This is a genomic window from Pseudomonas sp. C32 (assembly GCF_030417915.1).
Lineage (GTDB): Bacteria > Pseudomonadota > Gammaproteobacteria > Pseudomonadales > Pseudomonadaceae > Aquipseudomonas.
Genome location: NZ_JAUHUK010000004.1, coordinates 57,672 through 113,070 on the forward strand (window position 1 = coordinate 57,672; position 55,399 = coordinate 113,070).

General features: G+C 59.1%; 54 protein-coding genes, 5 tRNA genes and 2 pseudogenes (1 of these 61 running past the window's edge). 35 read left to right on the plus strand and 26 right to left on the minus strand.

All coding sequences use genetic code 11. The annotated features are described in order from the left end of the window. Positions 1-80 precede the first annotated feature (80 nt). Positions 81-239, plus strand: a complete 159-nt coding sequence (locus tag QYH43_RS05745) for a metallothionein (protein ID WP_082344443.1) — start codon at positions 81-83, stop codon at positions 237-239. 56 nt (positions 240-295) lie between these two features. Here QYH43_RS05745 and QYH43_RS05750 read toward each other — a convergent pair whose 3' ends face one another. Continuing rightward, the gene (locus QYH43_RS05750; RefSeq protein ID WP_095059155.1) at positions 296-523 is read right to left on the minus strand and encodes a DUF6555 family protein; all 228 of its coding nucleotides are present in this window, start codon (positions 521-523) and stop codon (positions 296-298) included. Positions 524-657: 134 nt separating this feature from the next. On the opposite strand from QYH43_RS05750, the gene QYH43_RS05755 reads away from it, so the two are divergent. The 4 genes from QYH43_RS05755 (at position 658) to mnmH (ending at position 4,715) form a co-directional block, all read left to right on the plus strand. Continuing rightward, complete coding sequence (locus QYH43_RS05755) at positions 658-1,437, plus strand: helix-turn-helix domain-containing protein (RefSeq protein WP_301156617.1); 780 nt, start codon at positions 658-660, stop codon at positions 1,435-1,437. A 93-nt stretch (positions 1,438-1,530) separates the two neighbouring features. Beyond that, a complete protein-coding gene (locus QYH43_RS05760; RefSeq protein ID WP_301156618.1) occupies positions 1,531-2,487 on the plus strand; it encodes a zinc-binding alcohol dehydrogenase family protein in 957 nt (318 codons plus the stop codon). Between the two features lie 90 nt (positions 2,488-2,577). Beyond that, complete coding sequence (gene selD / locus QYH43_RS05765; RefSeq protein ID WP_095059150.1) at positions 2,578-3,612, plus strand: selenide, water dikinase SelD; 1,035 nt, start codon at positions 2,578-2,580, stop codon at positions 3,610-3,612. Next, a complete protein-coding gene (gene mnmH / locus QYH43_RS05770; RefSeq protein WP_301156619.1) occupies positions 3,612-4,715 on the plus strand; it encodes a tRNA 2-selenouridine(34) synthase MnmH in 1,104 nt (367 codons plus the stop codon). The genes selD and mnmH overlap by 1 nt, the downstream gene beginning before the upstream one ends. Positions 4,716-4,832: 117 nt before the next feature. Here the strand turns inward: mnmH and QYH43_RS05775 are convergent, their stop codons facing one another. Next, positions 4,833-5,507 (minus strand): histidine phosphatase family protein, encoded by a 675-nt coding sequence (locus QYH43_RS05775; protein WP_095059147.1) that lies wholly within the window; start codon positions 5,505-5,507, stop codon positions 4,833-4,835. Between the two features lie 367 nt (positions 5,508-5,874). Here QYH43_RS05775 and QYH43_RS05780 point away from each other — a divergent pair, with 367 nt between their 5' ends. Further along, complete coding sequence (locus QYH43_RS05780; RefSeq protein ID WP_095059146.1) at positions 5,875-6,585, plus strand: glutathione binding-like protein; 711 nt, start codon at positions 5,875-5,877, stop codon at positions 6,583-6,585. A 114-nt stretch (positions 6,586-6,699) separates the two neighbouring features. Here the strand turns inward: QYH43_RS05780 and QYH43_RS05785 are convergent, their stop codons facing one another. Both QYH43_RS05785 and QYH43_RS05790 read right to left on the minus strand, forming a co-directional pair. Further along, entirely contained in the window at positions 6,700-8,235 is a 1,536-nt protein-coding gene (locus tag QYH43_RS05785; protein ID WP_301156620.1) for an FAD-dependent monooxygenase, read from the minus strand. A 211-nt stretch (positions 8,236-8,446) separates the two neighbouring features. Beyond that, the gene (locus tag QYH43_RS05790; protein ID WP_301156621.1) at positions 8,447-10,657 is read right to left on the minus strand and encodes a TonB-dependent siderophore receptor; all 2,211 of its coding nucleotides are present in this window, start codon (positions 10,655-10,657) and stop codon (positions 8,447-8,449) included. Between the two features lie 208 nt (positions 10,658-10,865). Here QYH43_RS05790 and QYH43_RS05795 point away from each other — a divergent pair, with 208 nt between their 5' ends. Then, positions 10,866-11,963, plus strand: coding sequence for a DUF1615 domain-containing protein (locus QYH43_RS05795; RefSeq protein ID WP_301156622.1), 1,098 nt, complete (start codon positions 10,866-10,868; stop codon positions 11,961-11,963). Positions 11,964-12,094: 131 nt separating this feature from the next. Here QYH43_RS05795 and QYH43_RS05800 read toward each other — a convergent pair. Continuing rightward, positions 12,095-12,220: pseudogene (locus QYH43_RS05800) on the minus strand (phage infection protein); the annotation flags it as partial. A 134-nt stretch (positions 12,221-12,354) separates the two neighbouring features. Here QYH43_RS05800 and QYH43_RS05805 point away from each other — a divergent pair. Next, complete coding sequence (locus QYH43_RS05805) at positions 12,355-12,978, plus strand: glutathione S-transferase (protein WP_301156623.1); 624 nt, start codon at positions 12,355-12,357, stop codon at positions 12,976-12,978. Between the two features lie 116 nt (positions 12,979-13,094). On the opposite strand, the gene QYH43_RS05810 is transcribed toward QYH43_RS05805, so the two are convergent. Next, on the minus strand, positions 13,095-13,535 hold the full coding sequence (locus tag QYH43_RS05810; RefSeq protein WP_015094223.1) for a CBS domain-containing protein: 441 nt from the start codon (positions 13,533-13,535) through the stop codon (positions 13,095-13,097). Positions 13,536-13,804: 269 nt separating this feature from the next. Here QYH43_RS05810 and QYH43_RS05815 point away from each other — a divergent pair, with 269 nt between their 5' ends. Next, on the plus strand, positions 13,805-16,165 hold the full coding sequence (locus QYH43_RS05815; protein ID WP_301156624.1) for a DNA polymerase II: 2,361 nt from the start codon (positions 13,805-13,807) through the stop codon (positions 16,163-16,165). Here the strand turns inward: QYH43_RS05815 and QYH43_RS05820 are convergent. After that, positions 16,130-16,600 (minus strand): DUF1810 domain-containing protein, encoded by a 471-nt coding sequence (locus QYH43_RS05820; protein ID WP_095059680.1) that lies wholly within the window; start codon positions 16,598-16,600, stop codon positions 16,130-16,132. The genes QYH43_RS05815 and QYH43_RS05820 overlap by 36 nt on opposite strands. Positions 16,601-16,629: 29 nt before the next feature. Then, a pseudogene (locus QYH43_RS05825) lies at positions 16,630-17,106 on the minus strand (aldo/keto reductase); the annotation flags it as partial. Positions 17,107-17,210: 104 nt separating this feature from the next. On the opposite strand from QYH43_RS05825, the gene QYH43_RS05830 reads away from it, so the two are divergent. The 3 genes from QYH43_RS05830 (at position 17,211) to QYH43_RS05840 (ending at position 19,661) form a co-directional block, all read left to right on the plus strand. Then, complete coding sequence (locus QYH43_RS05830) at positions 17,211-17,960, plus strand: hypothetical protein (RefSeq protein ID WP_301156625.1); 750 nt, start codon at positions 17,211-17,213, stop codon at positions 17,958-17,960. Positions 17,961-18,070: 110 nt separating this feature from the next. After that, positions 18,071-18,856: a sulfite exporter TauE/SafE family protein gene (locus tag QYH43_RS05835; protein ID WP_095059677.1), complete on the plus strand. Its 786-nt coding sequence runs from the start codon at positions 18,071-18,073 to the stop codon at positions 18,854-18,856. A gap of 253 nt (positions 18,857-19,109) precedes the next feature. Further along, positions 19,110-19,661, plus strand: a complete 552-nt coding sequence (locus QYH43_RS05840) for a DUF4174 domain-containing protein (protein ID WP_301156626.1) — start codon at positions 19,110-19,112, stop codon at positions 19,659-19,661. Between the two features lie 143 nt (positions 19,662-19,804). On the opposite strand, the gene QYH43_RS05845 is transcribed toward QYH43_RS05840, so the two are convergent. The 4 genes from QYH43_RS05845 to QYH43_RS05860 form a co-directional block, all read right to left on the minus strand. Beyond that, positions 19,805-19,972, minus strand: a complete 168-nt coding sequence (locus QYH43_RS05845; protein WP_143498461.1) for an autotransporter outer membrane beta-barrel domain-containing protein — start codon at positions 19,970-19,972, stop codon at positions 19,805-19,807. Beyond that, a complete protein-coding gene (ampC, locus tag QYH43_RS05850) occupies positions 19,973-21,106 on the minus strand; it encodes a class C beta-lactamase (RefSeq protein ID WP_301156627.1) in 1,134 nt (377 codons plus the stop codon). A gap of 105 nt (positions 21,107-21,211) precedes the next feature. Then, a complete protein-coding gene (gene gudD / locus QYH43_RS05855; protein ID WP_301156628.1) occupies positions 21,212-22,555 on the minus strand; it encodes a glucarate dehydratase in 1,344 nt (447 codons plus the stop codon). Between the two features lie 12 nt (positions 22,556-22,567). After that, entirely contained in the window at positions 22,568-23,914 is a 1,347-nt protein-coding gene (locus tag QYH43_RS05860) for an MFS transporter (protein ID WP_301156629.1), read from the minus strand. A 280-nt stretch (positions 23,915-24,194) separates the two neighbouring features. On the opposite strand from QYH43_RS05860, the gene QYH43_RS05865 reads away from it, so the two are divergent. Continuing rightward, positions 24,195-24,905, plus strand: a complete 711-nt coding sequence (locus QYH43_RS05865) for a FadR/GntR family transcriptional regulator (RefSeq protein ID WP_301156630.1) — start codon at positions 24,195-24,197, stop codon at positions 24,903-24,905. 85 nt (positions 24,906-24,990) lie between these two features. On the opposite strand, the gene QYH43_RS05870 is transcribed toward QYH43_RS05865, so the two are convergent. Further along, complete coding sequence (locus tag QYH43_RS05870) at positions 24,991-25,902, minus strand: DMT family transporter (protein ID WP_301156631.1); 912 nt, start codon at positions 25,900-25,902, stop codon at positions 24,991-24,993. A gap of 96 nt (positions 25,903-25,998) precedes the next feature. Here QYH43_RS05870 and QYH43_RS05875 point away from each other — a divergent pair, with 96 nt between their 5' ends. Continuing rightward, on the plus strand, positions 25,999-26,862 hold the full coding sequence (locus tag QYH43_RS05875; RefSeq protein ID WP_301156632.1) for a LysR substrate-binding domain-containing protein: 864 nt from the start codon (positions 25,999-26,001) through the stop codon (positions 26,860-26,862). A 101-nt stretch (positions 26,863-26,963) separates the two neighbouring features. On the opposite strand, the gene yegQ is transcribed toward QYH43_RS05875, so the two are convergent. Beyond that, a complete protein-coding gene (yegQ, locus tag QYH43_RS05880) occupies positions 26,964-28,289 on the minus strand; it encodes a tRNA 5-hydroxyuridine modification protein YegQ (protein WP_095059670.1) in 1,326 nt (441 codons plus the stop codon). A 162-nt stretch (positions 28,290-28,451) separates the two neighbouring features. Here yegQ and QYH43_RS05885 point away from each other — a divergent pair, with 162 nt between their 5' ends. Continuing rightward, positions 28,452-29,513 carry an AI-2E family transporter gene (locus QYH43_RS05885; RefSeq protein ID WP_301156633.1) on the plus strand — a complete coding sequence of 354 codons (1,062 nt, stop codon included), beginning with the start codon at positions 28,452-28,454 and terminating at the stop codon, positions 29,511-29,513. Here the strand turns inward: QYH43_RS05885 and QYH43_RS05890 are convergent. The 3 genes from QYH43_RS05890 to QYH43_RS05900 all read right to left on the minus strand — a co-directional run bounded on the left by QYH43_RS05890 (position 29,510) and on the right by QYH43_RS05900 (position 30,622). Next, on the minus strand, positions 29,510-29,701 hold the full coding sequence (locus tag QYH43_RS05890) for a hypothetical protein (protein WP_095059668.1): 192 nt from the start codon (positions 29,699-29,701) through the stop codon (positions 29,510-29,512). The two genes, QYH43_RS05885 and QYH43_RS05890, sit on opposite strands and share 4 nt — an antisense overlap. Positions 29,702-29,816: 115 nt before the next feature. Further along, complete coding sequence (locus QYH43_RS05895; RefSeq protein ID WP_095059667.1) at positions 29,817-30,011, minus strand: hypothetical protein; 195 nt, start codon at positions 30,009-30,011, stop codon at positions 29,817-29,819. Between the two features lie 245 nt (positions 30,012-30,256). After that, positions 30,257-30,622: a hypothetical protein gene (locus QYH43_RS05900; RefSeq protein WP_095059666.1), complete on the minus strand. Its 366-nt coding sequence runs from the start codon at positions 30,620-30,622 to the stop codon at positions 30,257-30,259. Positions 30,623-30,866: 244 nt separating this feature from the next. Between QYH43_RS05900 and QYH43_RS05905 the strand changes: the two genes are divergently transcribed. Beyond that, positions 30,867-31,685 carry a shikimate 5-dehydrogenase gene (locus tag QYH43_RS05905; protein WP_301156634.1) on the plus strand — a complete coding sequence of 273 codons (819 nt, stop codon included), beginning with the start codon at positions 30,867-30,869 and terminating at the stop codon, positions 31,683-31,685. A gap of 116 nt (positions 31,686-31,801) precedes the next feature. Here the strand turns inward: QYH43_RS05905 and QYH43_RS05910 are convergent, their stop codons facing one another. Beyond that, the gene (locus tag QYH43_RS05910; RefSeq protein ID WP_095059664.1) at positions 31,802-32,449 is read right to left on the minus strand and encodes a YceH family protein; all 648 of its coding nucleotides are present in this window, start codon (positions 32,447-32,449) and stop codon (positions 31,802-31,804) included. A gap of 125 nt (positions 32,450-32,574) precedes the next feature. Between QYH43_RS05910 and QYH43_RS05915 the strand changes: the two genes are divergently transcribed. Next, the gene (locus QYH43_RS05915) at positions 32,575-33,084 is read left to right on the plus strand and encodes a DUF1993 family protein (protein WP_095059663.1); all 510 of its coding nucleotides are present in this window, start codon (positions 32,575-32,577) and stop codon (positions 33,082-33,084) included. A gap of 185 nt (positions 33,085-33,269) precedes the next feature. Here the strand turns inward: QYH43_RS05915 and sstT are convergent, their stop codons facing one another. Continuing rightward, entirely contained in the window at positions 33,270-34,502 is a 1,233-nt protein-coding gene (sstT, locus tag QYH43_RS05920; protein ID WP_301156635.1) for a serine/threonine transporter SstT, read from the minus strand. 308 nt (positions 34,503-34,810) lie between these two features. Here sstT and QYH43_RS05925 point away from each other — a divergent pair, with 308 nt between their 5' ends. After that, positions 34,811-35,965 carry an MFS transporter gene (locus QYH43_RS05925; protein WP_301156636.1) on the plus strand — a complete coding sequence of 385 codons (1,155 nt, stop codon included), beginning with the start codon at positions 34,811-34,813 and terminating at the stop codon, positions 35,963-35,965. Between the two features lie 4 nt (positions 35,966-35,969). On the opposite strand, the gene nhaR is transcribed toward QYH43_RS05925, so the two are convergent. Beyond that, positions 35,970-36,869 (minus strand): transcriptional activator NhaR, encoded by a 900-nt coding sequence (gene nhaR / locus QYH43_RS05930; RefSeq protein WP_095059660.1) that lies wholly within the window; start codon positions 36,867-36,869, stop codon positions 35,970-35,972. 219 nt (positions 36,870-37,088) lie between these two features. On the opposite strand from nhaR, the gene QYH43_RS05935 reads away from it, so the two are divergent. Beyond that, positions 37,089-37,331: a hypothetical protein gene (locus QYH43_RS05935; protein ID WP_095059659.1), complete on the plus strand. Its 243-nt coding sequence runs from the start codon at positions 37,089-37,091 to the stop codon at positions 37,329-37,331. 28 nt (positions 37,332-37,359) lie between these two features. Beyond that, complete coding sequence (locus tag QYH43_RS05940) at positions 37,360-38,106, plus strand: TerC family protein (protein WP_095059658.1); 747 nt, start codon at positions 37,360-37,362, stop codon at positions 38,104-38,106. A 79-nt stretch (positions 38,107-38,185) separates the two neighbouring features. Here the strand turns inward: QYH43_RS05940 and QYH43_RS05945 are convergent, their stop codons facing one another. Then, positions 38,186-38,356 (minus strand): hypothetical protein, encoded by a 171-nt coding sequence (locus QYH43_RS05945; protein ID WP_301156637.1) that lies wholly within the window; start codon positions 38,354-38,356, stop codon positions 38,186-38,188. A 178-nt stretch (positions 38,357-38,534) separates the two neighbouring features. On the opposite strand from QYH43_RS05945, the gene QYH43_RS05950 reads away from it, so the two are divergent. The 3 genes from QYH43_RS05950 (at position 38,535) to QYH43_RS05960 (ending at position 39,788) form a co-directional block, all read left to right on the plus strand. Next, positions 38,535-39,254 (plus strand): peptidase C39 family protein, encoded by a 720-nt coding sequence (locus tag QYH43_RS05950; protein WP_095059657.1) that lies wholly within the window; start codon positions 38,535-38,537, stop codon positions 39,252-39,254. A gap of 94 nt (positions 39,255-39,348) precedes the next feature. Further along, on the plus strand, positions 39,349-39,561 hold the full coding sequence (locus QYH43_RS05955; protein WP_095059656.1) for a DUF6021 family protein: 213 nt from the start codon (positions 39,349-39,351) through the stop codon (positions 39,559-39,561). An 11-nt stretch (positions 39,562-39,572) separates the two neighbouring features. Further along, positions 39,573-39,788, plus strand: coding sequence for a hypothetical protein (locus QYH43_RS05960; RefSeq protein WP_095059655.1), 216 nt, complete (start codon positions 39,573-39,575; stop codon positions 39,786-39,788). A gap of 118 nt (positions 39,789-39,906) precedes the next feature. On the opposite strand, the gene pbpG is transcribed toward QYH43_RS05960, so the two are convergent. Both pbpG and folD read right to left on the minus strand, forming a co-directional pair. Continuing rightward, positions 39,907-40,845: a D-alanyl-D-alanine endopeptidase gene (gene pbpG, locus QYH43_RS05965; RefSeq protein WP_095059654.1), complete on the minus strand. Its 939-nt coding sequence runs from the start codon at positions 40,843-40,845 to the stop codon at positions 39,907-39,909. 224 nt (positions 40,846-41,069) lie between these two features. Further along, positions 41,070-41,924 carry a bifunctional methylenetetrahydrofolate dehydrogenase/methenyltetrahydrofolate cyclohydrolase FolD gene (folD, locus tag QYH43_RS05970; RefSeq protein WP_095059653.1) on the minus strand — a complete coding sequence of 285 codons (855 nt, stop codon included), beginning with the start codon at positions 41,922-41,924 and terminating at the stop codon, positions 41,070-41,072. A 274-nt stretch (positions 41,925-42,198) separates the two neighbouring features. Here folD and QYH43_RS05975 point away from each other — a divergent pair. From QYH43_RS05975 to QYH43_RS06030, 12 genes are all read left to right on the plus strand, one after another. After that, positions 42,199-42,275: transfer RNA gene (locus QYH43_RS05975), tRNA-Arg, on the plus strand. Positions 42,276-42,307: 32 nt separating this feature from the next. After that, positions 42,308-42,383: transfer RNA gene (locus QYH43_RS05980), tRNA-His, on the plus strand. 57 nt (positions 42,384-42,440) lie between these two features. Continuing rightward, positions 42,441-42,525: transfer RNA gene (locus tag QYH43_RS05985), tRNA-Leu, on the plus strand. Between the two features lie 76 nt (positions 42,526-42,601). Next, positions 42,602-42,677: transfer RNA gene (locus QYH43_RS05990), tRNA-His, on the plus strand. A gap of 386 nt (positions 42,678-43,063) precedes the next feature. Next, complete coding sequence (tig, locus tag QYH43_RS05995; protein ID WP_095059652.1) at positions 43,064-44,374, plus strand: trigger factor; 1,311 nt, start codon at positions 43,064-43,066, stop codon at positions 44,372-44,374. Between the two features lie 93 nt (positions 44,375-44,467). After that, complete coding sequence (gene clpP / locus QYH43_RS06000; RefSeq protein WP_017339698.1) at positions 44,468-45,103, plus strand: ATP-dependent Clp endopeptidase proteolytic subunit ClpP; 636 nt, start codon at positions 44,468-44,470, stop codon at positions 45,101-45,103. Positions 45,104-45,215: 112 nt separating this feature from the next. Next, the gene (gene clpX / locus QYH43_RS06005; RefSeq protein WP_007982210.1) at positions 45,216-46,499 is read left to right on the plus strand and encodes an ATP-dependent Clp protease ATP-binding subunit ClpX; all 1,284 of its coding nucleotides are present in this window, start codon (positions 45,216-45,218) and stop codon (positions 46,497-46,499) included. Between the two features lie 247 nt (positions 46,500-46,746). After that, on the plus strand, positions 46,747-49,143 hold the full coding sequence (gene lon / locus QYH43_RS06010; protein ID WP_095059651.1) for an endopeptidase La: 2,397 nt from the start codon (positions 46,747-46,749) through the stop codon (positions 49,141-49,143). Positions 49,144-49,291: 148 nt separating this feature from the next. Then, positions 49,292-49,564: an HU family DNA-binding protein gene (locus QYH43_RS06015; RefSeq protein WP_002552737.1), complete on the plus strand. Its 273-nt coding sequence runs from the start codon at positions 49,292-49,294 to the stop codon at positions 49,562-49,564. 53 nt (positions 49,565-49,617) lie between these two features. Further along, positions 49,618-49,698 (plus strand) — tRNA-Leu (locus QYH43_RS06020). Positions 49,699-49,800: 102 nt separating this feature from the next. Then, the gene (locus tag QYH43_RS06025) at positions 49,801-51,672 is read left to right on the plus strand and encodes a SurA N-terminal domain-containing protein (RefSeq protein WP_095059650.1); all 1,872 of its coding nucleotides are present in this window, start codon (positions 49,801-49,803) and stop codon (positions 51,670-51,672) included. A gap of 203 nt (positions 51,673-51,875) precedes the next feature. Next, positions 51,876-52,721, plus strand: a complete 846-nt coding sequence (locus tag QYH43_RS06030) for a DUF2242 domain-containing protein (RefSeq protein WP_301156638.1) — start codon at positions 51,876-51,878, stop codon at positions 52,719-52,721. Between the two features lie 342 nt (positions 52,722-53,063). Here the strand turns inward: QYH43_RS06030 and QYH43_RS06035 are convergent, their stop codons facing one another. The 3 genes from QYH43_RS06035 to QYH43_RS06045 all read right to left on the minus strand — a co-directional run. Then, complete coding sequence (locus tag QYH43_RS06035; RefSeq protein WP_301156639.1) at positions 53,064-54,104, minus strand: AraC family transcriptional regulator; 1,041 nt, start codon at positions 54,102-54,104, stop codon at positions 53,064-53,066. A 3-nt stretch (positions 54,105-54,107) separates the two neighbouring features. Further along, the gene (locus QYH43_RS06040) at positions 54,108-55,238 is read right to left on the minus strand and encodes a carbon-nitrogen hydrolase family protein (protein ID WP_301156640.1); all 1,131 of its coding nucleotides are present in this window, start codon (positions 55,236-55,238) and stop codon (positions 54,108-54,110) included. Positions 55,239-55,374: 136 nt separating this feature from the next. Continuing rightward, positions 55,375-55,399, minus strand: partial view of a TetR/AcrR family transcriptional regulator gene (locus QYH43_RS06045; RefSeq protein ID WP_095059646.1) — the 3' end only. Its footprint extends 587 nt past the window's final position; only the last 25 of its 612 coding nucleotides appear in the window; its start codon lies off the right edge, out of view; it ends in the stop codon at positions 55,375-55,377.

A 55,399-nucleotide genomic window follows, 5' to 3' on the forward strand; every position in this document is an offset into this window, starting at 1 on the left:
CTTTGCGTCCGACTTCTACACTGGTATTACGGGTCGCATTGTCGAGACCCCGACGACCACCACCCAGAGGAGTCGACTCCATGACCGATGACCGCACCTGCGATTGTCCGAAATGCAACTGCAAGCTCGGCGAGCATCCGATCGTGCGACACGGCAAGCACTATTGCTGTGAAGCCTGCGCCAAGCACCACGAGCACGGTGAAGAATGTGTCCATCAAGGATGCAAGTGTGCCCACTGACCGCCTGAATGAAAGTGGAGCCTGTTCAGGCTCCATTTCACGATGGTTGCCGGGCGCTAGTTCGCCGAACGCCACTTGACGTTCTCTACCCCGAATTTCTCCGCCATCGGTTTGCTGGTCTTTTGCACCTTCTCACGGCCAAAACGAGGGATTCGCCCCACCCCCGCATCACAGCTCGCCCAATGCCAGGCATCCGCGTTGTCCAGTTTATCCAGACGGATAATGAACGACTTGGGTGCGCCATGGAGGGTGTATTCAATGACGAAAAGTTTTGCGCTGTTCATAAAGCCTCTGCTCCTCCCTGTTGTACATAGAAGGATCGTTTGCCACCCGGAAAATTCCTTCGGATTGCCGGGCGGTGGCGGCCGGTTCGTCGCCTCGCTACCATGGAGCCTCCTCCAATCCCTGATCATTGACCATGGCCCTCGCAACGCCACCAGACCTGAGTGACACCGCTGTGCCCGTGCAACCGCTGGCGCGCACCTACCCGCGCGGGTTGTTCATCGAGCCCCATGAGCATGTCTGGGGGCAGCTGCTGTATGCGATGAGCGGCGTGATGTGGGTCGAGACGCCGCACGAGGCATTGGTGGTCCCGCCACAACGGGCCGTCTGGTTGCCGCCCGGCGTTCCCCACGGGATTCGCGTGGTGTCGGACCTGCAAATGCGCAACATCTACCTGCGCCCGTCGCTGGCAGCGACGCTGGATGACAGTGTGCAGGTCATCGAAGTTGGCGGGTTGCTGCGCGAGCTGATCGTCGGCCTGGTGGAGCAGGGCGATGACGGTGCGCCGGAGTATTACGAGGCATTGGTGGGCCTGGCGTTGCTGGAACTCAAACGGGCGAAACGCTCACAGCTGAAAATCCCGCTGCCGGACGGTTCCGACCGACGGCTGATGAATCTGTGTCAGGCGGTCATGGCCGCGCCTTCGCTGGACATTCCCTTCGAGCAGCACGCAGAAAACGCCGGGGCCAGCGTGCGCACCCTGGCGCGGTTGTTCAAGGACGGTCTGGGCATGGGCTTCGCCGAGTGGCGGCGTCAGGTGCAACTGGTGACGGCGGTGGCCGAGCTGATTCAGGGCGTGCCGGTCAGTGCGATTGCCCGGGCGTTGGGCTATTCGCCGAGCAGCTTCAGCGACATGTTCCGCCGGGAACTGGGGGTCACACCTTCGCAGTTTGCCTCGGCGCAATGCCACGGCTGACCCGATGCTTTGGCCGATATTCAGAAGCACTTGGCCGATGCTCGCCGACACCGATCTCTAGACTCGGTACATCCCTGTTCGATGGATGTACCCATGAAAGCATTGCAGTTCGATAAAACCGGCGACCTCTCGGCCCTGCGCTACGTTGACGTGGCCACGCCCGTTCCTGGCGCCGATGAAGTGCTGGTCGAGATCAAGGCCGCGGGCCTCAACCCCAGCGATGTGAAGAATGTGCTGGGGCGCTTTCCCTACACCACGCTGCCGCGCATCCCGGGACGTGACTTTGCCGGCGTGGTGGTGGCAGGCCCGCAGGCGTTGATCGGTCAGGAGGTTTGGGGCACCGGGCGGGAGCTGGGCTTTTTTGCCGACGGCACCCATGCGCAGTTCGTCAAATTGCCGGCCAATGGCGTGGCGCTCAAGCCTGTGCACCTGAGTTTCGCCCAGGCCGCCAGCCTCGGCGTGCCTTACACCACGGCATGGGATGCGCTGGAGCGCAGCCTGGTAACGGCCGGGACAACGTTGCTGGTGATCGGTGGCGGGGCGGTCGGCAGTGCCGCGCTGGCGCTGGCCAAGGTGCGGGGCGCCCGGGTGCTGGCAGCGGCGCGACGACCGGAACAGGTCAAGGACTTGCAGGCTCAGGGTTATCAGACGATTCAGTTGGACAAGCCTGAAGACCTCGGCGCGCAGGTCAACGCCGTGTATGCCGGTGGCGCCGAAGTGATTTTCGACACCACCGGTTTCTGGCTGCCTGCATCGGTTGCGGCCCTGGCAACCTTCGGCCGTATTGCGATCATTGCCGCGCCGGTGGACGGTCATGTGCAATTGCCAGCCCTGGGTTTGTATCGCAAGGGCGGCTCGGTGGTCGGGATCAATTCGTTGTTGTATGGCGTGCAGGCCTGCGCGGCGATGCTCGATCAGTTCGGCAAGTTCTTCGATGAGGATTTGTTGCCATTGCCACAAGGGTTGCTGGAGTCGCCATTGGCCGAAGGGCTGGAGCGTTATGCCGAGGTGAATCAGGGACGTGGCGATAAAGTGATCCTGCTGCCCTGACCCGCTCCCACAGGGTCCGTGGTTGCGTAACGCCTTGCGTATGCCTCGCTCTGTTAGAATCGGCCTCATTGACCCCATGAGGCTCCCCTGATGAGCGAACCAATTCGCCTGACCCAATACAGCCACGGCGCTGGATGCGGTTGCAAGATCTCCCCTCAAGTACTGGAAGTGATTCTGGCCGGTAGCGGGGCGCAGAACCTTGATCCGAAGCTCTGGGTCGGCAATGCCTCGCGTGATGACGCGGCGGTGTACGCCATCGATGAAGAACGCGGTGTGGTTTCGACCACCGACTTTTTCATGCCGATCGTCGATGATCCATTCGATTTCGGGCGTATTGCCGCCACCAATGCCATCAGCGACATCTACGCCATGGGCGGCGATCCGTTGATGGCGATTGCGATTCTGGGCTGGCCGGTCAACGTGCTGGCGCCAGAGATTGCCCGGGAAGTAATTCGCGGCGGGCGTTCGGTGTGCGACGCGGCGGGCATTCCGTTGGCGGGTGGGCACTCCATCGACGCGCCGGAGCCGATCTTTGGCCTCGCCGTGACCGGTCTGGTAGAAAAACGCCACATGAAACGCAACGACACGGCCACCGCCGGTTGCTTGCTCTACCTCACCAAACCCTTGGGCATCGGCATCCTCACCACCGCCGAAAAGAAGGGCAAATTGCGCAACAGCGACATTGGCCTGGCCCGTGACTGGATGTGCACCCTGAACAAACCCGGTAGCCGTTTTGGCAAGCTCGACGGCGTGACCGCGATGACCGATGTCACCGGTTTCGGCCTGCTCGGCCACCTGGTGGAAATGGCGGACGGCAGTCAGCTCACCGCGCGTATTGAATATGACCGTGTGCCGCGCCTGCCGGGGGTCGAATACTACCTCGAACAAGGCTGTGTGCCGGGCGGGACACTGCGCAACTTCGACAGCTATGCGAGCAAGCTCGGCCGTCTTCAGGAACTGCACAAACGCGTGCTTTGCGACCCGCAGACCAGCGGTGGCTTGCTGATTGCCGTAACGCCCGAGGGCAACGAGCAATTCCTCGCCGTGGCTGCCGAACTGGGTCTGAACCTGGAACCCATCGGTGAACTGGTCGAGCGACAGAGCAACGCGGTCGAGGTGTTTTGATGTTTGCCGACTGCACCGATTACCGCGAGATCTTTCTCAACGACCGGCCGATGATGGACGCCCGTGCGCCGGTCGAATTTTCCAAGGGTTCGTTTCCCGGCGTGGTCAACCTGCCGCTGATGAACGATCACGAGCGGCAACGCATCGGCACCTGCTACAAGCAACACGGTCAGCAGGCGGCCATCGTGCTGGGACATCAGTTGGTGTCTGGCGCCATCAAGGCCGAACGCATCCAGGCCTGGGCCGATTTTGCCCGGGCGCACCCTGACGGCTATTTGTATTGTTTCCGTGGTGGGCTGCGCTCACAGATTGTCCAGCAGTGGCTCAGGGACGAGGCGGGCATCGAGTACCCGCGTGTCGGCGGCGGCTACAAGGCCATGCGCACCTTCCTGCTCGATACGCTGGATCAAGCGATTGCCCAGTGTGATTTCGTCCTGCTGGGCGGCATGACCGGCACCGGCAAGACCGAAGTGCTGACGCAACTGCGCAACGGGCTGGACCTCGAAGGCCATGCCAATCACCGTGGCTCCAGTTTCGGCAAGCGCGCCACCGGGCAGCCCTCCAACATCGACTTTGAAAACCGCCTCGCCGTGGACGTGCTGAAAAAACGTGCCCAAGGCATTGAGCAATTCGTGCTGGAAGACGAGAGCCGCGCCGTCGGCAGCTGCGCGCTGCCGTTGCCGCTGTTTCAGGGCATGCAGCAGTTTCCGATGGTCTGGCTGGAAGACAGCCTGGAAGGGCGGGTCGAGCGGATCCTGCGCGATTACGTGGTGGACTTGTGCGCGGAGTTCATCGACGTGCATGGCGATCAAGGTTTTGCGCTGTTCGCCGAGCGCTTGCTCGAGAGCCTGAACAATGTGCAGAAACGCCTGGGCGGCGAACGTCACCGGCGGATGCTGATCTTGATGGAAGACGCATTGGCCGAGCAGGGGCGCAGCGGTGCGGTGGATTTGCACCGGGGCTGGATCGAAGGGTTGCTGCGCGAGTACTACGACCCGATGTATGCCTTTCAGCGGGAGAAGAAAGGGTCGCGGATCGAGTTTGCCGGGGAGCGCGGGGCGGTGCTTGAGTATTTGCGGGAGCGGGTCAGCCAGAAAAGTTGAGGGTGTTTTTTCCCGCCTCATCCGAGCAAGCTCGCTCCTACAGGGGTTCTTCGTTCACTGAAGATCCCTGTAGGAGCGAGCTTGCTCGCGATGACGCCCGGTCAAACAACGCAAAACTCAGGTCGGGCAAGTCTCCTGCCCATTGTTCAGCCCCTGCTGATAGGTATGGCTCTGCAAACTGGCCTTGCCGTTGTGCCAGGTCAGGGTGAGCACATACAGCGAGTCATAGTCGCTGGATTTCCAGTCATCGGTGATTTTCACTTTCTTGCCGATGGCTTCCCCGGCGACCTTGTTGATCAGTTCCGGCAGATAACCGTGGGACCAAGCGGTGTAAATGACCGAGTTGTGATACTTGTCGTGGAGCAATTCATCGGCCAGATCACTGGTGTCATTGGCCGAGAAGTTGATGTTCACCGGCAAGCCCAGCTTGATGGCGCTGGGGCTGATGGTCATCAGGGGGCGGATGTAGCTGTAGGAGTTGTCCAGCTCACCTTCCTCGACGTTGCGCGTCGGGTTCGCGGCGAACACGTAATCGGCCTTGCCGAACTTTTCCGGGAGCAGGGTGGCCAGGTCGATGGCGCGGTTCAGGCCCTGGCAATTGAGCTGGCCGAGACCACCGGCGGGTTTTTCACCGTGACGCAAGAACACCAGCGTCTGCGTGCCATCCATCGGATGGGCGCGGGTATAGCTGGATTCCAGTACCAGAAACAACGCACTGACCGCCACCAAGGCGGGCAGCAGAATGTAGGCGCGATGTTTAAGACGTTTGGCGAATTTCAGCGGGTTCATCATCGAATAAGGTTCTTCAGCGCAAATCGGTTAAGGCTGACAAACCTTTACACCACACGTTTCCTGCGTTGGGTGTTTTCCATGTCGTTGAACCGGTCCGTTTTCCAAAGGGGTGGTGCTCAGAGTCCTCTGACACCCATTTGGTTCGATACCGGCCAAGAGCGCAGCAATTTACCGGTAACCAGCAACGGGTTGCAGTGTAGGTTATCGACAGGATGTTGCGGATTTATGGACACCGTACAGCGACGGGTGTGAAAAGCATGTGATCTCTGTTGATCTTCACTATCAGGGATCTTCATGGCGCCAGGCGTCGCAACCCGCTTTTTCTCCCTTATGATCGGCATTCTCAATTTTCTCGTGGATCCTTCCCATGACCGATTTGTCTGCGTTCCCCATCACTCGAAAATGGCCGGCCCAGTCCCCGGAGTGGATTCAGCTGTACTCCTTGCCGACCCCCAACGGCGTCAAGGTCTCGATCATGCTCGAAGAAATCGGCCTGCCCTATGAGGCGCATCGCGTCAGTTTCGACACCCATGACCAGATGTCCCCCGAGTTCCTGTCGCTGAACCCCAACAACAAAATCCCGGCCATCCTCGATCCCCATGGCCCGGATGACCGGCCTTTGGCGCTGTTCGAATCCGGGGCGATTCTGATTTACCTGGCGGACAAGAGCGGGCAGTTGCTGGCTCAGGAAACGGCTGCCCGGTACGAAACCATCCAGTGGTTGATGTTCCAGATGGGCGGCATTGGCCCGATGTTCGGTCAGCTCGGTTTCTTCAACAAATTCGCCGGCAAGGCCTATGAAGACAAGCGTCCCCGCGACCGCTATGTCGAAGAAAGCAAACGCCTGCTCGGTGTGCTCAACGGACGTCTCGAAGGTCGCGACTGGATCATGGGCGAGCGCTACACCATTGCCGACATCGCCACCTTCCCTTGGGTGCGCAACCTGATCGGTTTCTATGAAGCCGGCGATCTGGTGGGCATTCAGAACTTCCCCAACGTCACACGGGTACTGGAGCGCTTCCTGGCGCGGCCGGCGGTGGTGCGCGGGTTACAGATTCCAAGTCCCGTTTCCAGTTAAACACCTTTCCTGTAGGAGCAAGCTTGCTCGCGATGGCGTCGGATCAGTCAATCGTGATGTTGGATGTTCCGGCCTCATCGCAGGCAAGCCAGCTCCTACAGGGGACGCGGTGATTCAGGCTGGGCCGAAAAACGGCCGGATCCCGTGATCACGGAAATACCGCTCGATCACCTTTGGGTCAGAACACGTCTCGGCAATCGCCACGTAAGTGTCCGGCCGCAACAGATAAAACCCGCTACGCCCAAGGCCTGCGGTTTCAAACGCCGGGCGCCAGCCGAACACATGCAGTGGCAAATGGTGTTCGTGACACCAGTCAATCATCGCGTCGCTGGTGTCTCCGTAGACATGCACCTGCCAGACCGGGCACTTCAGCGATTCAAAATTATCCCCCTCGCCATCGTGAGCCCAGGGCAAGCGGTCGCCGCCATGCACATGCCCGGCGACGCCACTGCTTAGCGACATGCCGCGATAGTTCAGGGTGATTTGCGACACCGTGCGAAACAGGAATTCGCGGGAGGTCTCGAACGAGGCCATTTTCGGAATCAGGAAGGGCGCCAGACGGGTGCGCAGCAAGTCGGCCATGCGCCCTTCGGCTGTGACGAAAGTGAACACCCGGTCGGTGGTGGCCACCAGTTTGCGGGCGAACGCGATGCGTTCGGGTTCGTAGGTGTCGATCAGTCTGGCCTCGGCGCCGCCGCTCAGCACAGCGGCGAGTTTCCATGCCAGGTTGATGGCGTCGCCGATCCCGGTGTTCATGCCCTGGCCGCCCGCGGGGCTGTGCACGTGGGCGGCATCACCGAGCAAAAAGGCGCGTCCAGTGCGAAAGTGATCCGCCACCCGATGATGCACGCGGTACGTCGAGAACCAGTTCAGTTGCTCGATCCTGACCTTCATGTGCTCGATGGCCCGGCTGCTGACGTCTTCGAAACGCAGGGCCTCGGCGTGTTCGGCACGTTCATCGCGCACAGTACCGATCAGGCGCGCACGACCCGAACCGGCCAGCGGGAACACGGCGAGGAAGTCCGCTTCGTCCAGATCCACGTGCAACTCGCCGTTGAACGTCTGGCCGCTGGCCTGCACGTCGGCGACGTAGAAAATCTGCTGATAGGTGCCACCGGGAAAGCCAGTGTCCAGCGTCTTGCGCACAATCGAACGGGCACCATCGCAACCGGCCAGGTAGCAGGCCTGGCAGGTTTCCTGCTGACCGTCGGGCAGGCGCAAGGTGGCGGTGATGCCGTCGGCGGTTTCCTCGAAACCCAGCAACTCGGTGTTGCGCTCAACCATGATGCCGAAGGTTTCGAGGCGCTCGATCAGCAGCCGTTCGTGTTCGTCTTGCGGGAAAATTTCGAGAAAGGCGTAGGGCGTCAAGCCTTCGCCAATACGGCTTAGCGGCAAGCGCGCGATGGGCTCACCCTTGACCCAGAAATTGGCGGCCGCCACGCGATGGCCGTGCTGCACGATGGCGTCGTCCAGGCCGAGCTGGCGATACAACTCCAGCGTCCGCGCTTGCACCGCCAGCGCCCGGGACGTGGTGCCTGGCGCCGAGGCCTTGTCGATAATCCGCACGCGCACGCCGAGGTTGCTCAGCCACAACGCCAGCACCAACCCGGTGGGGCCGGCACCGGTAATCAACACGTCGCTACGTTGCATGGGCCTGTCCTCCTTGCTCGTGAGACAAGTATGGCCCAGTGGAAAACCCCAGCGCAGTTGTGCGCCCAACGGAAAACATATGTAGGAGCGAGCCTGCTCGCGATGGACGCTAACGATGACGCGCACTTTCTGGATGTACGCGGTGTGCATGAGTCCATCGCGAGCAGGCTCGCTCCTACAGGGGTTTTTGCTGCTCGCCGGGGATTGGCGGTTAGAAATCGATGGTGCCCGACAGCTTCGCCGAGCGTGGTTCGCCTTGGGTCAGGTAGCCACCCTGGGCCGATTCCCAGTAACTCTTGTTGGCGACGTTTTCCACGCCGAAGCGCACGGTCACGTCTTTTTCCTGGACCTTGAACGCGTAACGGGCACCGGCATCGAAGCGGTTCCAGGTCGGCAGGCTGAGGTTGTTGGCGGCGTCGGCGTACTGGCCGCCGGTGCGCAGCATCCGTCCGCTCAGGGTCACGCCTTGCAGGCCGGGCACGTCCCAATCGACGTTGGCATTGAACTGGAAGCTCGGCACGCCGATGGCCTGATTGCCGTCGTTGAGGCCGTCCTGTGTCTGCTTCAGCTCAGTGTCCATCACGGTCACGCCACTGATTACCCGCAGACCGTCGAGGGGTTCGCCGAACACGTTGAGCTCCACGCCTTTGTTGACCTGTTCACCGTCCTGAACGAACACCGCAGTGGTGTCGTCGATGATCTGGGTATAACCGTCAGCGGGTTGTTCGATGCGGTACACCCCGAGCGTTGCGCCGTAGGTGCCCATGTCGACCTTGACGCCGGCTTCGATCTGTTTGGAGCGTGTCGGGGCAAAGACTTCGTTGGCGTTGACCACGACCCGCGAGCCTGAAGTGGTCGGTGCCGTCGGACCCTGGGCCAGCCCTTCGATACGGTTGGCGTAGAACGACACGTGGTCCCACGGCTTGAACACGATGCCGTACACCGGGGTCGTGATCGATTCGTCGTAGTTGGACGTGCGGCTACCGGTGTCGTAGTCGTAGCCCTGGACGACCAACTGTTGGCGGCGTGCGCCGAGTGTGATCAGCAGGCGATCATCGATAAAGCCCAGTGTGTCGGACACGGCGACGCTGCGCATGAAGGTTTTGCCGGTAATGCCCGGATCACCCAGGTCGCCGCCTGAGAAACCGCCGCCTGGCGCCGGAACGTCGATCGGGTGATAGATGTTATTCGAGTAATCATTCTGGTCGAAATCGTAGGCGTTGCGCTGTTGGGTCCAGATCCCAGCCAGGCCGAAGTTGAGTTTATGGGTGACCGGCCCGGTGGCGAATTTGCCATTGAGGCCGGTCATGGCACTGCTGTTGTCTTCATTGTGCGGAATGTACGAGCCGCTGGTCACCGAGCTGCCATCGTTGCCCACCAGCGTGGTGGAGTCGAAGTTGCCGACTTCACGGGTATGCTTGGCACCGGCAGCGGCGTAGGCGGTCCAGCTGTCGTTCAGGTCATATTCGGCGCGCAACATGCCGAAGGTGTCTTCAATCTCACTGAAGCCCCACTTTTGCGCATAGTTGGTATCGGCCGACGGCGCATCCGGGATGTGCGTGGTGTCGCCAAGGTTCACTGAACTGCGGCCACCGTTGATGCGTTCTTTCGAATAGATGAAATCACCGGAAACACGCAGGGCATCGCCACGGTAGTCGAGGCCGAGGGCGAACAGTTTGGAACGCTGGTTTTCATCGTCGATGGCGGTATCGCCTTCGCGTTGCGACAGGTTGAGGCGTACGCCGAATTGGTTGTCCTCGCCGAAGCGCTGACCAATATCCAGGTGTTCGCCGATGCGTCCGTCATCACTGATGTCAGTGCTGAAACGACGCAACGGTTCATCACCGGCGCGCTTGGGTTGCACGTTGACGCCACCGCCGATACCGGAACCGGTCGGGGTTACACCGTTGATGAAGGCGTTCGGGCCTTTGAACACTTCGACACGTTCCAGGGCATCGGTGGAAACGATCTGTCGCGGCAGGATGCCGTACAGGCCATTAAAGGAAATGTCGTCGCCATTGAGGGGCAGGCCACGAATCATAAAGGTCTGGGCCTGGTTGGAATATCCGGAAGCCTGACGCACCGATGAATCATTGAGCAGCACGTCGCCGATGGTTTCGGATTGCTGGTCGCGGATCAATTCTTCGGTGTAGGCCGTCATGTTGAACGGCACGTCCATGATGTCCTGATTGCCCAGCACGCCCAGTTGGCCGCCGCGTGCAACCTGACCACCGGCGTACACCGGGGGCAGGTCGGACGCTGTCGGTGCCTGGGCGTTGACATTGACGTCACCGAGCATCAGCGGCTTGCCCTGGGTTTCGGGCGCTTCAGGCGTTTCGGCATGCGCCGTCACGGACAGGGAGCAAAAAAGCGCGAGTAGCGTCGCACGAAAGGGCACGCGGAGTCGGGCTGGAGTGGTCATGTTTCGATCCTGAGGCGGCGCGCGGCCGATTGGAAAAAGGGGCGGCGCGAATCTCCTTGCGCAAATGCGACTCCAGACGCAAATGGTAGGTGTTCTCAGTAACGTTGTGCTATGCGCTTTCTGCGAGGTACACAGGAAATTTCTGTCTGTGCACAAATCGGCCATTGGTCGTATGGTGACGGCGGCTTAACGGATTTGATGGAGCGACATGCAAGCCAATCGATTGATTACAAGCGTTGCCGCGTTGTTGGTACTGGCCGGTTGCGCCGGTCAGCGGAGCCAGGAACCTGCACCGCGCAAGCCCGCCGAGGTGCGCGCCGAGATCGTGCGTTTACTGCCGGCCAAGACCGTCGACCGCCAGGGCTGGGCCACGGATATCTATGCGGCATTTGCCGCGCAAGACATTTACCCGAGCACTCAGAACCTGTGTTCGGTACTGGCCGTGACTGAGCAGGAATCGACCTTTCAGGTCGACCCGTCTGTACCGGGCCTGGGCAAGATCGCCCGTGAGGAAATCGACCGTCGTGCCGCCACGGCACACATCCCGGGGTTACTGGTCAGCGGTGCGTTGCGGCTCAATTCACCCACCGGCAAAACCTACAACGATCGCCTCAATGCGGCGCGCAGTGAAAAGCAGTTGAGCGCGATTTTCGATGACTTCATCGGCATGGTGCCCATGGGCAAGACCCTGTTCGGCGGCTTTAACCCGGTGCACACCGGTGGGCCAATGCAGGTCAGCATCGATTTTGCCGAGCAACACGCCAAGGGTTATCCCTACCCGGTGGATGGCTCGATCCGCCATGAAGTGTTCACCCGGCGTGGCGGCATGTATTTCGGCATCGCCCATCTGCTCGGTTACCCGGTCAGCTATCAACAGCCGTTGTATCGCTTCGCCGATTTCAACGCCGGTTGGTACGCCAGTCGCAATGCTGCTTTCCAGAACGCGGTGAGCCGTGCTTCGGGAATTACGCTGGCGCTGGATGGTGATCTGGTGCGCCACGATTCGATCATGCCCGGCACCACGGAGCTGGCCGTGCGCAGCCTCGGTAAGCGCCTGGACATGCGCAATCCCACGATTCACGATCAACTGGAGAAGGGCAATAGCCTGGCGTTCGAAGACACCAAGTTGTATCAGCGGGTTTTTGAACTGGCCGAACAGGCAGAGGGGCGGACGTTACCGCGTGCGGTGTTGCCGGGGATTGTGCTGCAAAGCCCGAAAATCACCCGCAAACTCACCACGGCGTGGTTCGCCAAACGGGTCGATGAGCGTTATCAACGCTGCATGACGCGGGCCGGAAAATTGTAGGAGCGAGCCTGCTCGCGATGGACTCAAGCACAACGCGTTTAACCTGTAAGCACGCGTTATCGTTAACGTCCATCGCGAGCAGGCTCGCTCCTACAAAAGCGGTCGAGGCTATCGGTACATCCAGTCATTCAGGCAGCGCGGCTTTCAATCAGACGATCCGAGCAGCCTTCAGCGACAACCGGGTGAGTAGACGTTGCAGCGAAAGCGTTAGCTGCAAAAACCGAGAAAGCGATGCCGAGAAGGGTTTGGCGTTTCATGGCAATGATGGGCGCTGCGCGATACCTCCGGTGAGCGTGATGGTGCGGTCGTCGGATGGTCACGGCGGTGACGGCGACGGCTTCTACACTGGATAGCTGGTGTCCAGGCTCACCCGGTCCGCAAGGAGATGTTTATGTACCAGCTCTACGGCCATCAGAATTCCGGTGCGGCGGCGATCGAGGCTGCACTGGAGCTTTGCGAGATTCCTTACCGATTCATTGACGTTGAGGCATCGCCAGAAGCGGCCCACGCGCTTGAGAAGCTCAACCCGCTCAAGCAGATCCCGACGCTGCAACGGCCCGACGGCGGCGTCCTGACCGAGAGCGCGGCGATTCTGATTCACCTCGGCCTGACGTTTCCCTCGTCGGGGCTGTTGCCGGAGGACCCGGCCGAGCGTGACCAGACCATTCGGGGCATGACGTACATCGTCACCAATTGCTATGCCGCCATCGGCATCATCGATTACCCCGAACGCTGGCTGGCGGTGGCCGATGAATCGTCGAGGCAGAATCTCATGGCCGGTGCCCGACAGCGCTTGCACTGGAGCTGGGATGTGTTTGCCGATCAGTTTTCGGGGGATCTTTATCTGGGCAGTGAGACGCCCGGAGCGCTGGATGTGCTGGCGGCGGTGATATCGCGGTGGGCGGGCAGCCGAGAGCATTTGCGCAATGCCCGCCCCGGTTTTTTTGCCTGGCTGGAACGGATTGACCGGCACCCGGTGCTGGCGCCGGTGTTTGAGCGGCATTGGCCCGCCTGAGAACTCCGTCGATCCCCTGTAGGAGCTGGCTTGCCAGCGAAAGCGGTGTATCAGTCAACTTCAATGTTGAATGATCCATAGCAATCGCTGGCAAGCCAGCTCCTACGGGGCTCGCATTACTCGCCGCGAATGTACTGCTCGAGTTGGCGAATCAGTTCAGCCTGCTCGGCAATGGCTTCCTTGACCAGGTCGCCGATTGAAAGCAAACCGATCAACTTGCCGCCTTCCACCACCGGCAGGTGACGCAGGCGCTTGTCGGACATGATGCCCAGGCACGTGTCGACGGTTTGATGGGTGTCCACGGTAATCACCGGCGAGACCATGATGTCGCGCACCGGTGTGCCCACCGAAGAACGGCCGTGCAGCACCAGTTTGCGCGCGTAGTCCCGCTCGCTGATGATGCCCAGCACTTCGTCATTTTCCACCACCAGCAAGGCGCCGACGTTTTTCTCGGCCATCTTCATCAGCGCTTCGAGCACCATGTGATCGGGTTTGATCTGGTGCACTTCCTGATTCTTCTGATCTTTCAACTTGAGCAGCTGGGCGACGGTTTTCATGGTGGTTACTCGGGTGTTGTCGTTGTTCCTGAAGAATCGTAGACCCAAGCGCAGAGGGCAAGGGCGAATGCGGCAGATAACACGCAAAAAACGTCATTTGGCGGTTTTTCTTCTGCAATCCTCGAAAAGATCGCAGCCTTCGGCAGCTCCAGGAGAACGCGGGAACGCATAGGCGCTGCCGAAGGCTGCGATCTTTTCCCGGCTGGCCGCTAAGTCTGGGTGATCACGGGTAGAATCATCACCCTGAATCAAATCTGAGGTTTGCAGTGGTGGATTTACCGCAGGGCTTCGTCCTGACCCGGCATTGGCGCGACACCCCGGCCGGTACGGAAGTCGAGTTCTGGCTGGCGACCGACAGCGGTCCCCGGCGCATCCGCCTGCCTCATCAACCGTCGGTGGCGTTCGTGCCCGCCGAGCAAAGGGTGCAAGCCGAAGCGCTGCTGCACGACGAAAAAAACGTCGAGCTGCGGCCCTTGGCCTTGCAGGATTTCGAGCATCGCCCGGTCCTGGGCCTGTATTGCCAGCAGCACGGTCAGCTGATGCGCCTGGAAACCGCGCTGCGCAAGGCCGGCGTCGAGGTGTTTGAAGCCGACGTGCGGCCGCCGGAGCGCTACATGATGGAGCGTTTCATCACCGCTCCCGTGCGCTTCAACGGTACGCCAGGCGCCGATGGCCTGCTGCTCGACGCCCAGATGAAACCCGACCCGACGTACCGGCCCAACCTCAAACTGGTGTCCCTGGACATCGAAACCACGGCCCAGGGCGAGTTGTATTCCATCGCGCTGGAGGGTTGCGGCGAACGCCAGGTGTACATGCTCGGTCCGCCCAATGGTGACGACAGCGAGGTGGATTTCCAGCTCGAGTATTGCGACTCCCGGGTGGCGTTGCTGAAAAAGCTCAACGACTGGTTTGCCCGTTTCGATCCCGACGCAATCATTGGCTGGAACGTCGTGCAGTTTGACTTGCGGGTACTTCACGAGCACGCCCGCCGCCTGGCGGTGCCGTTGCGGCTGGGGCGTGAGGGCGAGGAGATGCAGTGGCGTGAACATGGCAGCGGCAACCACTATTTCGCCTCCGCTGCCGGAAGGTTGATCATCGACGGCATCGAGTCCCTGCGGTCGGCAACCTGGAGTTTCCCGTCATTCAGCCTGGAAAACGTTGCTCAGACCCTGCTCGGCGAGGGCAAGTCGATCGACAATCCGTACCAGCGCATGGACGAAATCAACCGCATGTTCGCCGAGGACAAGCCGGCGCTGGCCAAGTACAACCTCAAGGATTGTGAACTGGTCACACGGATTTTCGCCAAGACCGAGTTGCTCACGTTCCTGCTGGAGCGGGCCAGCGTCACCGGGCTACCGGCCGATCGCATGGGCGGTTCAGTGGCGGCGTTCACCCATTTGTACATGCCGCTGATGCATCGCCAGGGGTTCGTTGCACCGAACCTCGGCAGCAAACCGCCGCAAGCCAGCCCCGGCGGTTTTGTCATGGATTCGCAGCCTGGGCTTTACGAATCGGTGCTGGTGCTCGACTACAAAAGCCTCTATCCATCGATCATCCGCACCTTTCTGATCGACCCCGTGGGCCTGATCGAAGGCCTCGCGCACCCGGATGACAGCGCGTCTGTGCCGGGTTTTCGCGGGGCGCGTTTTTCGCGCACCCGGCATTGCCTGCCATCGATCGTCGCGCGGGTCGCCGAAGGTCGGGAAACGGCCAAGCGCGAGCGCAACGCGCCGCTGTCCCAAGCGCTGAAAATCATCATGAACGCGTTTTACGGTGTGCTGGGTTCCAGCGGTTGTCGCTTCTTCGACACGCGCCTGGCGTCGTCCATCACCCTGCGCGGCCACGAGATCATGTTGCGCACCCGGCAACTGATCGAAGCCCAGGGCCACGCGGTGATCTACGGTGACACCGACTCGACCTTCGTCTGGCTGCGCCGCGCCCATGACCAGGAGGATGCCGCGCAAATTGGCCGCTCGCTGGTGGATCACGTCAACCAGTGGTGGCGCGAACATGTGCAGGAGGAATACGGCCTGCAGAGCGCGCTCGAACTGCAGTACGAAACCCACTACAAACGCTTTCTGATGCCAACCATCCGTGGTGCCGAGGAGGGCAGCAAGAAGCGCTATGCCGGGCTTGTGACCCGCGCCGATGGCCGCGAGGAAATGGTCTACAAAGGTCTGGAAACCGTGCGCACCGACTGGTCGTTGCTGGCCCGGCAATTCCAGCAGGAGTTGTACTTGCGGATTTTCCAGCGCCAGCCGTATCAAGAGTATGTGCGCGACTACGTGCGCAAAACCCTGGCGGGCGAGTTCGATGATCGGCTGATTTACCGCAAACGCCTGCGCCGCACCCTCGACGATTATCAACGCAACGTGCCACCCCACGTACGCGCGGCGCGCATCGCCGATGACTACAACGACCGCCAGGGCCGCCCTCGGCAATACCAGAATGGCGGCTGGATCAGTTATGTGATCACCGTGGCCGGCCCCGAGCCGCTGGAGATCCGCAGCGCGCCCATCGATTACGACCATTACATCAGCCGGCAGCTGCAACCGGTGGCGGACGCGATATTGCCGTTTGTCGACGACGATTTTTCAACGCTGATTGGTGGGCAACTGGGGCTTTTTTGAGTCCATCAACTCCAGGGTCCAGGCGTCGAGAATGCCGTGGAAATACTGATTCAGCGCTTGATGAAAGACGCTGTCGGCTGCCGCGACCTGGGCAAACAGGGTCATGGATGAATGAAATTTCAGGTCGTCGGGATGACCGAATATCCCGGCCACCGAGCGCTGTGGGATGTTCAGCACTTCCAGGGTGCAGGTGCGTAACCGGGCGCCCAATAATGGATGCTGCAGATAGGCCTGGGCTTCTTCCCTGGAGCGGATGGCGAAATGTCGCGACATCTCGCTGCCGCCCAGCCCGGAAAACTGCGGAAAGATGAACCACATCCAGTGACTGCGTTTGTGACCGGCATTCAATTCGGCCTGGACGCGGTCAAACACCGGGTCCTGTGCCTGGATGAAACGTTGCAGATTAAAGGCGTCCAGCGGATCGGTACTTCTCATGCCGATGTCCTCTGACACTCCGCGATGGCTCAGACCATGGCCAGCCGCTGCTTGTGTTGTGGCGCACGAAACGCTTGGTCCAGCGCCTCCAGATCTCCGGCTTCAAGCTGCAACAGTGCCGCTTGGGCGTTGAGTCGCACATGCTCGGGGCGGACCGCCTTGGGGATGGCGATCACGCTGTCCTGACGCAGAATCCATGCCAGCGCCACTTGGGCCGGTGTCACATCGTGACGGGCGGCTACTTGCTTGAGCAGCGCATTGGCCAGCATTTTTCCGCCCTGGCCAATCGGGCAGTAAGCCATGGTGGACAGCTGTTGCTGCTGGCTCCAGGGCAACACATCAAACTCTATACCGCGTTGCTCCAGGTTGTAGAGAACCTGACTGGTGGCGATGGCTTCGCCCACCACTTCTTCGGCGCCACCTTCGGCGTACATTTGCACCGTGTCGATCAGGGTCATGCCCATCTCGATGCCCAGGCGCAACGCAGCGACTTCCTGTGCCGGTGATCGATTGGTGTCGGCCGACACTGCACTTTTTCCAAATGACCGGCTCTATCCTTGGTTGCCTGCGGCGATCCCCACCGCTGGCCCATGCCCAAGTTCAAGCACTTATGGCCCAAGCGTTACCTTTCATTACTGCACTATTCACAAGGCATTGCTGGCTGTTGGTTGGCCTGTCGATGTGCCTCTTCACCGGTTGCAGTCAGCAGCAAGGCAGCGACATTTTTACCCAGATGCGCGAAGGCCGGCCCCAGGAGTTTCTGCAAACCAGTGTTGACCGCATGGCGACCCTGGCGATGCGCGACAACCTCGACAGCCTTTACGTGTTGATGAGCAAGCTGTACCTGCGCAATCCCGAAGAACTCAAAAAATCCGGATTCCTCGACGCCCGCACCGCCGGCAAGCAAGTGCGCATGGCCATCGAACAGCAAGAGCCGTTGCCCACCCTCGGCGGCAAGAAGGACCTGGCGGCCCTGCGGTTTGCCATGAGCCCGGAGTTTCTCGGGGACCGGGTCGGGGCGTTCATTTACGCCATCGGCAGCATGCTCGTCACCGCTCACGGCAATCGCCTGGAGTTCTATATGACGGACGCGATCAACCCGGTGTTCGTCAGCAACGCCGCACGCAACATCGAGATCGCCACCTGGATTCTGAGCCAGCGACAAAACAAGGAGGGCCAGCCGTTGCTGTTCTCCAACGAGATTTCCGAGGAGGGCAGCAACCTGAGCTTTGCCGTCGAGTTCGGCAAGATCGTCGCCCGACTGGACTTGCTGACGCAGATGCTCGACGAGCGCTACCGGCGTATCGGGCTGAATTATGCCCAGAGCCTGCTGTTTCTGAATTTCCTGCCGGTGCAGTAAATTCTTGTAGGAGGTTCGGGAATAAAGATAGATCGCATCGATATAACTGGTTATAAGAAATCTCGCTATGCTGCGGGCCGGATTTCCCTGCGATCTTTGTGGACGTATCAATGGATTTACTGAACATCGGGTTGGTCATTGCAGGGTTGGTGGTGGGTTTTATCGTCGGCATGACAGGTGTGGGTGGCGGGTCGCTGATGACCCCGATCCTGCTGTGGTTCGGCATCAATCCGGCCACGGCCGTCGGTACCGATCTGCTTTACGCGGCCATCACCAAATCCAGTGGTGTGCTGGTTCACCGAAAGAACAACAACATCGATTGGGCGATCACCGGTTGGCTGACCCTGGGCAGCGTGCCGGCGGTGCTGCTGACGTTGTGGTTCCTCAGCACGTTGCACGAAAGTCCCGACGCGATGAACGCCATCATCAAACAAGCCCTGGGCTTTGTGCTGTTTGCCACGGCGCTGGCAATCCTGTTCAAGAAGCGCTTGCTGGATTTCGCCCACAAGCGCGCCGGTGGCAACTACAACCCCACTGGCCCGCGCCTGAATGTCATGACCGTCATTACCGGTCTGATTCTTGGCACCATGGTTGCGCTGACGTCCATCGGCGCCGGCGCCTTGGGCACCGTGGCACTGTTCATTCTTTATCCGTTGTTGCCGACTCGCCGTTTGGTGGGGACAGAAATTGCCCACGCCGTTCCGCTGACGCTGGTCGCCGGTCTCGGTCACGCGAGCATGGGTAACATGGATTGGCAGGTGCTGGGTTACTTGCTGGTCGGTTCGTTGCCGGGGATTTATCTGGGCAGCCACCTGACCGGGCGGATCTCCGATGAACTGCTGCGCCCTTGCCTGGCAACCATGCTGATGCTGATCGGCTACAAACTGGCGTTCTGATTCGACCCCCTCCTTTTGGCGGGTGAATATTTCCAGCAGATGCCCGACATGGGTATCGAAATTCACCCGTTGTCCTGTCGCACAATCCTTGATCTTCCTTCGCATTGGTTCACGCCCAAGATTGCCCCGAGCTGTTGCGCAATGACCGCGCTGACCTAAGCTTGGGGCAAGGCAGAGCACATTTGCCGAGCGTCACCGGAACGAACGCCGCGATGCGCAATCATTAGAGCGTGGATATCAAAAGGAGAGGCGCATGCTCATCAGGTCACTGACCCTGGCTACCCTGCTGGCAATCGCCGGCCCCCTGTTCGCCGCCGATGGCGACTCACCGCTGGACATGGACAAGGGCCGGTCCCGTCCGCTGATTGTTATCGCCCCAAGCACTGTTGACCCTATGTGGGTCGGCCTGAAACAGTCACTGGACGAGCCGGCCAATCGCAAGGGTTTCACCGACCGCAACATGGTGCTGTACACCGTGCTCAACCTGATGGGACAGCGCGAAGGCAAGGACCTGGGGCCACAGGACACGGCAGCGTTGATCCGCTCGCTCAAACTGGGGGCCGGGTCCAAGAGCAAGGTGATTCTGGTCGGCAAGGATGGCGAAAAGAAGTTCGAACAGTCAGAGAACATCAAGCTGGAAGATATTTTCAGCGCCGTCGACCAACTACCCGCGGCCGAGAAAGAAACCCCACCGCCAACAGTGGCCACTCCAGCGCCAGAAGCGCCCGCGGCTAAAGGCGCCAAGAACACCAAGCAGGCTAAATCGACCAAACCCGTCAAACCGCCTGAAATGCCGGATGATTGATCCGGCGCGAAATCCTTGTAACAGCAGGTGGCGAGGGGGCTTGCCCCCGTTGGGCTGCGAAGCGGCCCCGCTTCAGATACACCGGCAGCTCTGCCCGGCGCTCCGATAGGCTCTCTCCAAAGCATCTGCATCAGTCCGTAAAGCTACCCGTTGTAGCGATACCCCACCGTCACCGCCCAGGGCTGTTCGATGTCACTGCCCTTGGTGTATCCACCCTCGGCGTAGAAATGATGATTCTGCTTCGCCGCCACGCTCAAACCACCACCGATCTCGGCCCATTTGTCGCAACGCCGCCCGGAGCGAGCTCGCACCTACAAGGCGCTCAGTACCTGATGGGCAATTTTGACCCGCTCTGCAATCGGGAAATTCTTGTTCGCCAGAATCACAATGCCGATGTCCTTCGACGGTACAAATGCGACGTAGGCGCCGAAACCACCGGTCGATCCGGTCTTGTTGATCAGTACGCTGCTCGGCTGTGGTTGTGGCGGGTTCAGCCATTGGACTTTGTGCGCTTGCATGGCCATGGGTGTCGAGTTGCCTTCGAGCAGGCGGTCCAGCGAAACCGGATAGGCATACAACTCCCAACCCAATCCCTGAGTCATGTCGCCGACGGTGTAGTAGCCGGTGTGGGTCAAGGCGATGGCCTGTTGCAACGGTTTTGCCAGACTGGCCGGCTTCATGTTCGCTTGAACATACATCAACAGGTCCGCCGCGCTGGTTTTCACTCCGTAGGCTTCGGAATCGAGTGCGCCGGGGCCGACTCGCACCGGTTTGTCGTCCTTGTTGTAGCCCTGGGCGTAGAGGCTCATCTGGTCCTGTGGCACGTTCACATAGGTGTGCTTCAAACCGAGTTTCGGCAGCAGGGTTTTCTCCATCGCATCATCAAACGGCTTCCCGATGCTATGCGCGGCGAGGTAGCCGAACAGGCCCAGGCTGGGGTTTGAATACAAGCGATGGGTGCCGGCAGGGTAGAGCGGTTTCCACTGCTGGTAGTAACCGAGCATGGTGTCGGCGGAGTCGGCCTCAGGCGGAAATTGCAGGGGCAGGCCCCCGGCACTGTAAGTGCCTAATTGCAGCACGCTGATGCGGTCGAACGCGCTGCCGCGCAGGGCTGGCCAAACCTGGCTGGCCTTGTCCGATAACGACAGTTTGCCGGTGGCCTGGGCATAGGCGGCGAGGGTGGCGGTGAAGGTTTTGCTGACGGAGCCGATCTCGAACAGGGTGTTTTCCGAGACCGGTTTTCCGGTTTCTGTCGAGGCTACGCCATAGTTGAAATACTGCGGTTTGCCGTTGACGGTCACCGCCACGGCCATGCCGGCAATGTTCTGGGCTTGCATCACCGGTTGAACAGCGGCGTTCACGGCTGTCTCGATTGGATCTGCGGCGATGCAGGGGCCAGTAGCAAGCATGGCCATGCAGGCCGCAAGTGTTTTCAGCTTGTTCATGTGGATGAGGTCCGCCATTGATTCAGTGCGCGCCATTTTAGGCGGTTGAATGCAATGGCGGACGGTTTTTCATGCGCGGCCGGGAGTGGGTTTCAAAACCGGCATTCAGCGCACCAGGCACGGCTTCTTGTTATCGAACGTCCAGCCCGGAATCAAAAACTGCATCGCCACGCTGTCGTCCCGCGCACCCAGGCCCATGCCTTTATAGAGTTCATGGGCCTTGGCCACTTGATCCATGTCCAGCTCAACGCCCAGCCCCGCTTTCTGCGGCACCTGCACGCAGCCATCGACAATTTGCAGCGGCGCCTTGGTCAGGCGCTGACCGTCTTGCCAGATCCAGTGAGTGTCGATGGCGGTGATTTCGCCCGGCGCAGCGGCCGCAACGTGGGTGAACATCGCCAGGGAAATGTCGAAGTGATTGTTGGAGTGCGAGCCCCAGGTCAGGCCCCATTCGTGGCACATCTGCGCCACGCGCACCGAGCCCTGCATGGTCCAGAAGTGTGGATCGGCCAACGGGATGTCGACCGACTGCAACTGGATCGCATGACCCATTTCACGCCAGTCGGTGGCGATCATGTTGGTCGCGGTTTTCAGGCCCGTGGCGCGACGGAATTCGGCCATGACTTCGCGCCCCGAATAACCGTTCTCCGCACCGCATGGGTCCTCGGCGTACGCCAGAACGTCGTGTTGGTCACGGCACAGGCGAATCGCTTCCTTCAGTGACCACGCGCCATTCGGGTCGAGGGTAATGCGCGCATCGGGGAAGCGTTCGGCGAGGGCGGTGACCGCTTCGATTTCGGCATCGCCGGCGAGCACACCGCCCTTGAGCTTGAAGTCCTTGAAGCCATATTTCGCGTGGGCCGCGACCGCCAGACGGACAACACCTTCGGCGGTCATGGCTTTCTCGTGACGCACGCGGAACCAGTCGTTGTCGGCGTCCGGTTCGCTGCGATAGGCGAGGTCGGTTTCGTTGCGATCACCGACGTAGAACAGGTAGCCGAGCATCTTCACTTCATCGCGCTGTTGACCTTCGCCGAGCAGGGCGGCGACCGGCACATCCAGATGCTGGCCGAGCAAATCGAGCAGGGCGGCTTCAAGGCCGGTAACAGCATGAATGGTGATGCGCAGGTCGAAGGTCTGTAAACCGCGACCACCGGCATCGCGGTCGGCGAAGGTCTGGCGCACCTGATTGAGAATTTTCTGGTAGGTGCCGATCGGGCTGCCGACCACCAGGCTGCGTGCGTCTTCCAGGGTTTGGCGAATGCGCTCGCCGCCCGGTACTTCGCCGACGCCGATGTGGCCGGCGTTGTCCTTGAGAATGACGATGTTGCGGGTGAAAAACGGGCCGTGTGCGCCGCTCAGGTTAAGCAGCATTCCGTCGTGGCCGGCCACCGGAACAATCTGCATGCTGGTGATGATCGGGGCCTTGGCGATTTCTTGTACGGTCATTTGTTTATCCTTTCAGGCGTGACGTGGCGCAGTTTTGGCCGATTCGACGGCAGGCGCGGATTTGGGTTTGTTGCGGGCGGCGAAGACGATGATCGCGGCGATGATCGACGTTGCGGCCAGGCCGTAGAGCCCGCCCTGAATCGAACCGGTGCGTTCTTCCAGCAGGCCGAACGTGGTCGGCGCGACAAAACCGCCCAGGTTGCCCACCGAGTTGATCAGCGCGATGACGCCCGCAGCGATGCGCGCATCCAGATAGGCCTGGGGAATTGGCCAGAACAGCGACGATGCCGATTTGAAACCCAGCGCCGCAAAGCAGATCGCCACGAAAGCGAAGACTGGCCCACCGGTGGTGGACATGAACATCCCGGCCGCTGCAATCAACAGCGCCGCGGCAACCCAGGCTTGCTGGTGCTTCCATTTGCCCGACAGCGTGGCGAAGGCGTACATGCCGATGATCGACAGCAACCACGGAATCGAGTTGAACATCCCGACCTGGAAGTCGCTGAGGTCGCCCATCTTCTTGATGATGCTCGGCAGCCAGAACGTCGCGGCGTAGATGGTCAATTGGATGAAGAAGTAGATCACGCAGAACAGGATGATCTGCCGGTCCTTGAGCAGCTTGCCCAGCGACGGTTTGATCGGAGTCGCGGCTTCGCGGGCCAGTTGTTCGTCGTCGATGGCTTTGACCAAGGCGTCCTGTTCGGCGCGGGTCAGCCATTTGGCATCGTGGGGTTTGGAGTCCAGCCAGAACCAGACAAAGGCGCACAACCCGACCGAGAACATGCCCTCGATGAAGTACATCCATTGCCAGCCGTGCATGCCCAGGCCGCTGATTTGCAGAAGCAACCCGGACAACGGGCCGGAGATCAGCGAGGCAATCGCCGAGCCACTGAGGAATATCGCGATCGCCTTGCCGCGCTCCACGCCGGGCAACCAGCGAGTGAAGTAATAAATCACCCCGGGGAAGAAACCGGCTTCAGCCACGCCCAGCAGAAATCGCAGGATGTAGAAGTGGGTTTCGTTCTGGATAAAGGCCATGCCCGCAGCGACAAGGCCCCAGGTCAGCATGATGCGGGTCAGCCAGATACGTGCGCCGACTTTTTGCAGAAGGATGTTGGAGGGCACTTCGAACAGCGCGTACCCGATGAAGAACAGACCGGCACCGAGGCCGTAGGCGGCAGCACCGATGCCCAGGTCGTGTTCCATGTGGGCGCGGACGAAGCCGATGTTCACCCGGTCAATGTAATTGACGATGAACATGATGACGAACAGCGGCAAGACGTGACGTTTGACCTTGGCGATGGCGGACTTCAGCACCGAATTGGCGTTGTCGTTCATCCCGGAGATGGATGTATTCACTGCGTTTTCTCCCACTCGTTATTGTTATGCGGGGCGTGACGGATGCTGCGTTGTTGATAGACATCATACAACTAGGTTTTTTTGCTGTGCAAGCGTCTTTTCTCAATAAAATAGCGCTGATCGTGAAGTTTGTGAGGCTCGTTTTGGTCAGTGGTAATCTGATTTCAGGCGGTATTAATGCTGCTTGTTGAGTGTTGTCATACAAGCTGAGTGATGTTTTTCCAGAATTCCCATCCGGTGTGGTGCTACGATTCGGTAGCCCCGTTTTCCGGATATCCTCATGCAAGAAGATTTCGACGTGCCTGCCCGCAAGCGCACCCACAACCTGGCCCATGATCTGGTCGAGAAGCTGACCCAGAGCATCCTGCTTGGCCAGATGTCCCCCGGCGACAAGCTGCCGTCGGAGAACACCATCGTTCAGGAACACGGCGTCAGCCGTACGGTGGTGCGCGAAGCCATCTCAAAGTTGCAGGCGTCGGGGCTGGTGGAAACGCGGCACGGTATCGGCACGTTCGTGATCGAGCGTGCGCCGGAGCAGGGCTTACGGCTGAACGTCGATACCGCGCTGGGGGTGCGCAGTATTCTGGAGTTGCGCATGGGCCTGGAAACCCAGGCGGCGGCGCTGGCAGCAACGCGTCGCACCGATCAACAGTTGGCGCAAATGCGCGAAGCCCTCGACGACTATCAACGCCTGTTGGCCAACAATGACAGCTGTGTCGAGGCGGATCGGCGTTTTCATCTGTTGATCGCCGAAGCGACCGGCAATGTCTGCTTTACCGAAATCATGCAGCACCTGGGCAGCGCCATGATCCCGCGAACCCGGGTTAACGCCGCCGAGCGCGGCGCGGTGGATTTGAGCAAGCTTGGGGAACTGGCCAACCTTGAGCACGAGGCGATTCTCAACGCCATCAAACGCCAGGACCCGGACGCGGCGCGGGCGGCGATGTGGCTGCACCTGAGCAACAGCCTCGACCGGTTTTCGCCGAGCTGAGTCTGGCTGTTTTCAATGAGACGGAGTCATCGTTCATCGCGAGCTTGCGCGCGATGGCGTCGCACCTGAAAACGAAAAATCCGAATCAAGCTTCGGCCGCTTGAACCACTACCACCCGCCGCTCCAGATTCAGAGCCAGCACACTCGCCAACACCACCAGCGCACCGACCACAATCATCAGCGTCGGCCGCTCGCCCAGGGCAAACGACGCAATGACCATCGCCGTCGGCGGGGTCAGATAGAGCGTCATGGTCGCCCGGCTCAGGTCGACATGCGCCAGCACATACGCCCAGGCCAGGTACGCCAGCGCACTCGGAAAAATCCCCAGGGCAAACACCGCGAACTGCACGCGCAACGGCGCATTCATCACTTGGTCCGCCAGCCCCGGCAGGAAAAACAACAGCAACGCGGTCCCTGACCAGACTGTGTAGCAAACCAGCGTCAGTCCGTCATAACGCCCGGTGTGATGTTTTTGCAGGGCAAAGTACAGACTCCAGGACACCGCCGCCAACAGGATCAACAAACCGTGGGCATCGAGGCTGCCCAACCCGTGATCACCCGCCACCACAATCACCGCGCCGATCAGCCCGAGCAAGACACAACCCCAGCGCCACAGGCTCACCCGGTCCTTGAATACGAACCGCGCAATCAGGGTGCTGAACAACGGAGTCGTCTGCGCCAGGACACTCGACGCGCCGGCGCTGACCCCTTGTTGCCCGAAGTTGATCGCTACGTGATGCAGGCTCACCGCGAAGAACCCCAACCCGAACAGCAGCGGCAAATCGCGGAGGGCCGGCAGGCGGATGCCTTTGTATATCGCGACCACGGCCATGAACCCTGACGCAATCAGAAAGCGCAGCAGCGCCAGATGCCCGGGCTCGTAGGCTTGCAAACCGATATGAATACCGGTTGGGGAATACCCCCAGCAAGACACGACAAACGCCATGGCCAGAATGATTTTCAGAGGGGAAACGTGGGCGGATATGAGCGGCGTCATGGTCGTGCACCTGTGGGCGGATGCGGCCAGTATCAGAAGGCTCTTGGTTCACCACAACTGACTTATACTGCGCTAAACGTTCATTTTGGGTGATGTATGGAGTTGGCGCAGATTCGCATGTTCAAGACCGTGGCCGAGGAGGGCAGCATCGCGCGTGCCGCCGAGTTGCTGCATTGCGTGCCGTCGAACATCACGGCGCGGATCAAGTCGCTGGAAGCGGAGTTGGGTGTCGCACTGTTCCTGCGTGAGGGACGTGGACTGCGCATCAGTCCGTCGGGGCAAACCTTCCTGGCCTACGCCTCGAAAATTCTGGCGCTGGCCGCCGAAGCCAAGCGCGCCGTGGACCCTTCGGCGGAGCCGTCCGGCCCGTTGCGCATCGGCGCCATCGAGTCTTCGGCCACCGGTCGTTTGCCGCGGTTGCTGGCCAAGTTTCACAAGCGCTATCCGGCGGTGGCGCTGGAGTTGACCACCGGCAGTTGGGGCCAGTTGCTCGACGACACGCTGGGCCATCGGCTGGATGGCGCGATTGTCGCCGTGGATGTCGAGCGCTCGCACCTCAAGCGCACACCGATGTACCGCGAAGACCTTCTGCTGATTGCCTCGACGTCGCTGGGGCCGGTGCGCGACATGACGGATTTGCAGGACAAGACCGTGTTTATGTGGCCCCAGGGCTGTCCGTATCGGGCCGCGCTGGAGCATTGGCTGTTGCGGCAGGGGCTGGCGTTGCCGATTGTCAGCCTGGCCAGTTATGGCGCGATCGTCGGTTGCGTCAGTGCTGGCGCCGGGGTGGCGCTGGTGCCGAAAGGGATTTTCGATCAGTACGCCAAGGGCGCCGGTTGCGTGGGTTATGAGTTTTCCGAACTGACGGCCATCGAAAACCTGTTCTATTGGCACGAAAACGCCGGTGTGCACCCGGCGCGAGAGGCGTTTGTGGCGATGCTCCGCGAAGAGTTTGCCTGACGCAGAACCTGTAGGAGCTGGCTTGCCAGCGATAGCGATCGCCCCGTCACTACAATGTCGACTGGCAGGCCGCAATCGCTGGCAAGCCAGCTCCCGGGGAATTATGTTGCGTGGATATCGCGCATCAACAAGCCGAAGCTCAGATCCACCGCATCCGGTATCGGCAGGTAAACCGTGTGCCCATCACCCGGCGCCACTTCGATGGGCTCGCCTTTGCTGTTCTGCAATTGATGCAGATCGAAGTGGAAATTGCCTTTGGGTGTCATCAGTTCCATGTGATCGCCCAGGGCGAAGCGGTTCTTCACCTTCACCTCCGCCAACCGCTCGCGCCGCTCGCCGGTCAGTTCGCCGACAAATTGCTGCCGCTCCGACACCGAGCTGCCGTTCTGGTAGTTCTGGTATTCGTCATGCACATGGCGGCGCAGAAAGCCTTCGGTGTAGCCGCGTTGGGCGAGCGATTCCAGATCAGTCATCAGGCTGCGGTCGAACTCGAGACCGGCCACCGCGTCGTCGATTGCCCGGCGATACACCTGCGTGGTTCGCGCGCAATAAAAATGCGATTTGGTCCGTCCTTCGATTTTCAGCGAATGCACGCCCATCTGCGTCAAACGCTCGACATGCTGTACAGCGCGCAGGTCCTTGGCGTTCATGATGTACGTGCCGTGCTCGTCTTCGAACGCCGGCATCAGCTCGTCGGGGCGATTGGCCTCCTGCAGCAGGAACAGCTGCTCGGTGGGAGCGCCGATGCCCAGTGTCGGTTCCGGTTCGAAGTGTTGAACGATGTCCCCGACCAGGTTTTCCATGGCCGGTTGCGCCGCATATTTCCAGCGACAGGCATTGGTGCAACTGCCCTGGTTGGCATCGCGCTTGTTCATGTAGCCCGACAACAGGCAACGACCCGAATAGGCCATGCACAATGCGCCGTGGACGAACACTTCCAGCTCCATGGCCGGGACTTGCTGGCGAATCTCGGCGATCTCCTCCAGGGAGAGCTCCCGCGACAGGATGATCCGGCTCAAGCCCTGTAACTGCCAGAACTCGACACTGGCCCAGTTCACCGTGTTGGCTTGAACCGACAGATGAATCGGCATCTGCGGGTAGTGCCGGCGCACCAGCATGATCAGGCCGGGGTCGGACATGATCAACGCGTCCGGCGCCATGGCAATGATGGGGGCCAGGTCCTTGAGGAACGTTTTGAGTTTGGCGTTGTGCGGCGCGATGTTCACCACGACGTAGAAACGCTTGCCCTGGGCCTGGGCCTCGTGAATGCCGAGGGCCAGGTTGGCGTGATCGAATTCGTTGTTGCGCACCCGCAGGCTGTAGCGCGGCTGGCCGGCGTACACCGCATCGGCGCCGTAGGCGAAGGCGTAACGCATGTTTTTCAGGGTGCCGGCGGGGGCAAGCAGTTCCGGAGCAATGAGGTTCATGGTGAGTCGATCGCAAAAGCCGCGCAGGGTAAACGTCTTGGGCCTGGGTTTTATTGATCTGGATCTATGCTTTCTTCACCAACGGAGGGCACTCGTGCGCGCTGCGGTGGCCTAAGCATCAGGACGTACCTTTTACGTCCGGCGCACTGGCATGGATCGGACATGAACGAAGAATCGCTCAGAGACAAATCGTTGGCCATCTTGCTGTTTCTGGTGAGCATCGCGTTCATCTGGATACTGCTGCCGTTTTACGGCGCGGTGTTCTGGGCGGTGATCCTCGGGATCCTCTTTGCGCCCTTGCAACACCAACTGCAATTGAAGTTCGGTTGGCAGCGCAATCTCACGACGCTGCTCACATTGAGCATCTGTTTGCTGATTGCGATCCTGCCCGTGATTATCCTCGGTATTTTTCTGGTCCAGGAGGGTACCGAGCTTTACAGGCGCATTGAAAGCGGCGAGCTGGACATCGCCGGGTATGTGTTGCAGTTCAAGCACAGCCTGCCGCCTTATTTCCAGAATTTGCTCGACCGCTTCGACATGGGCGAGCTGAACGGGTTGCGCGAAAAAATCATCAAGAGCGCCATGTCCGGTAATGAGTTCGTCGCCACCCAGGCCTTCAGCTTTGGTCAGGGGACATTCGAATTCATCCTCAGTTTTTTCATCATGCTGTACATGCTGTTTTTCTTCCTGCGCGATGGTGCGGAGCTCGCACGCAAAGTGCGCATGGCCGTGCCGCTTGAGGAAAACCAAAAGCGCCGGTTGCAACTCAAGCTCAATCGCGTGGTGCGGGCCACAGTGAAGGGCAACCTGGTGGTGGCGATCACGCAGGGTGCATTGGGCGGTTTGATTTTCTGGTTTCTGGATATTCCCAGCGCATTGATCTGGGCGGTGTTGATGGCGTTTCTGTCGCTGTTGCCAGCGGTGGGGGCGGGGATTATCTGGGCGCCGGTCGCCGCGTTTTTCCTGCTCACCGGTGCGATCTGGCAAGGGGTGACGCTGGTATTGTTCGGCGTGTTTGTGATCGGCCTGGTGGATAACGTGTTGCGCCCGATCCTCGTGGGCAAGGACACCAAGATGCCGGACTACCTGATCCTGATCTCAACCATCGGCGGCCTGGCGATTTTTGGTTTGAACGGTTTCGTCATCGGCCCGTTGATTGCGGCCCTGTTCATGTCGAGCTGGGCCATTTTCATCGAAACCAAACCGCGGGTTCAGCTGCCTTAGGCGCTGATTTTTCCGGGCTGGCCGGTGCCGACCCGTTGCGACAGCACCTGGGCGTCGGGCAGCGAAGTGAGCGGGCCGCTGATGGGTTCGCCGTCCTGCATCAGGTACCAGCAGGCGAGCAGGCCCGATGCTCTGAGCGAGGCGGGAACGGCGCTGCCGATAACGGACATGATTTGAACCTGAGACATGCTGAGAACCTCCATCAATCTGTGGAGGTACCTTACGTTCGCGGGGCGGCAACGAAAAATCAACGCGTTTGATAGTGGACATTGATGCGACGGTGGGCAAACGACCGGCTGTCGCTCAGTCGACCACCTGATCGAGCAAATGGACCACTTCCTGCTCATTGAGCAGACCTTTACGCACCAGGCTCTGGGTCAGCAGCGAGAGAAACTTGGCGTTTCGGTGACCTTCCAGGTGCTTGAGCTCGGTCAGTACGTTGTACACCTTGCTGGAGGTGCACAGACCGACAATGCGGTGCGGGTTTTGCGTGGGCATGGCGTCGTCCTTGTTGTTGGTTTTGACAGACAAGCCCGAGCTTGCGGACCTGACATGACAGAAATATGACCGCTTGCTACCGCACGGCAGAAACAGTGACGAATCAGTCTTGCCAATTTGCGTCTACCGCGCATTCCTGAGAGCGACCTCGACGAGATTTATCCAGACCTTGTGGCGAGGGAGCTTGCTCCCTCGCCACAGGTTCAACGTTGCAATCAAGCGGTCAGCATTTTCTGATGTACCTGTTACCAGCGGCCGTATCCGCGATGCGGGCCATAGTAGTAGCCGCGTGGCGGGCCGTAATAACCACGAGGTGGGCCGTAGTAAACCGGGGCCGGTCGGTAATAGATGGGTTGTTGCACGTAGACCGGGGCCGGCTGGTAGTAAACCGGAGGCGGCGGTGCGTAATAAACCGGCGCGGGTTGGGCGTAGACCGGTTGCGGCGCGACATACACCGGTCGATTCGCGTTGATGAGGGCCGAACCGACGATGGCAGTACCGACAATTGCTCCGTATACCGCTGCGTCATTACCACCACCATGGGCTTGCGCCTGACCTGCGATCGCGAGTGCGCCGATCAGCAAGGCAACTGTGGGGATTTTACGGATCATGATAGTTCCTCGTTACTTCGCCCCGGCGCTTGTGTCTGCGATAGACATAAGGATTGTCGTGGGGATACCTCTAAGACAGCTTTTTTTTGCAAATCAGCACAGCCGTTGGGTAAATATTGTGTAAGGTCTGTACCGGTTTGCAGACGGTCGAGAGAGGCCGCAAACAGCTGCATAAACATGATCGATCAGAACCGATGGGCTGGCTAATCCCGTCCATCCGAAAGTGCGTTTGAAGGAGATTTCCATGCAGATGAACCCCAACAAAGACACCCAGTTGTGCATGTCGCTTTCAGGGCGGCCTGGGAACTTTGGCTTGAGATTTCACAATCATCTGTATGAGCAACTGGGCCTGAATTTTTACTACAAGGCCTTTGCCAGCCAGGACCTGCCGGGTGCAGTCGCTGGCATTCGAGCGCTACGGATCCGTGGGTGCGGCGTGTCGATGCCTTTCAAGGAAGATTGCATTGCCCTGGTCGATGAGCTGGATGCATCGGCGGCCGCCATTCAATCGATCAACACAATCGTCAACACCGACGGTCATCTCAAGGCCTACAACACCGACTACATCGCCATCGCTCAATTGCTCCAGACCCACGAAGTGCCCAAGGACTCGACCTTCGTCCTGCGTGGCAGCGGCGGCATGGCCAAAGCGGTGGCCAGTGCCCTGCGTGACGGCGGCTACACCCATGGTCTGATCGTGGCCCGCAACGAGCGCGCAGGGCAGGCATTGGCGCAATCGTTGGGATATGAATGGCAAGCGGAGCTGGGAGAGCGGCGCCCGCAGATGCTGATCAATGTCACACCGATCGGCATGACCGGTGGCCCTGAGGCTGATCAACTGGCCTTCGAAGAGGATGCCATCGCGCAGGCTGAAACGGTCTTCGACGTGGTGGCGATTCCCTCGGAGACACCGCTGATCGTGCGCGGTCGTGCCGAAGGCAAACGGGTGATCACCGGGCTCGAAGTCATCGCCATCCAGGCGCTGGAGCAGTTTGTGTTGTACACCGGCGTGCGGCCGACTGAGGAGCAGTTTCGCAAAGCGGTGGAATTTGCCCGGAGTTGAACCGGTATTGACTGTACGGACGCCATCGCGAGCAAGTTTGCTCCTACAGGTGTGCACCGCAAGCCTGCTCGAGATGGCGGCGGTGCATCCAGCATTAAAGTGACTGAAAGCTCACTCTATTCCAGTCGCTCCAACCGCTCTTCCAACGCCGCAATCCGTGCTTCCAGCTCTTCGATCCGTTCAATTGAAACGCCGCTGCCCGAACTGCGCTCCGACGGGTTCTGTCGGGCCGAGAGAATCGCTTCGATATCTGCCGGATCACCCAATGCGTGGGTATAACGATCTTCACGCTGGCCAGCCTGGCGCGGGATCAATACCGCCAGACCTCGCGCAATCAAACGCTCTAGCTGATGCACCACTTGTTCGGTGTCTTCAAACTCATGCATGCGACCACTGCGGGTCAGCAGTTCGTTGACCGTCTGCGGGCCGCGCAGGAACATCAAACCCGTCAGAATCACCTGCGCCGGCACCAGCTCCAGCGCCTTGTCCACCTTGTGCTCCCAGCGGTCGGCGCGGCTGCCCATCACCAGCTTGGCGAAACCACGTCCCTCAAGGGCGCGCAGGCTCTGCCCGACCTGGCCGGGGGTGAGGTTCATCACCGGCTCGCGGCTGGTCTTCTGGTTGCAGGCGGTTACCAGGGCGTTGAGCGTCAGCGGATAGGTTTCCGGGCTGGTGGCCTGTTTTTCGATCAACGAACCCAGAATGCGGATTTCCGTGCTGCTGAGCCGTGGCTCGTCGAAGGTTTGCTCTTGATCAGTGCTCATCGCGCTTTCCCTATGCCGTCGAAGCAGCCTAGCCTAATCCTTGCAGGATAAAAGACAAGCCGCAGGCCGGTCCGGGATGGCTATAATCGGCCCACGTTTCCTCCCGTCACCACACGAGACCTGCCATGACCATTTCCCTGTACGACGCTTCGGTGCCTGTTTTCCAGCAAATGCTCAACGCCCTGAGCGATGTGCTGAAGAAAGCCGAAGCCCACGCCACCGCCAAGAACATCGACCCGAACGCCTTCCTGCAAGCGCGCCTGTTCCCGGACATGTTCCCGCTGGTACGTCAGGTGCAGATCGCCGTTGACTTCAGCAAAGGCGTATCCGCGCGTCTGGCCGAAATCGAACTGCCGAAGTACGACGACACCGAAACCACCTTCGCCGAGCTGCAAGCGTTGATCGCCAAGGTCCTTGCCTTCATCGGCGAGATCAAGCCAGAGCAGATCAATGGCAAGGAAGGCATCGAGATCGTCACCCGTCCGGGCACGCCTAAAGAGAAGCGCTTCTCCGGTCAGGCTTACCTGCTGACCTACGGCCTGCCGCAGTTCTTCTTCCACGTCACCACCACTTACGCACTGCTGCGCCACAACGGCGTGGAAGTGGGCAAGCGCGATTACATGGGCGCGTTCTAAACCGCCCAGCTACAAAAAAGCCCGCCAAGGTTTGCGCCTTGGCGGGCTTTTTTTGTGCTTTCTGTGGACGCCCGGCTCATTGGAGATGGCAGCCTCAAGCCGTTCCTTTGTAGGAGCCAGGCTTGCCGGCGATGGCGGTCTTAAGTGCGCCATCGCCGGCAAACCGGGCTCCTACAGGATTTGTGTCAGGCCAGACGTTCGGCTTTCTGCTCTTCACCCAGGCAAGCCGCCGCGGTGAACAACACATCGGTGGACGAGTTCAGCGCGGTTTCCGCCGAGTCCTGCAACACACCAATGATGAAACCGACCGCCACCACCTGCATGGCGATTTCGCTCGGGATGCCGAACAGGCTGCACGCCAGCGGAATCAGCAGCAGCGAACCGCCTGCCACACCCGAGGCGCCACAGGCGCAGATTGCGGCAACGACGCTGAGCAGAATGGCCGTTGGAATGTCCACGGCGATCCCCAGCGTGTGCACGGCGGCGAGGGTCAGCACGGTGATGGTGATCGCGGCGCCAGCCATGTTGATGGTCGCGCCCAATGGGATCGACACCGAGTAAGTGTCTTCGTGCAGGCCCAGACGCTTGCTCAATTCCAGGTTGACCGGAATGTTCGCCGCCGAACTGCGGGTAAAGAACGCGGTGATGCCGCTCTCGCGCAGGCAGGTCAGCACTAGCGGGTACGGGTTGCGACGCAGTTTCCAGAACACGATCAGCGGGTTCATCACCAGTGCCACGAACAGCATGCAGCCCAGCAGCACGGCCAGCAGGTGAGCGTAACCGATCAACGCGCCGAAACCGGAGGTGGCCAGGGTCGAGGCCACCAGACCGAAAATACCCAGCGGGGCAAAGCTGATGACCAGGCGCACGATCACGGTCACGCCATTGGACAGGTCGCCCAGCACTTCGCGAGTGGTGTTGCCCGCGTGGCGAATGGCGATGCCCATGCCGATGGCCCAGGCGAGAATGCCGATGAAGTTGGCATTCATCAGCGCACTGACGGGGTTATCGACCACGCTCAGCAGCAGACTTTGCAGCACTTCACCGATACCACCCGGTGCCGTCACCGCGACGTCCTGAGTCGACAGCACCAGGCTCGACGGAAACATCATACTGGCCACCACCGCGACCACCGCGGCGGCGAAAGTGCCCAGCAGATAAAGGAACAGAATCGGCCGGATATGAGTTTCCTGGCCGTGCTTGTGGTTGGCGATGGAGGCCATGACCAGCACAAACACCAGAATCGGCGCGACCGCTTTCAGCGCGCAGACAAACACTTTGCCGATAAACGCAGTCGACTTCGCCGCTTCAGGCGCAATCAAGGCCAGGACAATACCGGCGATAAGGCCGATCACGATTTGCGTGACCAGGCTCAGGCGTTTCAGGCGGAGCAGTAGAGGAGGGGATGAAGCAGTCATAAAACGGCATCTCTGAATTTTTATAAGTGCGTGGTTTCACCGTGGTTGCAGCAACAAACGGGGCAGGCCGCAGGCGGGAAACCGAAAAGGAAACACTGGGTGTACGTTTTTCAGGGCGCGGACTTTATCACAGCGTAGGCAGGATCTTTCAGACCTGTGACGAACTGCCACCATGGCAATCAACGCGAAATGCAGGTTCGTGCAACCGCCTGTGGAAGCACTCTGTTAAGATTCGCCATCCTCATTTTCATCTCTGCCAGTGGGCCTTCGGGCTATCGCTGGTGTCGTCGTTTTTTCTGGAGTTCTGCATGCTGTTGCCGATTCTTCTGTTGTCCGCCGCCGGTTTTACGGTGCTGACCACGGAATTCATCATCGTTGGCCTGTTGCCGGCGATTGCCCGGGATCTGGACGTCAGCATCCCGCAAGCGGGTTTACTGGTGACCCTGTTCGCCCTCACCGTCGCCGCATTCGGGCCGTTCCTTACCGCGTATTTCTCCCGCTTCGAGCGGCGCAAGCTGTTCATCTCGGTGTTGATCCTGTTCGGTATGGCCAACGCGGTCGCGGCGCTGGCACCGAATATCTGGGTGATGGCGTTTGCCCGATTGGTCCCGGCGCTGGGGCTGCCAGTGTTCTGGGCCTTGGCCAGCGAGACGGCGGTGGACATCGTTGGGCCGGACTATGCCGGGCGCGCCGTTGCCAAGATCGGCTTCGGCATCGTCTGCGCCACGGTATTCGGCATTCCGGTGGGCACGCTGATTTCGGATGCATTCGGCTGGCGCAGTGCGTTCGGCATTCTGGCGGTCATCGCTTTCGCCAAGGCGTTGCTGCTGTTTATCTATTTGCCGAAAACCAACTTGCACCAGCATCAGGTGAGCTTTCGCTCGCAATTCAGCATCCTGCGCAGCCCGCTGATACTCGGGCACATCTTGCTATCGGTCGTGGTGTTCAGCGGCATGTTCACCGCGTACACCTATCTGGCCGATATTCTTGAGCGGCTCGCCGGTTTCAATGGCACGGTGGTTGGCTGGTGCCTGATGGGTTTCGGTGCGGTCGGGCTGATCGGCAACTCGTTGGGCGGTCGCGCGGTGGATCGTCACCCGCTGGTGGCATCGATGATGTTCTGCGCGTTCATGATCGCCGGCCTGGTGGCGCTGGTGCCGAACATTCATTCGCCCGTCGGGCTGGCGGCGGCAATGGGCATCTGGGGCGTGACTCAGGCCGCGCTGTTCTTGGTCAGCCATGTGCGCTTGATGAAAGTCGCGCCGGAAGCGCCGGCATTCGCCGCGTCCTTGAACATTGCCGGGGCCAACTTCGGCATCGGCCTGGGCGCCATGATCGGCGGGCGGGTGATCGACAGCGTTGGCCTGCAAGGTCTTGGCTTCGCGGCGGCCGGTTTTATCCTCGCCTCGATCCTGCTGGCAATTGCGCTGATGTCGTTCAAAGCTCGCGAAGTCTGTGCCTGAAACGTCACAACTCGGTAAACAACTGGCGTCGGGCACCTTCGGTAATGGCGACGATGCCGGGGTGCTTGACCTTGCGTTCGACCGAAATGGCGTAGAACGACTCCGTCACCGCGTCGGTCTGGCCAATCACCGCCACGCCGCATTGGCGTTTCACTTCATCGGCAATCACGCTCGGGCCAATGAAAATCCCGCTGCCGGATTGGCCGAAGGCCTGCATCAAGGCGCTGTCGTCGAACTCACCGACAATCTGCGGCTGGATCTGCTGCTCGGCGAACCAACGCTGCAAACGGCTGCGCACCACGGTTTCCGGACCGGGGATCAACAACGGCGCACCGTGCAGGTTACGCGGGAAATCTTCGCCGTAACGGGCGGCGAGTTCCGGAGTGGCGAAAAAGCTGATCCCGCATTCCCCCAGCTTCTGGCTATAACCCTTGATGTCCAGGTGCGACGGCATCGGGCTGTCGGAAATCACCAGGTCCAGGCGCTGGATCGCCAGGTCGGCGAGCAGGCGCTCCAGTTTGTCTTCGCGGCAGGTGATACGCAGCGGCTCGCTCAGTTCCATGGTCGGTGCGATCAGGCGATAAACGATGGATTTGGGGACAACGTCGGCGACGCCAACGCGAAACAGGATTTGCTGTTCATTGGGTTGGGCGCGCAACATCAACTCCAGTTCGCCCCCCAGCTGAAACATTTGTTCGGCGTAGGGCAGGGTCTGCCGACCGGCCTCGGTGAGTTCCAGTTGCCGACCAACCCGGCGAAACAACTCGATGCCATAGGTCTGTTCCAGCAGTGAAATCTGCCCGCTGATCGTTTGCGGCGTGAGGTTCAGCTGTTCACAGGCGCGCACGATGCTGCCGGTTTTGGCCACCACCCAGAAGTAATGCAGTTGCCGATAGTTGAGCATGGCTGAGTTCTCCCGTAGGAGCTGCCGCAGGCTGCGATCTTTTGATGTTGATTTAAAAACAAGATCAAAAGATTGCAGCCTTCGGCAGCTCCTATATTCGTAAAAACCGAAGTATACATGGCAAAAATACGAATTTTCCTGAAGTGTTTGTCCCCCTAGAATGCATCGCTATTAACGGGCCATCGTTTCGGCCTCGTTTGTTCTATCGAGGAAAACATCATGAAGGTTAAAGCCACGGCACTGCTGATTACGTCTTTACTGGTACTGGCCGGTTGCGACCAGGCCGAGAAAAGCGCTCAACAATTGATGGGCAAGGCTGCCGAAAGCGCCAAACAGGCGATTGACGATACCCACAAAGCCGCCGAGCAAGCGCTCAGCGATGCCACGGGCAGTTTGATCAGCAAGAAAGAATCAACGGAAAAAGATGCGGAAAAAACCGAATCTTCTTCCCAGGAAATCTAAACGTCTTACAACGAGTCAGGACTGACCCATGGAATACCTTTTACAACTTGCCGCCAGCCCCGCTGCCTGGGTCGCTTTGTCGACGCTGATCGTGATGGAAATCGTGCTTGGCATCGATAACCTGATCTTCATCTCGATCCTGACCAACAAACTGCCCCTGAAAAATCGGCAGAAGGCACGCCGTATCGGTATCGGCATGGCTTTGATCCTGCGCCTGGGCTTGCTGAGCACCATCGCCTTCATCGTCCAGTTGACCGCGCCGGTGATCGAGATACTCGGCCATGCGCTCTCCTGGAAGGACATGATCCTGATTGCCGGTGGCCTGTTCCTGTTGTGGAAGGCAACCTCCGAGATCCATCACAGCATGGACCCGGCGCCAGAAGATCCGAAGTCGGCGACATCGACCGTGACCCTGGGTTTTGCTGCGGCGATCGGTCAGATCCTGATGCTGGACATGGTGTTCTCCATCGACAGCATTATTACCGCTGTCGGCATGACCGAGCATTTGCCGATCATGGTCATCGCAGTGGTGGTGTCGGTGCTGGTGATGTTGTTCGCGGCTGATCCGCTGGCCAAGTTCATCAACGACAACCCGACCGTGGTGATGTTGGCCCTGGGCTTCCTGATCATGATCGGTATGACGCTGATCGCCGAAGGCTTCGGGGCCCACGTACCGAAAGGTTACGTCTATGCGGCGATGGCATTCTCGGCGACAGTCGAGGTGCTGAACATACTGCGTCGCAACCGGCATCAGCGCTTGGCTGCTGAAGCCTGATCCTCGCTAAATGAAACGGCCGCCTGGACTCCAAGGGAGTACAGGCGGCCGTTTTTGTTTGTGTCCCGTTAAAAAATCGTCAGTGTGCGCTGGCGTGTGAAACCGGCGATTCTTCGTTTTTCGCCAGCGGCGCTGACTGAACAGGGTGGTGATGGTGGCGGCGGGTAACTCGCAGAACCCCCCATAACATGGCGGCGGCGACGGCCAGCCAACCGGAAATCAACATCACGATGGTCATTGCCAGGCTCATCTGTGCCTCCTCTTTGCCCTGCTGCGGGCGCACTCGCTGTGCTTCTGCTCTTTAGAACACAGTCTAGCCGTTGCTGTATTTCAGGCTATTGACCAAAGGTCGGCTACCACCAACCAGTTCGCTCTATCCAATACACTCAACTACCGTTTAAGGCTATACCGACGCCGCGCCGCCCCCTATGATCGTCGGCCAAGCCGGGAATGGGATTGCCTGGCAACTGAATAAGAGAGTGATGATGGTGCGAGTGATTTCTCGAACGCTATCGGTGGCGCTGATCGTGGCCAGCCTGGCGGGTTGTGCGGGGAGCGTTGATCCGCAGGTCAAACGCCTGCCGGAGCGTGTCGAGCTCAGTGGTCGTTTCTACAAAGGCGTCGCGAACCAGAGCGGGCCGCAAGTGCTGGCGAGCATGTTGTCCCAGCAGGGGATCGTGATCACGCCGGGCCTGCTCGATAAGCCTTTGCATTTGCCGGGCGCAGAAGCGCAGCTGCAACAGAACATGCAAAACCTTGCTCGTGAATATGGAATGGTTGTTTATCCACTCGACAGTAATCTGCCCGCCTTGTTGACCCAGGTGGCGGCCGGTTATCCGGTGATGGTGCGCTTCACGGAAGGCTCTGTGATGTGGACCGAGCCTCGTTACGCGATTCTTTCCGGATACAATCGCCAGAAACAGACCGTCCTGCTGCGGGCCGGCATGAATCGAAACACGCGGATGAGCTTCAGCTCGTTCGAATCAGCGTTCAAGGACGCTGGCGGTTGGGCGGTCTTGATCCAGAGCCCGACGCAAATCCCGGCCCAGGTCGATCAACAGCGCTGGCTCAAGGCCGCGAACGACCTGGCCCAGGCCGGTCAGGAACAGGCGGCCGCCAAAGCTAAACAAGCCTTGGCCGGACAGTAACTCCGTTCGTCACCTGCCGGGCACCTGCGCCCGTTAACAACCTCTGATCTGTACAGGCCCGAATTGTTTCGGGCCATACGATCAGGAGGCGCCCATGGCTCATTCCACTACGCCCGAGGGCCCACACTCGTCTGAACAGTCTTCCGGGGATGAACTTGGTTTCGACCCCGACTCTCCGGATCTGGCTGATCCTCAAGTCGATCCCACAGGTCCGGCCAAAGCGCCGCGGGATATAAAACCGGGCGACAACTCCAAGGTTCCGGCGAAGCCCTACGATCCCCTTGGCGATCTGAAACCACGGACTTGATGGAGGTGTGTATGTCTACCGATTCGAGTTTCGATGACAAGCGTCCGGAAACGGTTCCTACCACTCCCGAGCAAGACCCTGACCCGGTGATGGACCCGAACAGCCCGTTACGCGATCCGCTGGTGCGGCCAACGGTGGTGCCGACTGAGCATCCAAAGGGATGGCGAGATCCGAGCACTGGCGACGGTATTCCGGATGATGACCAGATGCCGCTGCCTAATGATTAATCGCTAGAAAAAACTGTGGCGAGGGAGCCTGCTTCTGCTGGACAGCGTAGCTGTCCCATGGGGCCGCTTCGCAGCTCAGCGGGAGCAGGCTCCCTCACCACAGGTTCGTGTCGCGTTGTTACTTCGAGGCTTCAACCACGCCGCTCTGGCGTTGCTTGAGGTTTTTGTCCGATTTGTACTGCAACGCTACGGACGGCACCGTCGCGCTGTTGCCGGTTTCGACCCATTTGCGAATGCGCGTGGCATCGGCGAAGTGGGTGTACTTGCCGTATGCGTCAAGAATGACCAGCGCAACCGGGCGGTTAGCCATATGGGTCACCAGCACCAGGCAGTGACCAGCAGCGTTGGTAAAACCGGTCTTGGTCAGTTCGATGTTCCAGTTCGGCTTGTTGACCAGGTGATCGGTGTTGCGAAAACCCAGGCTGTAATTGGGTTTGCGGAACGACACGGTTTTTTGTTTGGTGGTGCTCAGCTCTGTCAGCAAGGGGTGCTTGTGCGCGGCGACCAATAGCTTGCTCAGGTCGCGCGCGGTGGAGACGTTGCGCGGAGACAGGCCGGTCGGTTCGACAAAGTGCGTGCTGGTCATGCCCAGTGCCCTTGCCTTGGCGTTCATGGCGGCAATAAACGCTACGTAGCCGCCCGGATAGTGGTGGGCCAGGCTCGCGGCGGCACGGTTCTCCGAAGACATCAGCGCAATCAGCAACATTTCCCGGCGTGGCATCTCGCTGTTGAGCTTGACCCGGGAAAACACGCCCTTCATTTCCGGGGTGTCACTGATGTTGATGTTGATGTACTCGTCCATATTTTGGCGGGCTTCGACCACCACCAGACCGGTCATCAACTTGCTGACGGAAGCGATGGGTACCACCACGTCCGGGTTATTGGCATAGATGACTTTGTTGGTCTGTAAATCCACCAGCAAAGTGCTGCCGGACGCGAGCTTGAGTCGTGTGTTGTCCCGCGGCGCCGCGGTCGTTTCGCCAGCGCTGGCGATTGGCGTGATGAGAATCCCTGTAACGGCAAACAATAGGCTCAGGATAGAGAGGCGGATTTTCACGCTGGCAGACTCATAAGGTGTTGATAAGCCGTTTGTAACGGGCTATTTCTCAAAAGCGCGACATTCTGGAGTATGGCTGAATAACTGTCGATGGTTGTTCAACTAACAGGTGAAAGTCCTTGGAAACATGAAAAAAACGTCATTTTCCGGCGGATGGTCGATCTTTTTTTTCAGGCAAAAAAAACCCCGCGATGGGCGGGGTTCTCTTCATGCCAATCTGCAACTCAGCTGTGCAGTGTTTCAGCTGCGTACAGCGTGTTTTCCAGCAGGCAGGCGCGGGTCATCGGGCCAACGCCGCCCGGCACCGGCGTGATCCAGCCTGCGCGGGGCAGGGCGGTTTCGTAGATCACATCGCCCACCAGCTTGCCGTCTTCCTGACGGTTGATGCCGACGTCGATCACGATCGCGCCTTCCTTGATCCACTCACCCTTGACCAGGCCCGGTTTGCCGGCCGCGACCACGACCAGATCGGCGCGACCCACGTGGCCGGCCAGATCCTTGGTGAAGCGGTGGGTGACGGTCACGGTGCAACCGGCCAGCAACAGCTCCATCGCCATCGGACGACCAACAATGTTGGACGCGCCGACAACGACTGCATTCATCCCGTACAAATCGGCACCGGTGCTTTCCAGCAAGGTCATGATGCCTTTAGGGGTGCAAGGACGCAGCAGTGGAATGCGCTGGGCCAGGCGACCGACGTTATAAGGATGGAAGCCGTCGACGTCCTTGTCTGGACGAATGCGCTCCAGCAATTTGGAGGCGTCCAGATGCTCTGGGAGTGGAAGCTGAAGGAGAACGCCGTCAATTGCCGGGTCGTCGTTCAAACGATCGATCAGATCGGTCAGCGCTTCTTGAGTGGTTTCGGAAGGCAGGTCATAAGCTTGAGAAAGGAAGCCGACCTCTTCACAGTCTTTACGCTTGTGCGAGACATAAACCTGAGAGGCAGGATCGCTGCCGACCAGGATCACCGCGAGGCCCGGTGTGCGCAGGCCTTGCTGGCGACGCTCGGTGACGCGTAGGGCGATCTGCTGGCGCAGGCTGGCGGCGATCGATTTGCCGTCGATAAGTTGTGCAGTCATTGCGCGTGATTAACCATCGAGAGGGGAAAAAAAGAGAACGCATTCTCGCATGTCATGAGGTGAGGGCAAAGGCGCTTGGTCTGCAAATTCCTCTAACCCCTTTAATTAAATGAATTTTTTATAAAAAGGATTTGACGACCTCCGGGGCGCTCTATACTATTCGTCGCACTTGTCGGGCACAGCCTAGCACTGGTTGAGAAGGTCGAGCGGAATCACAGTTCTGCAAGACCGAAAAGCACTTAGTTTGTAGTCCTTCAAGGTTACAGCTAACAAGGCGCCCGTAGCTCAGCTGGATAGAGCATCCGCCTTCTAAGCGGATGGTCGCAGGTTCGAGTCCTGCCGGGTGCGCCATTAGGCAGCTTTGGCACAAGTAACGCGATATGGTGGGCGTAGCTCAGTTGGTAGAGCACGGGATTGTGACTCCCGTTGTCGTGGGTTCGATCCCCATCGTCCACCCCATATTTCGAAAGGCGCCAGATTAACAGTCTGGCGCCTTTGCTTTAAAAGCTTCAATCCGCGGATGTGGTGGAATTGGTAGACACACTGGATTTAGGTTCCAGCGCCGCGAGGCGTAAGAGTTCGAGTCTCTTCATCCGCACCAAATAAAGCTTCGCTCATGTCGGTTGGCATGAATGGGGTTTCACAAGGAAGTCGTTCATTCTTTGTAATGCAATATGGTGGGCGTAGCTCAGTTGGTAGAGCACGGGATTGTGACTCCCGTTGTCGTGGGTTCGATCCCCATCGTCCACCCCATATTCCGAAAGGCGCCAGATTTAACAGTCTGGCGCCTTTTTTGTTTTAGTGGCTGCAGGTTCTGAGTCGCAGCGGCGGGGCGTTTCGTCGTATTTATGTTTCTCGATGATGCCGCGCTGCCCGCCGGCCTTGCTTGCAAGATCGGCTGTCAGGGAGATGATTGGCAGTCTCTTCTATATATAGAAGGGGTGGCGCAGAGCCCTGGCGTGATTGGCTGTAATTGCCATCGGGGCGAGGTGCATTCGTGCATTCGCACCTATAAATTGCCTGCTGCGTTTTTACCCGTTTTCAGTAGGGTGACTTCTTGAGTTTGACCCACTAGAATGCATGCCCTTGATTCTGGGGTCGGAAACGGCCGGCTAACGTCTGTGCAACGAGGAATATCCATGCAAGTTTCTGTTGAAAATACTACTGCTCTTGAGCGCCGCATGAGCGTCACCGTGCCGGCTGAGCGCATCGAGACTCAGGTCAACAAGCGTCTGCAGCAGACCGCCCAAAAGGCCAAGATTGCTGGCTTCCGTCCAGGCAAAGTGCCAATGAGCGAAATCAAGCGCCGTTTCGGTGCTGACGCTCGTCAGGAAGCTGTAGGCGACGTGATCCAGTCTTCTTTCTACGAAGCTGTGGTTGAGCAGAAGCTGAACCCGGCTGGTTCGCCGTCGATCGAGCCAAAATCCCTGGAAGCTGGCAAGGACCTGGAATACGTAGCCGTATTCGAAGTGTTCCCTGAGTTCACCGTTGCCGGTTTCGAAGGCATCACTGTCGAGCGCCTGAGCGCCGAAGTGACTGACGCCGATCTGGACAAGATGCTGGACGTCCTGCGCAAGCAGAACACCCGTTTCGAAGTGGCCGATCGCGCTGCCCAGAACGAAGACCAGCTGAACATCGATTTCGTCGGCAAGGTTGACGGTGAAGTGTTCGCCGGTGGTTCCGCCAAGGGCACTCAGCTGGTGCTGGGTTCCGGTCGCATGATCCCTGGCTTCGAAGAAGGCCTGGTTGGCGCTAAAGCTGGTGAAGAACGCGTTCTGAACCTGACTTTCCCAGAGGACTACCAGAACCTCGACCTGGCTGGCAAAACCGCCGAGTTCACCGTAACCGTGAACACCGTTTCCGAGCCTAAGCTGCCTGAGCTGAACGAAGAATTCTTCGCTCAATTCGGCATCAAGGAAACCGGCCTGGAAGGCTTCCGCACCGAAGTTCGCAAGAACATGGAGCGCGAGCTGCGTCAGGCGATCAAATCCAAGGTCAAGAATCAGGTAATGGACGGTCTGCTGGCCACCAACCCGATCGAAGTGCCAAAGGCTCTGCTGTCCAACGAAGTTGACCGTCTGCGCGTGCAGGCTGTTCAGCAGTTCGGCGGCAACATCAAGCCTGACCAACTGCCGGCCGAGCTGTTCGAAGAGCAAGCCAAGCGCCGCGTAGTGCTGGGTCTGATCGTGGCTGAAGTGGTCAAGCAATTCGACCTCAAGCCTGACGAAGCCCGCGTTCGCGAGATGATTCAGGAAATGGCTTCGGCCTACCAGGAGCCTGAGCAAGTTGTGTCCTGGTACTACAAGAACGACCAGCAGCTGAACGAAGTTCGTTCTGTTGTGCTGGAAGAGCAAGTTGTGGATACTGTTCTGCAGAAAGCTAGCGTGACCGACAAGTCGGTCTCTTACGAAGAAGCAGTCAAGCCGGTAGAAGCACCACAAGCCGACTGATCTTTCTTGCGGTAAGAAGCACACACCATAAGCCAGCTCTCGAGCTGGCTTATGCGTATTCAAGACATAACTATTTGGGAGTGACTGCAGAGCATGTTCCGTAATTCGTATATTCAGCAGAACTCTGATATCCAGGCCGCAGGCGGCCTGGTCCCGATGGTTGTCGAGCAGTCCGCTCGTGGCGAGCGCGCCTATGACATCTACTCGCGTCTCCTCAAGGAGCGAGTGATCTTTCTGGTTGGTCCGGTAGAGGACTACATGGCCAACCTGATCTGTGCGCAGCTGCTGTTCCTTGAAGCGGAAAACCCGGACAAGGACATCCATCTCTATATCAACTCCCCGGGCGGTTCGGTGACGGCGGGTATGTCGATCTACGACACCATGCAGTTCATCAAGCCTAACGTGTCGACCACCTGTATCGGTCAGGCGTGCAGCATGGGCGCGTTCCTGCTGACGGCCGGTGCTCCTGGCAAGCGTTTCTGCCTGCCTAACTCGCGTGTGATGATTCACCAGCCACTGGGCGGCTTCCAGGGGCAGGCATCGGATATCGAAATCCATGCCAAGGAAATCCTCTTCATTCGTGAGCGTCTCAACACGCTGATGGCCAAACACAGCGGCCGTACGCTTGAAGAAATCGAGCGCGATACCAACCGCGATAACTTCATGAGTGCAGAAGCCGCGCGTGAGTATGGGCTGATCGATGAAGTCATCACCCAGCGCCCCGCTTAAATTAAGCAGCTCAAAATAAGGTTGGTCGGCGGGTCCGATCACCAGCGGGCTTGAAAAAGCCCGCAATAGCCTTCATCTTGTGTTGCAAGCCTATCGGATTTGGATCGAACGAATGACTGACACCCGCAACGGCGAGGACAACGGCAAGCTGCTCTATTGCTCCTTCTGTGGCAAAAGCCAGCATGAAGTACGCAAATTGATTGCCGGCCCCTCGGTCTTTATCTGCGACGAGTGCGTCGACCTGTGCAACGACATCATCCGTGAGGAGGTGCAGGAAGCCCAGGCCGAAAGCAGCGCGCATAAATTGCCTTCGCCTAAAGAAATCAGCGGCATCCTTGATCAGTACGTGATTGGTCAGGAGCGTGCAAAAAAGGTTCTGGCCGTAGCGGTGTACAACCACTACAAGCGCCTGAACCAGCGTGACAAAAAGAATGACGACGTCGAACTCGGCAAAAGCAACATTTTGCTGATCGGCCCGACAGGCTCGGGTAAGACCCTGCTTGCCGAAACACTGGCCCGTTTGCTGAACGTTCCGTTCACCATCGCCGACGCAACCACCCTCACCGAGGCGGGTTACGTGGGTGAAGATGTCGAGAACATCATTCAGAAGCTGCTGCAGAAGTGCGATTACGACGTAGAAAAAGCCCAGATGGGTATTGTCTACATCGACGAAATCGACAAGATTTCCCGCAAGTCTGACAACCCGTCAATCACCCGGGACGTTTCCGGTGAGGGCGTGCAGCAGGCCTTGCTCAAGTTGATCGAAGGCACGGTCGCTTCCGTACCGCCTCAAGGTGGCCGCAAGCATCCGCAGCAGGAATTCCTGCAGGTCGACACCCGTAATATCCTGTTCATCTGCGGCGGTGCGTTCTCTGGTCTTGAGAAAGTCATTCAAAACCGTTCCACCAAGGGTGGCATCGGTTTCAACGCAGAAGTGCGCAGCAAGGAAGAAGGCAAGAAGGTTGGTGAGTCCCTGCGTGAAGTCGAGCCTGACGATCTGGTCAAGTTCGGTCTGATCCCTGAATTCGTTGGTCGTCTGCCGGTTCTTGCAACGCTGGACGAGCTTGACGAGGCTGCGCTGATGCAGATCCTCACCGAGCCGAAGAATGCTCTGACCAAGCAGTATGCCAAGCTGTTCGAGATGGAAGGCGTTGATCTGGAGTTCCGTTCCGACGCTCTCAAGTCGGTCGCCAAACGTGCCCTGGAACGCAAAACCGGTGCCCGTGGCCTGCGCTCGATTCTCGAAGGTGTATTGCTCGACACTATGTATGAGATCCCCTCGCAGTCCGAGGTGAGCAAAGTAGTGATCGATGAAAGCGTAATTGAAGGCAAATCCAAGCCACTGTATATCTACGAAAACAGTGAGCCGACTGCCAAGGCCGCGCCAGACGCTTAAGCGTCACGCAGCTGAAATAAAGAAGGGGCCTTCGGGCCCCTTTGCTATTGTGGGCCCCGTATGGGGCCGGCTTTGCCTGTGATCGCGGCCTGACAGGCGGCTTTTTCGGTCGTGCCCGGGCCACCGCAGGCAGCATTCTTTTAACTGGTACTTTTATCAGCTTGTTTTTTTCCAAAGCAGCCCCCATCTTGGTTTCAAGCTTACTTCCATCTGTTTACGGCCTTATGGCCGCCGTAGAGGCGAAATCATGAAGACAACCATCGAATTGCCTCTCCTGCCATTGCGTGATGTCGTGGTTTATCCGCACATGGTTATCCCGCTGTTCGTGGGGCGCGAGAAATCCATCGAAGCCCTCGAGGCCGCGATGACGGGCGACAAGCAGATTCTTCTGCTGGCCCAGAGAAACCCGGCTGACGATGATCCCGGTGAAGATGCCCTTTATCGCGTCGGCACCATTGCCACCGTTCTGCAGCTGCTGAAACTGCCTGACGGCACGGTCAAGGTTCTGGTCGAAGGTGAGCAGCGGGGCGCTGTAGAGCGTTTCATCGAAGTGGATGGCCACTGCCGCGCCGAAGTCTCCCTGATCGACGAAGTCGACGCGCCTGAGCGCGAGTCGGAAGTGTTCGTTCGCAGCCTGCTGTCTCAATTCGAACAATATGTGCAACTGGGCAAAAAAGTCCCGGCTGAAGTCCTGTCGTCGCTCAACAGCATCGACGAACCAGGTCGCCTGGTGGACACCATGGCTGCGCACATGGCCCTGAAGATCGAACAGAAGCAGGAAATTCTCGAAATCATCGATTTGTCGGCCCGGGTCGAGCACGTCCTGGCGTTGCTGGATGCCGAGATCGACCTGCTGCAAGTCGAAAAGCGCATTCGCGGTCGTGTCAAAAAACAAATGGAGCGCAGTCAGCGCGAGTACTACCTGAACGAGCAGATGAAGGCTATTCAGAAAGAGCTCGGCGACAGCGAGGAAGGTCACAACGAAGTCGAGGAGCTGAAAAAGCGCATCGATGCCGCTGGCCTGCCGAAAGACGCGCTGGCCAAGGCAACGGCCGAGCTGAACAAGCTCAAGCAAATGTCGCCAATGTCCGCCGAAGCCACCGTGGTGCGCTCGTACATCGACTGGCTGGTTCAGGTGCCGTGGAAGGCCCAGAGCAAAGTCCGTCTGGACCTGGCGCGTGCAGAGGACATCCTCGACGCGGACCACTATGGCCTGGAAGAAGTCAAAGAACGCATCCTCGAATACCTCGCCGTGCAAAAACGCGTGAAGAAAATTCGCGGTCCTGTGTTGTGCCTGGTCGGTCCTCCGGGGGTGGGTAAAACTTCTCTGGCGGAGTCGATTGCCCACGCCACCAACCGCAAATTCGTGCGCATGGCCCTTGGCGGTGTGCGTGACGAGGCTGAAATTCGTGGTCATCGCCGTACTTACATCGGTTCGATGCCAGGTAGATTGATTCAAAAGATGACAAAAGTGGGCGTTCGCAACCCGCTGTTCCTGCTCGATGAAATCGACAAAATGGGCAGCGACATGCGTGGCGATCCAGCGTCGGCGTTGCTGGAAGTGCTCGATCCGGAGCAGAACCACAACTTCAACGATCACTATCTGGAAGTCGATTACGACCTGTCCGATGTGATGTTCCTTTGCACCTCGAACTCCATGAACATTCCGCCGGCGCTGCTGGACCGGATGGAAGTGATTCGTCTGCCGGGCTACACGGAAGACGAGAAGATCAACATCGCCGTCAAATACCTTTCGCCGAAGCAGATTACTGCCAACGGCTTGAAGAAAGGCGAGCTGGAATTCGACGCCGACGCGATTCGCGACATCATCCGCTACTACACCCGCGAAGCCGGTGTACGGGGGCTGGAGCGCCAGATCGCCAAGGTTTGCCGCAAAACCGTCAAAGAGCATGCGTTGGAAAAACGCTTCTCGGTGAAGGTCACGGCCGACATGCTGGAACACTTCCTGGGCGTGCGTAAATTCCGCTACGGCCTGGCTGAGCAGCAGGATCAGATCGGTCAGGTGACTGGCCTGGCGTGGACGCAAGTGGGCGGCGAACTGCTGACCATCGAGGCCGCAGTCGTTCCCGGCAAGGGCCAATTGATCAAGACCGGCTCCCTGGGTGACGTCATGGTCGAATCGATCACGGCTGCCTTGACCGTTGTCCGTAGCCGGGCGAAGAGCCTGGGGATTCCTGTGGACTTCCATGAGAAGCGCGACACGCATATCCACATGCCGGAAGGGGCGACTCCGAAGGACGGCCCGAGCGCGGGCGTGGGCATGTGCACGGCCCTGGTGTCGGCGTTGACCGGCATTCCGGTTCGCGCCGATGTCGCCATGACCGGCGAAATCACCTTGCGTGGTCAGGTGCTGGCGATTGGCGGTTTGAAAGAAAAACTGCTGGCCGCTCACCGTGGCGGAATCAAGACTGTGATCATTCCTGAAGAGAACGTGCGTGATCTCAAAGAGATTCCGGACAATATCAAGCAGGATCTACAGATTAAACCGGTTAAATGGATTGACGAGGTCCTGCAAATTGCGCTGCAATACGCGCCGGAGCCCTTGCCGGATGTGGCTCCGGAGATAGTCGCGAAGGATGAGAAACGCGACGCGGATTCCAAGGAAAGAATTAGCACGCATTAGTACGTATTTGCCTGGGGGGCTTCCTTGACAGTTTTTTAGAGCCCTTGTTATAAAGCGGCTCTTAAGTGTCTGTAGGCCATTCAGCACTCGTTTTGCTTTCACCAAAAAAACTTAGAATCATACTCAAATAGATATAAGGGGACTTAGAGTGAACAAGTCGGAACTGATTGATGCTATCGCTGCATCCGCTGATATCCCGAAAGCTGCTGCTGGCCGTGCGCTGGACGCTGTAATCGAATCCGTCACTGGCGCTCTCAAGGCTGGTGACTCTGTTGTTCTGGTTGGTTTCGGTACTTTCTCCGTAACTGATCGTCCAGCTCGCATTGGTCGTAACCCACAGACCGGTAAGACGCTGGAAATCGCAGCAGCCAAAAAACCAGGTTTCAAAGCCGGTAAAGCACTGAAAGAAGCTGTCAACTAAGTTCGATTCAGGTTTTTACCCATCCGGGTCGGGGTCATGCCTGACTTGGCAGCGGAGCGGCAGTCCAGACGGCAGGTCGCCGGCTACAGACGCCGAGGGCCATGAGTTCAAGCCGCCCTCGATCCGCTCCGCCAGTTACGAGAAGGCGCATCCTCGGATGCGCCTTTCTTCTATCCGGATTCTACCCACGCTCCACGGTTGCCTAATTTTGAAGTTCAACCGTTTCTGGGGGACGCATGCTGCAGAATATCAGGGACAATTCACAAGGCTGGATTGCCAAGACCATTATCGGGGTCATCGTTGCACTGATGGCTTTGACTGGTGTCGATGCCATTTTTCAAGCCACGACGAACACGAATGAAGCGGCGAAGGTCAATGGTGAAGAAATCAGCCAGAACGAGCTGAGCCAGGCGGTCGATATGCAACGCCGCCAGCTCATGCAACAGCTGGGCAAAGATTTCGACGCTTCCTTGCTTGACGAGAAAATGCTGCGCGATTCGGCTCTCAAGGGCCTGATCGATCGCAAACTGTTGCTGCAAGGCGCAGAAAACTCGAAGTTCGCTTTTTCCGAAGCGGCTCTGGATCAGGTCATGCTGCAAACCCCTGAGTTTCAGGTGGATGGCAAGTTCAACTCCGAGCGTTTCGATCAGGTGATTCGTCAGCTTGGTTACAGCCGCATGCAATTCCGCCAGATGCTGGCTCAGGAAATGCTGATTGGCCAGCTGCGTGCAGGCCTGGCCGGTAGCGGTTTCGTCACCGACGCGCAGGTACTGGCTTTTGCCCGTCTGGAAAAACAGACCCGCGATTTCGCCTCGCTGAACATCAAGGCGGACCCAGCGGCAGTAAAGCTGACCGACGATGAGGTCAAGGCCTACTACGACGAGCACGCCAAGGAATTCATGACGCCGGATCAGGTAGTCATCGATTACCTCGAGTTGAAGAAGGCGTCCTTCTTTGATCAGGTCAGCGTCAGCGACGAAGACCTGCAAGCGGCTTATCAGAAAGAAACCGCGAACCTGTCCGAACAACGTCGGGCTGCGCACATTCTGATCGAAGTGAACGACAAGATGACCGAGGCGCAAGCCAAGGCCAAGATCGACGAGATCCAGGCGCGTCTGGCCAAAGGTGAGAAGTTCGAGGCGCTGGCCAAGGAATTCTCCCAGGATCCGGGTTCGGCTAACAACGGCGGTGACCTGGGTTTTGCCGGTCCTGGCGTTTACGATCCTGTGTTCGAAAAAGCCTTGTATTCGTTGACCAAGGATCAGGTGTCCGAGCCGGTTCGCACCGACTACGGTTTCCACCTGATCAAGCTGCTGGGTGTCGAAGCGCCTGAAGTGCCAACGTTTGCCAGCCTGAAAGACAAGCTGACCCGAGCGCTGAAAACCCAGCAGGTCGAGCAGCGTTTCGTTGAAGCGAGCAAACAGCTGGAAGACGCCGCCTTCGAAGCGTCCGACCTGGCCCAGCCTGCACAGGACCTGAAGCTGACCGTTCACACTTCCGCGCCGTTCGGTCGTGAAGGCGGCGAAGGCATTGCGGCTAACCGTGCCGTGATCACCGCAGCCTTCAGCCAGGAAGTTCTGGAGGAGGGCGCCAACAGCACCGCTATTGAGCTCGATCCGGAAACCGTGATCGTGCTGCGGGCCAAGGAGCACCTGAAGCCTTCGCAGTTGCCGCTGGAAAACGTCTCTGCCAGCATCCGTGTGCAACTGACCAAGGAGCACGCAAGTGCTGCTGCCAAGACCAAGGCTGAGCAGTTGATCGTCAGCCTGCGTGAGGGCAAGACGCCGCTCAACCAGGCGGTCGATGGTCAGAACTGGAAAGTCACGGAAGCGGCGACCCGCGCTCAGGAAGGGGTTGACCCGGCTGTGTTGCAGGCGCTGTTCCGTATGCCGAAGCCTGCTGCCAAAGACAAGCCGACCTTCACCAGCGTGACGCTGGCTGACGGCAGCTTGATGATCGTGCGCCTCAATGGCGTGAACGAAGCGGCAGCGCCGACAGAGGAAGAGAAAGCGCAGTATCGTCGCTACCTCGCTTCTCGCATCGGCCAGCAAGACTTTGCGGCTTACCGCAAGCAGCTCGAAAGCGAGGCGGACATCAAGCGGTTCTGATGCCTGACTGAGTTTTGCGTTGCACAGAGAACCCCGGCCCAATAGGTCGGGGTTTTTTGTTTGGCCGTATGTCATTTAGCGGGGTGACGTTTCATCGTAAACGGGGTCAATCCACCTGTAACTCTTTTAAGACACGATCGATGCTCCGCTATGCATCGATCTGTTGCACAATATGCCCCGAACCGTTTTCCTCAGGATGTTCAATGTTTAAATCATTTCCCATGCGTGTTGCCGGGCTGGTGGCGATGCTGGCCGCGGTGGCCGGTTGTTCCTCGGACAAGGCCGCTATCTACGAGCATGAGAACTTCGACGATTCCGGAACGTTTTCGCGCAACTATCCGGTGACTGATGTGCAGACCTGCGAAGCCGCTCGTCGCGCGTTGCTCAGCCAGGGCTACATCATCACCAGCAATGATCCGAAGCTGATCAGCGGGCACAAGAGCTTCCAGCAGACCGGCGAGAATCACATGGAGATCAGCTTCAGCGTGGTGTGCGCGGATGACGGCAGCAAAGGGCATCACTCCACCATGTTCGCCAATGCGTTGCAGGACCGTTATGCGCTGAAGAAGACCAACAACTCCGCGAGCCTGGGTGTGGGTGTGCTGGGTTCGGTGTCGATGCCGATTGGCTCGTCGGACGATTCGATGGTCAAGGTCGCCAGCGAAACCGTATCTTCCGCCAAGTTCTACGAGCGCTTCTTTGCGTTGGTTGAGCTGTTCCTGCCGCCGGAAGCCAAGAAGGCCGCGCACATTCCCGAACAACCGAAAACCGATCCCTTGGGCATGCCTGAGGCCAAGGCAACACCGGCTCCGCTGGCACCCGCACCGGCGGCTCCTGTTGCCGAGCCGGCTCCCGCTGCACCTGCGCCGGTTGAAGCGACGCCAGCAGCCTCTGAAACGGTGGCCCCGCCCGCTGAAGCAGCGCCGATAACGCCGGTCGAGCGTGTTGAGCCTGCCCCGTCCACAGAAACCATCACGCCAGTCTCGAACCCGAGCGACATGCCGCCGCCGAGTGAACCCATTCCGGTGATGCCTGCTTCCAGCCAGTGAGCGTGACGTTACAGGACCGGTTCGGATGACCCGGTCCTGTGATTGCTGGAAAGATTGACCCGTATCAAGCCAGGCCACTGTTCTGAGGCCTGCCGCAAAAAAGCCAATGATAAATTTCTGATCAGCTGCTACGTTTTATTCTGTAGCGACGGAGTGTCGTGTCTGCGTCATTTTTCTTTCACGCAGGCACTTTATGCTCAAGGGACTGGTCATTAATTCAGGCGTTTTCAATACGCGTCGGGGGCTTCAAGAATGGACGATTATCAAGAAGAGCTGCTTGAATATCAGGCGTTTGAACTGGACCCATTGGAACCAGCGGAAGACGCCACCGAGTTGTAAGCGTCAGACGGACTGGCGATGGCTGCGGCGAAACTCGCCGGGTGTCTGCCCGTTCCAGCGTTTGAAGGCGCGTTGAAACGCTTCGGCTGAGGCAAAGCCCAGCAGGTAGGCGATTTCTCCGAACGCCAGTTCGGTGTCGCGTATGTAGGTCATGGCCAGGTCACGGCGGGTGTCGTTGAGAATCGCGCGAAACTGCGTGCCTTCCTCGGCGAGTTTGCGGCGCAAGGTCCAGGTGGGCAGCTTCAAGCGTGCCGCCACTTCTTCGAGGTCGGGTTCCCGGCCACCACTGAGCAAAGGCCCCAGCAGCGCGATGATGCGTTCACGCAGGCTGCGGGTACGTGTCAGTTGTTCCAGCTCCCGTTCACACAATTGCAGCAGATGCCGCCAGGTGCTTGGGCAATGCTCGGGGTTGCGCTGGGCGAGGCTTGCCAGACTCAGCCGTAGCTGATTGTGTTCGCTGCCAAACTGGATCGGGCCATCGCCCAAAACGTCATAGGCTGCGCGGTATTCAGGTTCTTCGAACTCTATCTCGATGCGTTCTGCGCTAAGCGGGGCAGGGCTTATGCAGGATAAATGCTGCAACCAGCCAGCAATGATCGAGTCCACGACGAAGCGGTTGTAGGCGTTGTAGGGGCTGATCGAATAGAAACGCAGCCAGGCGCCCCGGGCGTCTTCGTGAAAACTGGATTGACCGCGATAGTTGGAGCCGTACAAGGCCTCGAAGCGAATCAGGCAACGGGCCGCCTCACGGACCGTGGGCGCCTGGGCGGCGGTGACCCCGGCAAGCCCTAGTTGGCTCAAGCGGCTGAGCTGACCCATGCGCAAGCCCAGTGCCGGGTTGCCGGTGAGTTGTATGGCTGCGTGTCCCAAGTGCATGTAGCGCGGGATCGATAGACGCGCTCCCGCTTCGCTCAGACGCGCCGTGTCGAGGCCATACTGTTCAAGTAGCGGCTGCGGGTCGATTCCATGGCTGCGCACGGCGTCGGCCAGGCTATGAACAAAACCTACGGACAGATCGCCAAGACGCATCGGCTGAGGTTTCATGGGTTACAGCCAGAGGTTCAGCAAGCGCGCACCTTGGGCGTTGCCGTCGGCAAAGTGCTGGCCGTTGCGGCTGAGGAAGCTATGGCCGGCGCTGCCCTGATCCCAGAACTGACCGCGCAGGAACACACTCATGCCGGCGACAGCCTGACTGACTGGCATCCGGCCGGTGAGGGTCAGGCGCTCCCAGGCCTGGCCTTCGCTGAGTTCTGCGGCATTGAGGCCGCCTGACGTTGGCTTCGGTGAATTTCGGTCACCCTGAAACGGTTGTTCCCAGGTGCCGCGGCCGGCGACAAACGCCGGAACCGCGACGAGCTGGACGTTCTGGTCATCGAGCTTGCGGTAGTTTTCCGGATACCAGCTGTCACGTCCGATCAGCACGCCCAGGCGCCCGGCCGGTGTGTCGACAACGTTAAGCGAATGCTCGCCATTCGCCTTGACCCCATCCTGCCCGGCGAACACCGGGTGCATTTGGCGCTGAGGCTGGCCCATCGGCAGGCCTTCGCTGTTGAACACCACACTGGTGTTGTAGAGCGCGCCGTGGCCGATTTTCAGGGCGCCGTCGATGATACTCGGTTCGGGCAATACAATCGAACCCGCTACCAGCGTCACGTGGAATTCCCTGGCCAGTCCTCCGAACAATGCCTGGTAGTCTCTGGCCATTGCCTTGGCCTTCATGCGCAGATGAGCATCGTCCAGTCGGCTTCCGCCTTCGGCGCTGATCAGGGCACGGACAAACTTCAAGGGATTGCTCACCGCCAGCCAGTTCATGGCTTCTTTTAGGGTGGGCGCTTGATACAGCTCATCTTTCTCACCGCTGATCATCAGCCAGGTGCCGACATGCTCCGGCAGCACGACGATGGTCTTGTTGTTCAACAAACCCTGGTCCCGGGCAGAGTGCAGGTAGGCTGCGAGTTTGCGATGCAGGCGCTCGGGGCTTTGATAGTCCGTGGGAAACAGCTCGGGTTGGATGCCCAGCAGATTGCCGCGATCAGAGGGCGTACCTTGATCGACCGCGAGACTGATCCGAAGATCGGAGAGGTAGTGGCCCACCGGACGATCCGCGGCCCACATGGCGTAGGTCGTAATAGCGGCGAGTAACGCCATGGACAATGTCAGGTACAGAAGTTTGCGCATTGGGAAACAATTAACAGCCGTGTGCGAGGTTTCATATTTTGCCTTCGGATCGGTATCGAGCCTACGGCAAACCATGGGGTAAGGATAGGATTCTCCCACGTTTGAGGTTTTTTACCTTGCTCTGGAGCAGGATAGGTCAACGCTGCTGCGTTATGGTCACT

Excerpts from the sequence above, each read along its gene's own strand:
- QYH43_RS05745 (WP_082344443.1), top strand. The coding sequence starts at position 81 with ATGACCGATGACCGCACCTGCGATTGTCCGAAATGCAACTGCAAGCTC.
- QYH43_RS05750 (WP_095059155.1), bottom strand. The coding sequence starts at position 523 with ATGAACAGCGCAAAACTTTTCGTCATTGAATACACCCTCCATGGCGCA.
- QYH43_RS05755 (WP_301156617.1), top strand. The coding sequence starts at position 658 with ATGGCCCTCGCAACGCCACCAGACCTGAGTGACACCGCTGTGCCCGTG.
- QYH43_RS05760 (WP_301156618.1), top strand. The coding sequence starts at position 1,531 with ATGAAAGCATTGCAGTTCGATAAAACCGGCGACCTCTCGGCCCTGCGC.
- selD (WP_095059150.1), top strand. The coding sequence starts at position 2,578 with ATGAGCGAACCAATTCGCCTGACCCAATACAGCCACGGCGCTGGATGC.
- mnmH (WP_301156619.1), top strand. The coding sequence starts at position 3,612 with ATGTTTGCCGACTGCACCGATTACCGCGAGATCTTTCTCAACGACCGG.
- QYH43_RS05775 (WP_095059147.1), bottom strand. The coding sequence starts at position 5,507 with ATGATGAACCCGCTGAAATTCGCCAAACGTCTTAAACATCGCGCCTAC.
- QYH43_RS05780 (WP_095059146.1), top strand. The coding sequence starts at position 5,875 with ATGACCGATTTGTCTGCGTTCCCCATCACTCGAAAATGGCCGGCCCAG.
- QYH43_RS05785 (WP_301156620.1), bottom strand. The coding sequence starts at position 8,235 with ATGCAACGTAGCGACGTGTTGATTACCGGTGCCGGCCCCACCGGGTTG.
- QYH43_RS05790 (WP_301156621.1), bottom strand. The coding sequence starts at position 10,657 with ATGACCACTCCAGCCCGACTCCGCGTGCCCTTTCGTGCGACGCTACTC.
- QYH43_RS05795 (WP_301156622.1), top strand. The coding sequence starts at position 10,866 with ATGCAAGCCAATCGATTGATTACAAGCGTTGCCGCGTTGTTGGTACTG.
- QYH43_RS05805 (WP_301156623.1), top strand. The coding sequence starts at position 12,355 with ATGTACCAGCTCTACGGCCATCAGAATTCCGGTGCGGCGGCGATCGAG.
- QYH43_RS05810 (WP_015094223.1), bottom strand. The coding sequence starts at position 13,535 with ATGAAAACCGTCGCCCAGCTGCTCAAGTTGAAAGATCAGAAGAATCAG.
- QYH43_RS05820 (WP_095059680.1), bottom strand. The coding sequence starts at position 16,600 with ATGAGAAGTACCGATCCGCTGGACGCCTTTAATCTGCAACGTTTCATC.
- QYH43_RS05830 (WP_301156625.1), top strand. The coding sequence starts at position 17,211 with ATGGCCCAAGCGTTACCTTTCATTACTGCACTATTCACAAGGCATTGC.
- QYH43_RS05835 (WP_095059677.1), top strand. The coding sequence starts at position 18,071 with ATGGATTTACTGAACATCGGGTTGGTCATTGCAGGGTTGGTGGTGGGT.
- QYH43_RS05840 (WP_301156626.1), top strand. The coding sequence starts at position 19,110 with ATGCTCATCAGGTCACTGACCCTGGCTACCCTGCTGGCAATCGCCGGC.
- ampC (WP_301156627.1), bottom strand. The coding sequence starts at position 21,106 with ATGAACAAGCTGAAAACACTTGCGGCCTGCATGGCCATGCTTGCTACT.
- gudD (WP_301156628.1), bottom strand. The coding sequence starts at position 22,555 with ATGACCGTACAAGAAATCGCCAAGGCCCCGATCATCACCAGCATGCAG.
- QYH43_RS05865 (WP_301156630.1), top strand. The coding sequence starts at position 24,195 with ATGCAAGAAGATTTCGACGTGCCTGCCCGCAAGCGCACCCACAACCTG.
- QYH43_RS05870 (WP_301156631.1), bottom strand. The coding sequence starts at position 25,902 with ATGACGCCGCTCATATCCGCCCACGTTTCCCCTCTGAAAATCATTCTG.
- QYH43_RS05875 (WP_301156632.1), top strand. The coding sequence starts at position 25,999 with ATGGAGTTGGCGCAGATTCGCATGTTCAAGACCGTGGCCGAGGAGGGC.
- yegQ (WP_095059670.1), bottom strand. The coding sequence starts at position 28,289 with ATGAACCTCATTGCTCCGGAACTGCTTGCCCCCGCCGGCACCCTGAAA.
- QYH43_RS05885 (WP_301156633.1), top strand. The coding sequence starts at position 28,452 with ATGAACGAAGAATCGCTCAGAGACAAATCGTTGGCCATCTTGCTGTTT.
- QYH43_RS05890 (WP_095059668.1), bottom strand. The coding sequence starts at position 29,701 with ATGTCTCAGGTTCAAATCATGTCCGTTATCGGCAGCGCCGTTCCCGCC.
- QYH43_RS05895 (WP_095059667.1), bottom strand. The coding sequence starts at position 30,011 with ATGCCCACGCAAAACCCGCACCGCATTGTCGGTCTGTGCACCTCCAGC.
- QYH43_RS05900 (WP_095059666.1), bottom strand. The coding sequence starts at position 30,622 with ATGATCCGTAAAATCCCCACAGTTGCCTTGCTGATCGGCGCACTCGCG.
- QYH43_RS05905 (WP_301156634.1), top strand. The coding sequence starts at position 30,867 with ATGCAGATGAACCCCAACAAAGACACCCAGTTGTGCATGTCGCTTTCA.
- QYH43_RS05910 (WP_095059664.1), bottom strand. The coding sequence starts at position 32,449 with ATGAGCACTGATCAAGAGCAAACCTTCGACGAGCCACGGCTCAGCAGC.
- QYH43_RS05915 (WP_095059663.1), top strand. The coding sequence starts at position 32,575 with ATGACCATTTCCCTGTACGACGCTTCGGTGCCTGTTTTCCAGCAAATG.
- sstT (WP_301156635.1), bottom strand. The coding sequence starts at position 34,502 with ATGACTGCTTCATCCCCTCCTCTACTGCTCCGCCTGAAACGCCTGAGC.
- QYH43_RS05925 (WP_301156636.1), top strand. The coding sequence starts at position 34,811 with ATGCTGTTGCCGATTCTTCTGTTGTCCGCCGCCGGTTTTACGGTGCTG.
- nhaR (WP_095059660.1), bottom strand. The coding sequence starts at position 36,869 with ATGCTCAACTATCGGCAACTGCATTACTTCTGGGTGGTGGCCAAAACC.
- QYH43_RS05935 (WP_095059659.1), top strand. The coding sequence starts at position 37,089 with ATGAAGGTTAAAGCCACGGCACTGCTGATTACGTCTTTACTGGTACTG.
- QYH43_RS05940 (WP_095059658.1), top strand. The coding sequence starts at position 37,360 with ATGGAATACCTTTTACAACTTGCCGCCAGCCCCGCTGCCTGGGTCGCT.
- QYH43_RS05945 (WP_301156637.1), bottom strand. The coding sequence starts at position 38,356 with ATGAGCCTGGCAATGACCATCGTGATGTTGATTTCCGGTTGGCTGGCC.
- QYH43_RS05950 (WP_095059657.1), top strand. The coding sequence starts at position 38,535 with ATGATCGTCGGCCAAGCCGGGAATGGGATTGCCTGGCAACTGAATAAG.
- QYH43_RS05955 (WP_095059656.1), top strand. The coding sequence starts at position 39,349 with ATGGCTCATTCCACTACGCCCGAGGGCCCACACTCGTCTGAACAGTCT.
- QYH43_RS05960 (WP_095059655.1), top strand. The coding sequence starts at position 39,573 with ATGTCTACCGATTCGAGTTTCGATGACAAGCGTCCGGAAACGGTTCCT.
- folD (WP_095059653.1), bottom strand. The coding sequence starts at position 41,924 with ATGACTGCACAACTTATCGACGGCAAATCGATCGCCGCCAGCCTGCGC.
- tig (WP_095059652.1), top strand. The coding sequence starts at position 43,064 with ATGCAAGTTTCTGTTGAAAATACTACTGCTCTTGAGCGCCGCATGAGC.
- clpP (WP_017339698.1), top strand. The coding sequence starts at position 44,468 with ATGTTCCGTAATTCGTATATTCAGCAGAACTCTGATATCCAGGCCGCA.
- clpX (WP_007982210.1), top strand. The coding sequence starts at position 45,216 with ATGACTGACACCCGCAACGGCGAGGACAACGGCAAGCTGCTCTATTGC.
- lon (WP_095059651.1), top strand. The coding sequence starts at position 46,747 with ATGAAGACAACCATCGAATTGCCTCTCCTGCCATTGCGTGATGTCGTG.
- QYH43_RS06025 (WP_095059650.1), top strand. The coding sequence starts at position 49,801 with ATGCTGCAGAATATCAGGGACAATTCACAAGGCTGGATTGCCAAGACC.
- QYH43_RS06030 (WP_301156638.1), top strand. The coding sequence starts at position 51,876 with ATGTTTAAATCATTTCCCATGCGTGTTGCCGGGCTGGTGGCGATGCTG.
- QYH43_RS06035 (WP_301156639.1), bottom strand. The coding sequence starts at position 54,104 with ATGAAACCTCAGCCGATGCGTCTTGGCGATCTGTCCGTAGGTTTTGTT.
- QYH43_RS06040 (WP_301156640.1), bottom strand. The coding sequence starts at position 55,238 with ATGCGCAAACTTCTGTACCTGACATTGTCCATGGCGTTACTCGCCGCT.